The sequence below is a fragment of the uncultured Kordia sp. genome (genome assembly GCF_947489565.1).
In the GTDB taxonomy this organism is placed as follows: Bacteria; Bacteroidota; Bacteroidia; order Flavobacteriales; family Flavobacteriaceae; genus Kordia.
The window spans coordinates 288358-346028 of the sequence record NZ_CANLEA010000003.1; the positions used below are offsets into that span (position 1 = coordinate 288358).

Here is a 57671-nt window from a genome sequence, read left to right on the forward strand (position 1 = left end):
ATACGTTCTTAATTGAGTTGCTTCTACTGCTTCACTGGAAGTTATGTATGCTATAAGATATTGCTCGTCTTGTTCGTTTTTAACAATTACAGAAACATCTACAATAGTATCATATTCAGCAATTGTATTTTCTATTTCTCCTAGCTCAATTCTGTGTCCTCTTATTTTAACTTGATTGTCAATTCTTCCTAAAAACAGCATGTTTCCATCTGGCAACCATTTTGCCATATCACCCGTTTTATAGAGACGATCGCCTTTTACAAATGGACTTTCAATAAACTTTTCTTTGGTTAATGCTGGTCGGTTATGATATCCACGACTTACGCCTTCTCCACCAATGTATAATTCTCCTTCTACTCCTATTGGCTGTAAGTTTAATGTTTCATCACAGATATACATTTTTGTTCCTGGCAATGGTTTCCCAATAGGAATGATATCTTTTTCTAAATGTTCACTGGCAATTGCCCAACTAGAATCTACCGTAGCTTCTGTAACACCATACACATTGAGTATTTCTGTATCGGAACCAAATATTTTGTGATATCTTCTGGCTAAATCGGCATGTACAATTTCTCCTCCTATTAAAACAAAGTCTGGCGTATGATTTAGGTTGTAATTTCCTTGTGCAACTTCATTGAGTAAGTGACTTAAATAGCTTGGTGTTGCATCAAATATGTTTATTTTATTTGTAAAGATTTCTTTGAGTAATAATGCTGGATCTTTTCTTTTTTCTTCCGATGGTATTACTAAGGTTCCGCCACTTAAAAACGGTGGAAATAATTGTTTTACAGAAGAATCAAAACTATACGAAGCCGTCAGTAAGGTTCTTGGTGCAGCATAAGAATCGTACATAATATCCTTAAGCCATAAACATAAGTTTACTACTGAATGATGCGCTACTAAAACACCTTTTGGTTTTCCTGTGGTTCCCGATGTGTAAATACTGTAAATTAAACCGTTTAGGTTATAATTGATGGAAAGGTTTTCTTCACTTTCAGCTTCAATCTTAGCCGTATTTATAGCTTCAATTTTATCAAAATTAATATCATCAATATACTTCTGTTCTGTTAATACAAAGTGTATATCGCTGTCTTCTATCAGGAACATTTTTCTATTCGTCGGATACGATGGATCTATGGGTACATAACCAGCTCCTGCTTTTAGTATTCCCCAAATACCAACCATTAATGCTGTTGATCTGTCCAACATTAAACCAATTAAACTATCATCCGTTATATCGTAATTTTTTCTGATGAAGCGCGCTAATCGATTGGATTTTGCATTGAGTTCACTATAAGTAAGTTCTTTTCCTTCTGAGGCAACTGCTATTGCATGAGGAGTTTTTAAAACCTGTTCTTCAAATAATTCTACAACCGTTTTAGTGATGTTGAATTTCTTAGTTTGATTGAAGGTATCTAATAGTATATTTTTCTCTTCTTTAGGCAAGTACGCTACTGATTTTAACGATTCATTTTCAGAAGTAGTGAGTCCGTTTACTAATTCTTTGTAATGATTTGAAATCTGTACTATTCTTTCTATAGTGTATAAATCGGTGTTGTAATCTATGTGAAGTGTTACTTTTTCATCTTCTAAGTGAAATGTAATGACAAGATCATATTTGCTTTGCGCTGTTGGTATTGTTAGTTCTTCAATATCCAAATCTTTTACATTCGACTGTAAAACCTTATTTGTGTTTGCTTCATTGAATACAACCATGACATCAAATAGCGGCGATCTTTGTAAGTCTCGTTTTATATTGAGTTCTTCTATAAGTTCATCAAAAGGATAGTCTTGATTTGCAAACGCATCTAAAAGGTTTCTTTTTTCAGTTTCTAATACCTCTGCAAAGGTGTCGCTTTCTGAAAACGTAGTTCGTATGGCCAGCGTATTTGTGTAAAATCCGATTTGATCTTGCAATGTAAGTACTGGTCTTCCTGCAATAGGAATACCAACGACAATATCTTCTTGTTTTGAATATTTGTAGAGCAATGCTTTCACTGACGCCATGAACACCATAAATAAACTGGCATTGTGTGCTTTTCGGAATGTATCTATTTTTTGTACAAGCGTGTTCTCTAATGTCGTTGTAAAAGAAGAACCATTGTATGTTTTTTGGATCGGTCTTTTACGGTCGTTTGGCAATTTTAAAGCAGCTACTTCGTCTTTAAATATATGTTTCCAATATTGTTTTTGTTGTTTATACTTCCCTTCATATAATCCCTTTCTTTGCCAAGCAGCATAATCTTTGTATTGAATTGACAGTTGTGGAAGCGGATTTTCTTTGCCATGATTATACGCATCATATAGCGCTATTATTTCTTTAAGAATGACATCCATAGACCATCCATCAGAAATGATATGGTGAATGGTAAACAAGAAAACATGTCGATCGTCTTTTAACGGAATAAGTTTTAATCTAAATAAAGGTCCATTAACAAGATCGAAAGGTTTTTTCGCTTCTTCTTGAATTTTTAATTCTATCGTATCTTCAATCGTTAGCGTCTCAACTTCCACTGAGAATTTAGATTCCGTATAGTCAAGTATTGTTTGTTTTGGTTCGCCATTTTCTGACACAAAAACAGTTCGTAAACTCTCATGTCGTTCCACCAATGTTTTATATGCATCTTTGAAGGCTTTTAGGTTTAAATTCCCTGTAATCATATATGCGCTAGGCATATTATATACATGAGAATTTGGCTCTAATTGATCCAATACCCACAATCGTTGTTGCGCATTTGAAACTTCATAGAAATCCTGCTCTATTGTTTTTTGAATATCATCGAATGGTATTTTTCCAAATGCATCTATGACTTTAGAAAGTTCTGCAATTGTAGCACTCATAAAGAAATCTTTCAATTGAAGATCGATACTAAAAGCTTTGTTGATTCTTAAAATAATCTGTGTTGCTTTTAAGGAATGTCCTCCAATCATAAAGAAATTATCTGTAATACTGATAGTTTCTTTTTGTAAAATATCGAGCCAGATTTCTAAAACCTTTTCTTCTGTTTCCGTTTGTGGTTTTACTGTTTTTGAAGACGTACTTGTGTTGCTGTTTTCAGGCGTTGGCAATGCTTTTCTATCAATTTTTCCATTAGGTGTTTGTGGAAATTCGTCTAATTGAATATAAAACGAAGGAAGCATATATGCTGGAAGTATTCCTTTAAGATACTCGTATAGTGCAGTTGTATGTATTGTTTTTGTTGCTGTAAAATAAGCCGCCAATTGGTGTTCGCCAGTTTTCTCTTTATGCGCAACTACCAATACAGTTTCTATCTGTGAATAGTTAGAAAGCAATTGTTCTATTTCTCCAATTTCAATTCTAAAACCTCTTATTTTTACTTGGTTGTCTTTTCTTCCAAGAAACTCCATATTTCCATCAGGCAATAGTTTTCCTAAATCCCCTGTTTTATAAAGTCTTTGTCCTTTTTCAAAAGGATTTTCAATAAATTTATCTAGTGTTAACGCTTCACGATTTAAATATCCTTTGGCAAGTCCGTCACCCGAAATACAGAGTTCTCCAACAGTCCCTTCTGGAACTAAATTTAGATGCTCATCTACAATATAAAACCTTGTGTTGTGTATCGGTTTTCCAATCGGAATATTGATGTCATCTGTTTTTAATTGATAACAACTACTATAGGTTGTATCTTCCGATGGACCATACAAGTTCCTTACTTTCATTGCATCGCAATCAAGATTTGCTTTGAGTGCTAATGGAATTGGCTCACCAGCCATATTCAAAACAGTTACATTGTCGAGGTTTGTATTTTCTTTCACCAAGTTTTCAACTACGCTTGGCACTGTATTGATCAGTATATTTTTTTCGGAAGTAACATGTGTTTTGATGTCAAGTCCTGATTGTAAAACTCGAATTTTCTTTCCGACAGTTAACGTGAAAAACAACTCAAATACCGAAAGGTCAAAACAGTAGGATGTTGCAGAGAATACAATGTCAAAGTTGTCATTTTTAAATTCTTCTTGCGCCCAATACACTAATGCTAGTACATTTTTATGTGTAATTAAGACACCTTTTGGCAATCCTGTAGATCCTGAGGTATAAATTACATATGCAGTATGCGTTACGTCATATGTTGGTTTTTCAAAATAAGGCGCATCATGCGTTAGAGCATCGAGCAGTATACAGGATACATTTTTATCAAAGTATGAGCGATATTTATCAAGTGTAATTGCTGTTTTTACCGCACTATCTTTTAGAATGAATTCTATTCTTTTTTGAGGATAGTTTGGATCAATAGGTACATATGCTGCTCCAGATTTTAAAATTCCTAATAGCGCGATGACCATTTTTTCAGAACGATCCATCAGTACACCAACTAAATCATTTGGTTTTACATGATGTTCAAAAATTAACTGATGCGCTATTGCATCTGATGCTTTATTGAGTTCTTCATAGGTTATAGAATTATCATCGAAAAGAACTGCTATTTCATGCGGTGTTTGCTGTGCTTGTTGTTCAATTAATTCCTGTATTGTTACAGATTTATTGAATTCAATATTTGTACTGTTGCTTGTTGTTAATTTATTTTTTTCCTGTGCAGAAATATATGTTACTTCTCTCACAAGAACGCTTGGATTTTGAGCAACCTCAGCAAGTATATTTTGGTAATGCGAAAGAAGACGTTCAACTCTTTGAGCAGAGAATATATCTGTATTGTATTCTAATTCTAGTTCAAATCCTGTTGCAGTTTCAACAAAATTAAAGTTAAAATCAAATTTACTCACACAAGAGTTTACAGGATACGAATCAATTTTTATGCCTTCAACTTCCGCAAGTTCATCACTATTTAAGGTATTTGACTGCATTGCAATCATCACATCAAATAAAGGAGATCGTGCTAAGTCTCTTTCTAATTTTAACTCTTCTACCAACGTATCAAACGGATAGATTTGGTGTTCGTATGCTTCTAAAGCAGTTTCTTTTACTTTTTCCAATACTTCACAGAACGAAAATTCAGGATGAATTGTAGTACGCATGGCTAGCGTATTGACATAAAAGCCTATTTGATCGTCTAATCCTGCAACATTTCTTCCTGCAACTGGTGAACCAACGATGAGATCTTGTTGTCCTGTATATCTGAATAACAACACTTTTAATGCGCCAAGAAATATCATGAATAAACTTGCTCCTTGTTGTTCTCCTAAAGTTCGTAATTCGGCAACTTTGTCTTCTGTAAGTACGACTCTTTGTATATGACCATTTACTGTTTTGATAGGAGGTCTTGGAAAATCAGTAGTTATATTTAAAACAGGAAGTTCTCCTGAAAATTTTTCTAACCAATATTCTTTATGTACATCAATAGATGAAGCTGCTAATTGTTTGTTTAAAAAGGCTACATAATCCTTGTATTGAATTTGTAATTTCGATAGTGGATTTGGTTTTCCTTCACTATAAGCATTGTATAATGTTTTTAGCTCGTTTACCAACACATTTACTGACCAACCATCGGAAATAATATGGTGAATGTTTAATAGCAAGATGTGTTCCTCAGCGTTTATTTGCAATAATTGCACATTCATCAATGATCCTTCCGCCAAGTTGAATGTCCTTTTTTGCTCTTCTTCTATAATCGCAGCAATTTCTTGTTCTATATTCTGTACAGCGCTTAGATCTCTATAGTTGATCTTGTAATCAACTTCTTCTTTTGGTGTAATTTTCTGCTTTGGTAACTCATCAACTACCACAAAGTTGGTTCTGAAACTTTCGTGGCGATCTATGACAGATTGAAAACTTTTGTTAAAGATTTCGACATCTATCTTTCCATATAATTTACAAGACCAGAAAATATTATACGCATGTTTTTCTTCATTAAATTGATCTAGAATCCACAATCTTTTTTGAGCATTAGACAACTCATAATATTCACTTAATGGTATTGGAGTTATTTCTTTCTCTTCCAGAGTAGAGATATCGCTTACAGCTTTCGATAGTAGATCAATCGTAGGATTATTAAACAATTCAGAAAGCTTCACTTTCAAGTTCATTTCCTTCGCTGCTTTTGCCATAATGCGCATAGCTTTGATAGAATTCCCTCCTAATGCAAAGAAATTATCATGTATTCCAAAGTCTGTTTTTTCTAAGATTTCTGCCCATAGATTGAAGAACTGTTTTTGTACTTTGTTCTTTGGAAGCACTATTGCTACGGTAGTTTTTTCTTGAATTTCTAATAGACTTGGTAATTTTTTTGTGTCAATTTTCCCGTTTGAATTGCGTGGAATTTTTTCAAGTTTGTGCACATACGTTGGCACCATATATCCTGGCAATCGTTGCGAGAGCCATCCTTGGAGTTTTAAGTGATCGACATCAGTGGTAGACAGGTAGAATAAAACGATATTTAATTCGCCTTCGTTATCACGTAAAGTGGTTACAAAACTTTCATGTAAAGCTTCATATTCAAATAATGTTTTCTGAATTTCGGCAAGTTCAACTCTATATCCTCTTATTTTTATTTGTTCGTCATTTCTTCCTAAGAATTTTAGGGTACCATCTTCCATCCATTTCCCTATATCTCCCGTACGATACATCTTTTCGGAAGTTTGTAATGGATTTGTGATGAATCGCTTCTTAGTCTCATCGTTCAAGTTTAAGTATCCTTGAGCAAGTCCATTACCAACCACATATATTTCTCCTTCTACACCTTGAGGCACTAAGTTCATATGCTCGTCAAACAGATATATTTTATGATTCGTTATTGGCGTTCCAATAATATTTACATCATGTAAAGACGTTATTTTTTGAAATGTAGCACAAACCGTTACTTCAGTTGGTCCGTACGTATTGTATATAGCTACTTTGTGTATCAGTCGATTTATTTGCTCTGGTCGCAGCGCTTCTCCACCACTTATCAGAATGCGTAATTTTCCTAGTTTGTCTAGTTCTTGGTTTAATTCATTGATTACCAAAGGTGTTGTACTAAGTACAGTAGCTCCGTGTTGTTCAATGAGTTCTGCTAAGCCTTTTATATCTTTTCCTCCTTCTTTGGAGATCAAAATACAAGCACCAACACATAATGCTGGAAATATTTCTTCTATGGCAACATCGAATCCAATGGATGATTGCTGAATGACTTTGTCTGTTGCAGTAAGATCGTAATAGTCAATAAATGTTTTGACATAATCATTTAATGAGAATCTAGAAATCATCACTCCTTTTGGTTCACCTGTAGAACCGGAAGTGTACATGATATACGCTAGCTCATCTTTCTGTATTGTTATAGAAAGATTTTCTGCTTTATAATTGTGTGCGACGTCTTCTCGCAGTATTTGTAATGTATCGTTTTGAATTTCATCAGCGCTCCATGTATCTGTGATGATTACTTTTAAATGACTACTATCAATTATTTTTTCAATTCTTTTAGCTGGATAATCAGGATCAATTGGAATAAATGTCGCACCAACTTTTAAGACCGCTAGAATGCTAATAATTAATTTTTCTGATCGCTCTGAAACAATCCCAATAAAATCACCTTGTTGTATTCCAACTTCTTTACTAAGGTATGTTGCTAGTTTATCAACGCGTTGTGCAAGTTCTATGTAGGTTAATGCATGATCTTCCGAAGTTTTTACAGCAATATTTGTTGGATTGATACGAACCTGATTGTCAAATGCAGCTATAATATTAAAATCAGTAGTGTTTGTAATTGTGTTCCCAAACTGATCTAATAGTTCATTTTTTTCTTCTTTCGTAATGAATTCGTATTCATGTAGTTTCAATTCGCTTTGTGCAATGACTTGTTTGGCAAGTGTTTCAAAATGATGGAACAATCGCGTCATTTGACCTTCCGTAAATAATTGTGTATTGTAACGAATTTTTACGCTCCAATAGCCTTCAAACTGATTGAACTCAATCAATAAATCGTTAATACTTGTACCGTTGTCAACTTCCTTTATGGCTTCAATGGCAACTTCATGAGTTCCTTTTGATTTTTCAAGAAATTTATTGTCAAAATTTTGTAATACTACCAATACGTCAAATAATGGAGAACGACTTGTGTCTCTTTTTAAGTCAAGCTCTTCAATCAATTTATCTATTGGATAAAATTGATGTTCAAGTGCTTCTAATACCGTTTCTTTGGTGGTTTCGAATAACTCTAAAAAGTTATCATTTTCACTAAACGTAGTTCTTAACGGCAATACATTTAGATAATATCCTAATTGATTTTCCAGATCATCATGATTTCTTCCCGCCATAGGAGATCCTAAGATGATATCTGTTTGATTGGTATATCTGTAAAAAAGTAATTTTAATACCGAAAGAAGTGCCATGTATAAACTTCCTTGTTGATTTTCGGAAATCTTTTGCAATCCTTCCATAATATCATCTTCAAGTTTATAACTCAGTGTATTTCCTTCACTTGTCATCACCGATGGTCTTGGTTGATACGTTGGCAATGATAAGACCGGAATTTCTCCTTTGAATCGATTGTGCCAATAGTTCGCATCAGTTATACCTTGTGCTTCGGTAAGTTGGTGTTGTTGCCAAAACACGAAGTCGGTATATTGAATGCTCAGCGGTTGTAGCGTATGTTCTTCTTCTCTTTTGGAAGCGTTGATTAATCCAATAAGTTCATTAGAGAATACGTCTATAGACCATCCGTCAGAAATGATATGATGTATGGTGAATTGTACCGTGTAGGATTGGTTTTTCTCTTGAATTAACGTAATTCGAAATAGTGGTGCTTCTTCAAGATTGAATGGCTTTTTAGCATTTTCACTCGCCATTTTTTGCCAATCGGCTTCTAGTGCATCTATTGAAGATATATACTCTATTGGAAGTGTAATGTCGGCACTGTTTTCTATTTTCAATAAGGGTTCTCCTTCCGTTACTACAAAAGAGGTTCGCAAGCTTTCATGACGTTCAACAATCGTTTTTATAGCTTTTTCAAAATGTTTTTCAATAGCATTTCCTGTGAGTTTGAAAGTCCATGACAGGTTAAACGCTGCATGTTGATCTTCAAATTGAGAAAGTATCCACATTCTTTTTTGCCCATAAGACAACGGATAAAAATCTTTTATTGCTGCTTTCGGAATATTATGTGCTGCTTCATGAGTGTCTGAATTGTGTATACAGTTTTGAGAGAAGCTTCTAATTGTAGGATATTTGAATACCTCCAACATGGATAGTTTTACGCCAAAGGTTTTTGTAATTCTAGAAATGATTTGTGTTGCCTTCAGCGATTGTCCTCCTATTTCAAAAAAGTTATCTGTAACTCCTAAGGTTTCTTTGTCTAAAACTTCTTTCCAAATACGCAATAGCTTTTCTTCTATTTCGTTACTTGGTGTTATGGCTTCACGAGCTCCTACTACTTCATCCCATGTGGTTTTGAAGAGTTTTGTTTTATCAATTTTCCCATTGTTGTTTACAGGAAATTTATCCAGCATAATATATCCTCTAGGAATCATATAATGCGGCAACGAGTTTTCTAAATGTGCTTTTATAGCCTCATTTTCAATTTTGTTTTGACTTTCAATGTAGGCGACTAAATATTTTTCTTCTTCAGTAGTAACAACTCGTATGATGGCATCACTAATTTCTTTGTGTAGCAATAGTGTTTTCTCAATTTCGCCAAGTTCAATTCTGTAGCCTCTTATTTTTAATTGCGTATCCGTTCTTCCTAAAAACTTAATGGTTCCGTCTGCCAACCACATTCCAGTATCACCTGTTTTGTAGAGTCTTCCTTCTGAAATTTGCGGATGCTTTTGAAATGCTTTTGCTGTTTCTGCTTCCGAGTTCACATATCCTTCTGCCAATCCTATGCCTTCTACATAAAGTTCTCCTGAGATTCCTACTGGAACTGGACGCATATTTGTATCTAATACATGAATTTTGTGGTTTGGAAGTGGCTTTCCAATGATGTCTATTTCTGATGTTTCTTTTATACGATGATACGTAACACAAACAGTAGCTTCTGTTGGTCCATACGTATTAAAAATAGCTACCTGATCAATCAATTGATCAATATATCTTGCCTTTAATTTATCGCCTCCACTTATTAAAATTCGCAATGAAGTTAGGTAGTCCGATTTTTTGTTTAATTCATTGATGATAAGTGGCGTGGTACTCAATATTGTAATATCATTTTGCTGAATCACGCTTGTAACTTCATCAATATCTCTTCCACCTTCTTTCATTAGGAATAATTCTCCACCAGCACAAAGAATTGGAAATATTTCTTCTACAGAAACATCAAAAGCTAAAGATGATTGTTGAAGTATTTTGTCTTGAGAAGATAGCGTGAAATATGCTGTGAATGTTGTGATATAATCATTCAATGCAGCATGATTTATCATCACACCTTTTGGCATTCCTGTAGTTCCTGAGGTGTATAAAATATACGCCAATTGTGTATCAGAAATAGGAAGACCAAGATTTTCACCTTCGTACTTGTTTAGTGTCGCTTTTGCTTCGTTTAAGGAAAGTAAAGCGATATTGAGACTTCCTTGATTGTCTTCAAAATCAATATCCGTAATTACACAATCTGCTTTGGCATTTTCAAGCATATATGCAGTTCGTGCCATTGGTGTTTCTGGATCTACAGGAACATAACATCCGCCTGTTTTTAAAATGGCTAGTATTGTTATTATTTGCCATTCAGATCGTTGAATATATACTCCTATTTTGCTTTCTGCTTTGTAAAATGGTTGTTGTGTGAGGTATGCTGCAAACTGATTTACTTTTGTGTTGAGTTCTCCATACGTCCATTGCTTTCCTTCAAAAACTAGTGCGATAGCATTTGCATTTTTTTCTGCTTGCGCTTCAAATCTTTCGATAACCGACATAGAAGTTTCTCTAACCTCAGCAGTTTCAAAAGATTGTAATTGTTGTTTTTCTTCCATTGACAAGTAATCATATTCACCAATTTCTATGCTTGGTTCTTGAATGACTTGTTTTAGCAATTCTTTAAAGTGTACTGCCATTCGGCTGATGTTCTCATGCTCAAATAGATCCGTATTGTATTTTAACTTGCATGATAGTTCCGAATTTTCGTAAAAGAATTCAAATTCAAGATCGGTGATACTATGATTTGTCTCTGTTTTTATGGCTTGAATATTCGCTTCAGAGAGATCGTTCAAGTAAAAAGAATCTTCAAAATTTTGGAACAATAGTAATACATCAAATACAGGTGTTCTTCCCAAGTCTTTTCTTAAGTCTAATTCATCTACCAATTGATCAAAAGGATATGCTTGATGCGTAAATGCATCCAATACTTTTTGTTTCGCTTTTGCCAAAAGTGTATTGAAATGATCGTCGCTATTGATTGATAAACGAAGCGGTAATGTATTTAAGAAGTATCCTATTTGATCTTCCAATTCTGTTTGGTTTCTTCCTGCAGTATCTGTTCCTATTATAATGTCGTTTGCGCCCGTATATCGATGTAGCAATATGTTCAGTGATGACAACAAGGTCATAAATATTGTTACTGATTCCTTTTGACAAAACTGTTCTAATTCTGCGGTAAAATCAGAAGAAAAGTTGAAACTGACTTCTGCTCCATTAAAAGTTTGAATTAATGGTCTTGATTTACTAAAAGGCAATGATAAGAGTGGAAGTTCTTCTTTTAATTCGGTATGCCAGAACGTTCTACTTGGCACTATTGCTTCTGTTGCAAGCACTTGTTTTTGCCACACTGCATAATCTTTATATTGCAGTGAAGGTGCTAATTTTATCGTGTTTTGATTATGCAGATTTGCGCTGTATAATTCTTGTATTTGCTTTGTGAGTATTCCCATAGACCAACCATCAGTGATTATGTGATGAATGGTAAATGTAATGTATGATTGTTCGCCGTTGACATTCATAATTCCAACACGCAATAAGGGTCCGTTTTCTAGGTCAAATTGTTTGATGGCTTCTTTTCTAAGTCGCTCTTCAACTAAGCGTTCTATATTGTTTGATCCATTTAATTGTATCTGATCAATAGTAAATGAAAAGTCTTCTTTAGCCTGTACTTTTTGAACTAATCGATCATTGATTTCTATAAATGTTGTTCTTAGGATTTCATACGCATTAATGATTTGTATGAATGTTTTTTCTAAGGCATTGACATCAATATTTCCTTCTATTTTATAGGCACTTACCAGATTGTATGCTGCATAGTTTTCTTCAAATTGCTGTAACAACCAGAATCTTCGTTGTGCAAAAGAAGTAGGATAATATAGGAAGGTTGCTGTTTTTTCAATTTTTGGAATTGCTTGCTCCGTATTTGCTTTGTGAATATGTGCAACCAATTCATTTAATGTAGGATTTGTGAACAAATCTTTTAATGATACCTGAACGCCTAGAAGTTCTTGAATTCGGTTTGAAAATCTAGTTGCTGCGATACTATTTAAACCTGTATCGAAGATATTATCTGTCAACTCGATATGATTATTATCAAATAGCTCATTCCAGATATGAAGTAATTTTTCTTCCGTACTAAGATTTTCAGACAGCGCTTTGTTTGCTTCTACATATAGTAAGTGTTCTATATCATTTAATTGCTCTAAAAAAGCACCTTCGCCATATCTTTGAATTAGTTTAAAGTTTTGAATTTTACCACTCGTCGTTCTAGGAATTTTTCGAATTGCAATTACTTCGCTAACTTCTAAACCAATAGACTCTAGCACCATCTTTTTAATTGATTGTACATGTGTTATAAAATCTTCTAGTTTCTTTTTAAATAATACAAAGACTACTAGCTTTTCATAGCCTTCATCATTTTTAATTCCGCAAGCAACCGTTTTTCCTAGATCGAATTCAGGTAATTTTTCACCTATTACTCTTTCTATATCATGAGGATAATAATTCTGCCCATTGATGATAATGATGTTTTTTGCTCTACCTGTAATTACAATTCTTCCTTGATCAAAAAAGCCTAAATCTCCAGTTTTCAGCCATTGATCTGATGTAATGATATCGTTTGTTTTTTCTTGATTGTTATAGTATCCAGCAGTTACATTTTTACCTTTAATTTGAATATGTCCAATATATCCTTCGTCCAATACATTATCGTATTCGTCACATATTTGGATTGCACAGTTTTTTATTGGATATCCGTTTTGAACAAATGAAACTGTTTCATTGGTAGCAGCTCCATCAAGAATTTGAATGTGATCTCCTGTGTTTAAGTGATTTCTATCTAATTGGTATACGACCAATTCGTCACCTACATTTGGTAACGCGACTGCTACCGAAGCTTCTGCTAGTCCATAACCAGGAAACATTGTATTGTTTTTTAATCCATAAGGCGCTAGTGTTTCCGCAAATTCTTCACACAATTCATGAGAAATTGGTTCTGCTCCATTATAGATGATTCTAATGGAAGAAATATCCCAATCTACATTTTCTTTACCTTTAAAAGCTGATAGGAAAAAGTGATATCCGAAATTTGGTGAATAGAGTTGTGTTGCTTTATGTTCGTTTGCTTTTTCAATCCATAAAACGGGTCTCCTAACAAATAAACCTGCTGGCATGATATATTGATGAATACTTGCCAAAATACCGCTTAGATGAAAGCAGATTAGTCCCATGTCATGCGTTAGAGGCATCCAACTTAACATTCTGTCATTGCTCGTCGTTTCTGATCGAAGCACTATATCACTCGCATTGTATACAAGGTTTGAATGCGTTAACATTACTCCTTTTGGATCTCCTGTAGAACCTGAAGAAAACTGAATATATGCCAAATCTTCTGGTGAAGAACTGTATTCGATTCCTTCCTCTTTTTCTTGAAGAATATCTTTAACTAGAAGGTATCTTTCATCAAGTTGTTCAGAAAATATAATATCGCTTGTTTCTACACTAGTATCTCCCTTTAGTTTATTGAATATTTCTTCTTCACATACTAAATAAGGATTGTGCAGAATGTTCCATACTTTTATGAATTTTAGTTTATGATCATGGCGATTCCCAACAGTTAAAGGAACTGGAATAATTCTTCCTAAAAGACATGCCCAGAAAAGAATCATAAATGACCTGTTATCATTTATTTGAAAAACTACTTCGTCACCTTTTTCAATACCTTTACTTTGTAGGTTATACAAACAGAATAAAGCTTTTTGATATAAGTCTTTATATGATAAAAATTCCTCTGAATCTGCTGCGCTAATAAACGTTATTCCTTTTTCAGAATAATGTGCATTACGTTTAAGATATGACACCAACGTATTGGCATCTAAGTTGTTTTCATCAACAAAATGAGAATTCTTCTCTAACATGATTAGATCGATTTATAAATAAATAGAATTTTCTAGTTTAACTGTTTAAAATATTAGCGAGTTACACGCGTACTTACTGTTGTACTATGTTGTATATCTGCCAATTTGATAAAAGTTGCTATGGTAGTTTTGACAATATTGCTCATAAACATATAGTTAAGATTGAGATGATTTTTACCATCTTTTACTGTATGAATATCTGGGTTTCTAGTTGCTCCTCCTTCTCCAATATGAAGCGCAGCATTTCGGTTGTACCAAAAACTAGCATGATCACTAGCTGCTAAAGCAGGAACATATTTACCACTTCCTTCTGCAAGTAAAGAAGCTATTTTTAAGTCTTTTACATATGTATGTGCTGTATTGACAAATAATTTACTGAGTTCTTGTGAGTTTTCGTTTGAAGTGTTTATGACAAAATCTCCTCTGTTTTTATTCTTTTTTATTGTTTCACAAACTTCAGGGTATAATTGGTCAAATCCTTCAGGAATGTATTGCGAACCAGGTTCTGTAGAATATATTCCTATCATATCATAATTGATAACTCCACCAATTTGTTCATCTTCTTTAATTCCGCCTCCAAAAACATATGATAAGCTTCCTACTAAACCATCTTCTTCTTTGTCAAATCCAATGAATTTTATAGTGTGTGAAAATTTATATTTTGAAAGTATGCGCATTGTTTCTAAAAGTCCAACAACTCCAGAAGCATTGTCATCCATTCCTGGGCTTCCTGGATATGAATCGTAATGAGCAGTTATGATAAAAACCTTTTTTTCATCAAGTTCTCCTTGAATACTCCCAACTACATTTCTTATGTTATGTTTTTTGTCTCCTTTCTCAACTACCTCATCAAATCCTGTTTTTGCATTCCAAATTTTATTGAGCTCATCATTAGATAGTTTGAGTTTGTGGAAATACGAGTCTAGCTCATTAGCTTTAAAAGTATTTTTAATATAGTTACCTACTCTCTTTAAATGTCTTCGCGCTTTTCTGTTACTATTATTACGGTCTCCAGTAATATATTGTAAATCTCTTTTCATACGAGTGGTATCAACTTCTTTAATAAGCTGCTCAATATCTATTTCATATTTGTCATCTGCGACAAGTTTGACAGTACATGTTTTTGGGTTAAACGTATTTTTATCATACGACCATGTAATTCGTTTATTTTTCCCCACGGATACTGGAAATCCAATATCTCCTTTGCTATTATTGGCATCAATGAGATATATGTTACCATTGTTATCAGAGATTTTTAACATTACTTCTATTTCACTATCCTCTTTATCAAAAAGATCGTAGTTTATGACTAGTGTATTATTACTCTTGTCAACAGTAGCCTTAAAGTTTGTCACTTTTGGCGGATTGTTAGCTTTACAGACTAATATTGAACATAATAAAAGGATTGCTCCAACTATTTTTTTCTGTGTTTTCATGATTGATTTATTTATGATGATGTGTATGAATACCTAGTATTCTTAACGAGGTTGTTTTATTTTTTAATTCTCAATGAATGTCTTAGCACATACTTTTTTGACAATTATTTCTTTGCTATCCACTTTTTGATTTTGAGCAATATGACAGATGTATTCGTTTTCAAATGCTATTTCTGAGAGATAAAATGTTTTTCCTTCAATTGAAGTTTTGTTATTCTTTATTTCAAATGATTTGAGCGGAATAGACAATCCACTTCCAATTGCTTTTAAAACGGCTTCCTTTTGTGTCCAATATTTATAGAATTCCTGTAGAGGACGATCTGAGTTGTATATTTTATCAATTTCATATGGAGTCATTTGATTTTTGAAGTCTGACATTTTAAACGAATGTTCTTTTTCAACATCAACACCAATATCATCATACTTTTCTGTAAAAACAGCAACTACAAATTCGTCTGAGTGAGAAATATTGAATTGCACCGTAGCATTTTTAAAATAAGGTTTGTTATATTCTGTGAATAGCAACTCTTCAAAATTTACTTTCTGATTAAAGTGATTCAACCCTTCTTTTACTAATAATCTACCTAATAAGGATAGCTGTGCGTCTTGCCATCTGTGATATCTTACTATTTTTTCTTGAAATATTTTTGGAAATATGCTTAAATAGGTTTCTAATAAAAGATTATGATTTGCTTCTTGTATTTTAGAATACAATAGGATAACGTTTGCCACTAAATTGTAAGGCTTTTATTTGTACTGAAAGTATTCATTATTATACAATCATTCCAGCAGCAACTGTCTCATTCGTTGCTTCGTCAATAAGAATAATACTTCCAGTAACTTTGTTTTTTTTGTATAAATCAACAATTAATGGTTTCGTTGTTTTCAGTTTTACTTTACAGATATCATTCATATGTAATCCCTCAGATTGATAGTTTTTTTCTAAGCTTTCGATATCTATTTTATAAACAATTTCTTTGATGATTGCCTTTTGCTCGTTGGTTGTATGTTTGATGAAATATTTTGCTCTTGGTTTTGCCGGATTGTTATGTAACCAACAAAGCATTACTTCTATATCTTGTGAAACATTAGGTGTGTTGCTTGATTTTACAACCATATCGCCACGACTAATATCGATATTATCTTCTAAGGTTATAGAAATAGACATTGGAGCAAATACTTCTTGTGCCTTTTTATCAAGATTATACAAGGTTTTAACTTTAGAAGTAAGTCCTGAAGGCAATACTGTAATTTCGTCACCTTCGCGTAACACGCCACTTCCTAATCTACCAATATATCTTCTTTTTTCTTGACATATTTCACTTTGAGGTCTCAATATCGTTTGTACTGGAAAACGAACATCTTCTTCATTGATATTACTTTCTATCGGTATTGTTTCTAACGTATGGAGTAAAGGTTCTCCTTTATACCATTCCATTCTCGATGATTTTTCAACTACATTGTCTCCGGCTAGTGCACTCATTGGTATAAACCGTACATCTTTCATTGAAAGCATTTCTGCGAACTCTTTAAATTCTTCAACGATAGAATTATAAACATCTTCCGAGAAATTCACCAAATCCATTTTATTAATACAAACAATTGCATTTGGAATTTGAAGTAAAGAAGCTATAAAAGAATGTCTCTTTGTTTGCTCGGTAACACCATTTATTACATCGATCAAAATAATAGCTAAATTTGCTGTAGATGCTCCAGTAAACATGTTTCTAGTATATTGAACATGGCCAGGAGTATCAGCAATGATAAACTTTCGTTTTGGTGTTGTAAAATATTGATACGCTACGTCAATAGTGATTCCTTGCTCCCATTCATCACGAAGTCCATCAGTAAATAAAGTAAGGTCTATTTCTGTATTTCCTTTTCTTTCGCTTATCTTTTTTACATTTTGTAATTGATCTTCAAAGATAGATTTGGAATCATATAAAAGTCTCCCTATTAGTGTACTTTTTCCGTCATCTACATTTCCGGAAGTAATAAATCTCAGTAATTGATTATTTTCTATTTTCATGTTTCTTAGTTAAAAATATCCTTGACGTTTACGATCTTCCATTGCTGTCACAGAACGTTTGTCATCTGCTCTATTACCACGTTCTGTAAATCTCATTGCGGAGATTTCTTTTATAATTTTTGTTACGGTATTCGCTTCAGATTCAATTCCTCCTGTAATGGTAATATCTCCAAGAGTTCTGAATCGTATTTGTTTAGAAATTACTTCTTCAGATGCTTCTAAATTGATATACTCAGAAAATGGAATCCACGAATTGTTTCTAAAAACTACTTTTCGTTTGTGTGAAAAGTATAAAGAAGGTATTTCTATATTTTCTCTTTTAATGTAATTCCAAACATCTATTTCAGTCCAGTTACTTATTGGAAAAATTCTAAAATGTTCGCCTTCAAAGTGTCTTCCATTAAATATATTCCATAATTCAGGACGTTGATTTTTTGGATCCCATTGTCCAAAATCATCTCTATGAGAAAAGAAGCGTTCTTTCGCTCTTACTTTTTCTTCATCTCTTCTGGCTCCTCCAATTGCACAGTCTATTTTATTGTCTTCTATTAAATCTAATAACGTGACGATTTGCAGTGCATTTCTAGTTGAATTTTTTCCTTTTTCTTCAACCGCACGTCCTTGATCAATAGATTTTTGAACAGATCCGACAATAGAGTTGACTCCTAAATTTCCTATTAGGTCATCTCTAAATTGAATAGTTTCTGGAAAATTGTGTCCCGTATCTACATGTACTAATGTAAATGGGATTTTAGATGGATAAAATGCTTTTTTGGCTAAATGTGTAAGCACAATTGAATCTTTTCCTCCTGAAAATAGAATTACTGGATTTTCAAATTGTCCCCAAGCTTCTCTCAATATGAAAATAGCTTCTGACTCTAATTCGTCTAAATAATTTAAGTAATATTTACTCATTAGTTTTGGATTCTAATTTATTCTGAATAAAATTTAATATTCGTTCCACAGATTCTTCTGTAGTTTCTTTAGCGGTATCTATATTAAGATTAGGATTTTCAGGTTCTTCATATGGGTCAGAAATTCCAGTAAAGTTTTTTATCTCTCCTTTCCTTGCTTTCTCATATAAGCCTTTACAATCTCTACGTTCACATTCTTCTAAACTTGTATTCACATAGATTTCGATAAAATTTTGAGGTGCAACTATTTTCTCTATGAGCAATCTGTTTTTCTTGTAAGGAGTAATAAAAGCTGCTAGCACGACAGTTCCAGCGTCAATAAAAAGCTTAGCAATTTCTGCAATACGCCTGAGGTTTTCTTCTCTATCAGCAGCAGTAAACTTTAAATTTTTATTGATTCCGACTCTAATATTATCTCCATCCAACAAATATGTTTTAACTCCAATGCTAAACAACTTTTCCTCTAAAGCATTTGCTAATGTTGACTTACCTGAACCTGATAGTCCAGTAAACCATATCACAAAAGATTCATGACCATTTAGCTTGTTCCGATCTTTTTTTCTTATTCCAAACGAAAAGGGTGTGATGTTATTCATTTTCAGTTTTTCTGTTTGATCTAGATGTTAATCCGAAGTTGGATTTATACCAAAAACGTTCATGGTAGTAATATAAAACCATTTTCAAGGCAGCTTCGGCAAGTGCTACTCCAAATGCTTTTTCAACGGCATCTGTATCATCTCTAAAGAAAAACATTGCCAACAAAAATGTAGTTAACGAGGCTAAAATCCTCCACGTAATTGTTTTAACAAAATGTCGTTTTTTTGATATATCCTTCATTTGTGTATATAATTTAGCAGTTTAAAATATGCTATAATTGTTTCTAGGAATTCATAAGTAATAAGTAAACTATCTTGAGCTGTTAGGAAATTTTATAACGCGAAATGATTTTATTATAACGTACACTAGCTTCTATTGAAGCCATAAATAATTGCGCTTATCATTCAAACAAAAATCAAGCATTACTATAGTTGTTCTAAACAACTCCTTGGAAAGAATAGGAAGGTATTGTTGCTATAATGTTTTGCTGTAAAGAATCTATTCTCACAATAATTTTATTGTGATTATCAGCTTCAACAATTTCACAATTTAATCCATTTAATGGTCCGTAATTAATTTTTTTAGTTTCTCCTACTTTAGGAAGTTGTGCATTCGTTTGCACATCCACGGCGTTAATATCTTCTCCAAGTAGAAGTTTAATTTGTTCAATTTCTTTTGCTTGGAGATGTGCATATTCATTTCCAAAACAAATATAAGAGCAGACACCATTTACAGACAATGCTTTATGAAACTCTAATGAAGAGTGTATATTCACAAATACATAAGATGGAAATAGAGGTTCTAAAATTGTTTTTTTTCTATCGCTCCATTGTCTAATGGTTTTGACTAAAGGTAAAAAAGGATCTAAAGAAATTTCTTTTAAAGATTCACAAACTTTTTTTTCCCAACGAGACTTGACATATAGTACATGCCAACCTATTTTAAAATTCATAAGAGTAGGTGATTTTTAAGCAAAGCTTCGCTTCCTCTACTTACATAGAGTGTTCATATTATTTTATATATTTTGAGGGAAAAGTAACTGTTTTTAAAACAGCATTACAGGGGAAGATCTATAACTTTTTTTCATCTTACCGCTACAAGTATATCAATTTCATCTTATAAAAAACACTGTTTTAAATAAAAAAAAGAGCGTTTCTCGGAAACATTACCAATTATTATGGGAAAACCATATATTAAAGCATAGTCAATCTTCAAAAACTTACTTTTCATGAAAGTTTATTCGTACTAAAAATTCTATAACTTATTTCTTTAAAACAAAGAGCTATGGAAGCATTTAGAAAGTCAAAGTATCCTAATCCATATACCTGTTAACACCAATAAATACGCCTACTGACATCTAACACAAAGATTTTGAAACACTTGCAAGTTTTCTATTGCGCACTACATTTTGTTACTGAATCAATATGGTTTGTTTTGATTTTATACTCATATTACACGTTATAAACTGCATCATTTTGACACAAATTTCCCAGTATTTATTTCACCTATATTTCATTCTTTAAACTAAAAAATATGCTCCATTTTTAAGTGTATTTGGTAATAGTTGAGACTTGTCAAAAATCGAGCTTTTCACATGAAAATTTGAAGTAAAAAAACACATACTTTCTAGACCACCACTTCCCATTTAAAGCTTTTTGAGTTCTGTGAGAAAAATTTGTATTTTTAGAAAAGTAAGTAGGAATAAAAACTCTCATAATTCATGTCAAAAATAAACCCGATAGCACTTATAGGGAAAGCCATTCGAGAAGGTAAATACCTAAAAATAAATTATGAAAATAAGAATGGTGACAATACTCAATTCTGGATTTCAATTTTAGACATCAATGCAAATGACGAACTTTTTGTACATCTGTTTAATCCTAATAAAGATGAACCAATCCTAAATGCAAAGATTTTTATTTCTAAAATTCAGGATGCTGAGATTTTGAAGTTCTCACATTATAAAGTTTCTGAAAAACTTATAAGAAAGCTTGATGAGGATAAAAGTTTAGATACATATGACTTTGACAGATTTGACAACAATGTACTTAATTACTATTTAGAATGTTACAAAGCAAATTCTGATCCTTTTTTGTATCGGCAACATCTCATTCAAAATCTTGAAATAAAAGAACTTATTGAGAAAGTTCCTTATCAATTATCAGATATACAACAAAAACAGATATTAAAGGAAATCTATCACAATCAATATAAAGTATATAATAATTATGAGTTAGCCATCTGCGAATTCTCTATAGATTTACAATCTAGAGGGAAATTTGTTGTTGCGTATCGAAAACTCACTTTTGATCCGGTAGAAAAGACTCTACAGATAGGAACTAAGTTATATTTCAATTCTAATTTCTACATAGAAAATATAAAATATTCCTTGTCTTATTATACAGATATGAGTCCAACTGACTTTGAAGCTTTGTATCTTGAAGATAAGAATGCGGCCATTGAACTTTTAAGAAGCAACTTCAAATCGGGAGAATTACCCAATACACGACCTGAAATTGTTGTTTTAGGATATACTCAAATTGATATTTCTAGTATTTATGATGAAATAAATTCACAGCATTCAAAAAAAGAAATGAATCCACCTTTGAGAGCATTCTTTCAAAATTTTTCTTTGTTAGATAGAAAAAACAGAAAAGAACCTCATATAGTCCTTTATGACAATAATATCAATATCGATCAACTAAGAACGATTTATAATTCATTAAAGTTTCCCATAACTTATGTACAAGGTCCTCCTGGCACTGGAAAAACACAAACCATCCTAAATATTGTAGTGAATTGTTTGACTAACAATAAAACCTTGCTGATTTCCTCCAATAATAATATTCCAATTGATGGAATAAAGGACAAGTTGTTTTTAGGTAAATACAAAAACAAAGAGATATTATTTCCCATTATCCGACTTGGAAACAATAAACTAGTAGCTAAAGCCTTAAAAAGGATAAAAGAACTATACGAATTTGAAACAAGAGATATTCCCAAAGAAAAACTCTTGTTTAATCTAAAAGAAAAATCAAAAGTAAAAAACCAAATACTTCTTGAAAAACTGAAAAATTATGAGGATAGAATTGACTTAGAACAAAACCTAGGTTTCGTTACTAGTTTATTATCAAAAGGCAGTTATTATTTACTTGAACAAGAAAAGGACAAACTTGAAAGTCGATTAAACGAAATTCCTCAAACAACGGATGATAATATAAAAGGGATATTTGAGGTAATTAAAGATAATTATCAGTTGCTACAATTCTTTTACTTTGAATGTTTGAGATATATGAAGCGCTTAAAAACCAAAAAATACAGTGACCTCATTGAAATACTGTATTTAGAAGAGGAAGATGAACAAATTAAAAAATTCAACAATTGGATAGCAGATGATGAAAATTTAGAAAGATTCACCAAAGTATTTCCTATAGTTTTAACAACCAACATATCATGTCGTAGATTGGGAAGAAAATTCAAGTTTGACTTGTTAGCCATTGATGAAGCAGGACAATGTGATATTGCGACTAGCTTAATTCCGATTTCAAAATGTACAAATATGGTTCTAATTGGTGATACAAATCAGCTAAAACCTATTGTGATTTTTGAAGAAACACGAAATGAGCAGTTAATGAAAAAATTTCAGGTTGATGAGGTTTATGATTACTTCAATAATTCAATTCTTTCTGTGTATAAGAACATCGATAATATTTCACGAAATATCCTATTAAGCTATCATTATAGATGCGGCAAAAAGATTATCAACTATTCTAATATGAGGTTTTATGAGAGTCGATTAAATCTTGAAGCTATTAAAACTCAAGGAGAAATTAAACTAATAGATGTAAATAATGTAAATCATAAAAATAGAAACTCCCAAATAGAAGAAGCCAAGGCAATCGTTGATTATATAAAAGACAATAATTTAAAAGACGTATTTATTATTACACCTTTTAGAAATCAAGAAGAAGTCATCAATCATTATTTAAAGGTTGCAAAAGATAAAAAGGAAATAGCTGCTTCTGTTAGTTGTGGAACGATCCATAAAGTACAAGGTCAAGAAAACAAGACTATCATCATATCTACCGCAATTTCAAAAAATACATCTTCTAAAACATACGATTGGATAAAGAATAATAGTCAATTAATAAATGTTGGAGTTACAAGAGCAAAAGAGAACTTGATTGTTGTGACAGACATGAAAGCAATTGATATTATTTCCAAAAAGGATGACGATTTATATGCTTTGATTGATTATGTAGCAAAAAATGGAACCACAAGTGTTTCACAGAGTGTTGTAAATAAGTTTACCATTGGTTTCTCAAATGATTCAAGTTTTGAGAATGAATTTTATCTAACTATGAATCATTATTGTTCTATTAGAGGCAGTAAATTTAGAAGGAATGTTAAGATTATTGACTTATTCCCCGAAGAAAAGAACAATGAGTTGGTAAATAAAAAAGAATTTGACGGAGTATTATATGAAGGCAATATTCCTAAAATTGTTTTTGAATTAAACGGAAGAGAACATTATTCTAGAAAAAGTACAATCAAATCTGATAAAATAAAAATGGAGCTTTTAAAAGCTAAGGGAATTAAACTACTTTTTATCCCAAATCAATATGTGAAACATTACGAATTTATTAAAGAATTGATTAATAAGTTCAAAGGAGATATCTATCAAAAAACATTGTTTGATAATTACGATTCAACAAGCTCATGAAGGCTTTAGTAAATAAAATCTTTAGAATAATAAAGTTCAATCATTAACAATAAGATGGTCTCGTTAGAAAATGATTTGCATGAATCATTGTTAAGAAAACTTTTTAAAGTAGAAGTTAAACTTTCGTAAATGATATTAAAGCACTGTCCTAATTACAAGGAAGTGATCACTGCTTGAAGAATAATTCATAATCGATAATTCGATAATCATCGATGACTTTTGTTGTATTGTCAATTTTTCCCTTATAGATTTGATGCAATTACTAATTATAAAATTTAATAATTATGAAAAAAAAAGATCTTAAAAACTTAAAGCTTAACAAAACATCAATTTCTAGTCTTGAAGTACAAAATTCAATTTATGGAGGTTTTAAAACAGAGTCTTGTGTACCTTTAGGAATATGTTGCCCAACGCATGATGCGAATTGTCCTGATCCGTCTGCTGATGGAACTTGCGGCGGTGGAGGCACAACAGCAACTCAAGTAACATGTCCACAAACAATATCTTGCCCTGGAAATGGAATTTGTTAATCCTTCCAAAAGGAGTTAAAAAATTAAAGCCTGTTATTTATTCAAATAGCAGGCTTTTTTTTATGATACTAAATGATTAGATTCCATCTACAGGATCTACACCACAAGTAATAACCGAGTTTCCGCCTTGTTCACGCGTTTGTTGCGTAGTTTGATTTGCGGTAGTAGTGCAACTAGTTTCATCGGTATTACAATTCGTTTCATTAGTATTACAGTCATCAGTAGCTAGCGAAGTATTACATGTCTGGTAAGCTGTTGGATTGGTATTCGAATCCGTAATAGTGCCTCCTTTTATACTATATAAGTTATTATAGTTAATCTTTGCAATCTTACTCTTTTGCAAACTTAATTTTCGTTGTTTCTTCATTGCAATATAGTTTTAATATTAAGTTAGTAAAGTAACCTCTGAATAGTTTATTACAAAAAAATACAATCGATAATTCGATAATTATCGATTGTATTTAGAAAACTATGCCTGTTTTTTATTTATACTCGTAATATAATACGAAGGATAAATTCCAGTGTTTTTCACAAAGGCTCTTGAAAAGGTATCGGATGACTTAAATCCAGATTCTTCTGCGATTGATTTAATATCATATGATCGAAATACTTTATCATCTTTTAATCTTTGTAATGCATAATTGATTCGAAGTCCTCTTATATAATCTACAAATTTTTGTTGCTTATGAGAATGGATCACTTTTGACAAATAGGCTTTATTAGTTTTTACCTTTTTAGCGACAAATCCTAAATCACAACTCTTATCTAGGAACAATTTGTTCTGTTCAAACTTCTCTAACTCTTCTATAATTTGGGCTGCTTTTTCATTGTCTATGGTAAGACCTTTGGAAGTATTTGGTTTTGAAACTGCTTCGGTTTTCTTACTTTCCAATTGCATCATTAACTTTTCAAAAGTCAGCTTGTTTTTTCGTTGTTGTTTTCTGTAAAACAAGAAAAACATAGCGAACAATGTGGTAAGTATAACAATGATAATAATAGCTTTTGTATATCTATTTTTGTCTTTTTTTGAAGTATTTGTCAATGTTTTTATTTCAGAATTCAAAAGAGCTATGTCATATTTCTTATGAATTTCTTGCCGTACAGTTTCGTTAATATGTTTGTTTATACGATCGTTTTCAATATATAAGTTTTGATACTTTAAGATATTTACGGAGTCTTGACGTTCTTTATAAATTTGCGCCAAAGTGTAATAAGTACCTTGTAAAGTTGGATAATTAATATTATTCTTTTTTGAGATAGAATCTATTTTTTTCAGATATGTAATTGCGATGTCAATCTGATTCAATTTTCGATGACTAAGCCCTTTATAATAATATGCGGAGGTTAATAAACTAGGATGATTTAACTTCTTGATTTTCTCTATAGATGTCCTTAATTTTTCTATAGCTTCATCAAATAGTCCTTTTTCATAACTAATCATCCCTTCTCCATTTATAAAATAAATATTCCCAATTACATCATTGTCTTTTAAAGTTTCGTGATATCCGAGAAGATTATAGATAGATGCAGAATCTAATAATTGTTGCTTTTTTGAATTGGTCTTAGCTTTATCGGCCTTTCGAATGTATACATTACTAAGCGTCATTAATGTATTTGTGTAGAAATACAAACCGAATTCTTTTTTTCTAATCTCTTTAGAAACATCTTTGGAACGATGATAATTCTTTACTAAAATTTGCAGTGCCTCATCCTGATTTCCCAACTCACTTTTGATTAATGCTATATTATGGGAAATATCATTTATCATTAGCTTATGTGATGTTTTTTTATAGTATTTAAGTGCTTCTAAATATGCCTTCACAGCATTTTCATAATCTCCATTGTGATATCTTATTCTACCATTCATAAAAAAGCCTTGCGCTGTTAAATCTTCATTATTAATAGATTTAGCAAGTTCAATTGCATTTTCAATATAACTTATAGCAGCAGTATGATTTCCTTGACGATTTTCTAACGAAGCTAATAATATACTAGTCTCTGAAAGATGATAACTATTTTTAGCTTTTGTGGCATTAGAAAGCATTTTATTTAAATAAGTACGAGCAGAAATCGTATCATCAGATATAACATTATGATATAATGATTTGAGTTTTTGATGTGAATAACCTGTCAAAGAATCTCCTTCTTGAGAAAAACTAGATAGTGAACATATCAAAAAGCAATACAAGAGAAATTTGGATGAAAATTTAGAGAAGGGATGTATAAGCATATATTTTGTCGATAAATTTTTTAAGTATTGGTTACGAAATTAAACGATAAAACAACAAAGGCAGCGTGCACTTTAGCAGTACAGTACTGAATCTCACAAATCTACTGAATTATTGATCAACAAAATTTTCAGACTATTCTAAAACTAAAAAATGGACAAAAAACTCAAATAAGGACAATACAGCAACTTTGAAATATAACTTAAAGACTAAAAGAAAAACTAGAAAAGATTCAAGAACGATATGCAATAGGCGAAATCGACACAGTTATTTACAATAAGTTTTCTAAAAAGTTTACAGAAGAAATCTAGAAAATAGAAAACGAAATTAGCAAAATGTATTTTGAACCAAAAAAAGAATGGACAAAAAAGCAAAAATGCTAATTTGTCCATTTTAGTAGCCCCAAGTTTTCTAAAATCGAACTTTTTGATTGAAGATTTACAAAAAATTAGTCTGTTTGTTGAAGAACATGCTGCATTATTAATAGCTTCCTAAAACTACCTATAATGCAACAAGATCATAACTTTACGGCAACTGGTCATAATGGTAGTGGGCTAATCATCATTAAAGATCAAATTCCAAAGAAAACTTCTCGTCCATATATCCTTAGTGAAGATCGATTAGAGATGCTAAAGCGTTACAGGAAATATGTAAACGGTTATAATGATTTAGTTAAAGAACGAAATAAAGCCATTTTAGCTTACAATAAAAGTGTTGTTGAATTTATTGAAACTAACAATCTAAAAAAACAAGCAGCTATAGCTAAATCTAATTTTGACAATAGATCACACAAAGGAATTAAAACCAAATGGTATGCTACCAAGAATTATAATTCGCTTGTTGAATCTCAAAATGGAAATATGTTATTACTTCCAAAAAGGAAGTATCAAAAAGTTAGCGCCATGCATGAACGAACTTTTGAAGTTATTCTATGGCAGTATGGAAATCAGTTGACTGATTTACGCAATCATTTAAAGACTTTAGATACAAAGCTTGGAGTTAACTTTCCAAAGGTCAGAATAACATCTACAGGAATCTCCAATTTAACAAATGATGGACAGCCTAGAATATTATACACTTCTCGTACTGTTCAAAATCATATCTATAGATTAAGAGATGCAGGAATCATAATTGATTATACCTTTCACGGAACTAAAAAACCTGTTAATTTCTTCATCAATACAGCAATCTTCTGCATACATGAAAAATCATTAACTACTAATGAAAATCAATCCGTTACATATTTTTTAACGAAAAAAGTTCGTGATAAAAGTGAAGATACAAGAACATTTACTAAAGAAATAATAAAGAAAGTAGGGAATGTTGATAACCATTCCCAAGAAGCGGAAGTGAATTCTTTTGCCGTTGGCAAAAACAAGAACACTTACAAGATCACCAAAGAGGATGAACCCTTAAAAACTTCCAAGCAGAACTTTGAAAACTACAAGAGCATTTACAAGAACACCAAAGAGGATGAACCTATAAATTTCTCCGAGCAGAACTCTGAAAATTACAAGAACAACAACAAGATCACCGAACAGGATAAACATCAAAAAAAATCAAATCAGAACGCAGACAAACTAGGCGGCGGCGAAAATTTTCCAAAAAATCATCTATCAGAGTATTTACGTAATCAAATTCTACATAGATCAGAGTTACTACAAGCTCTTACAGAGCATCATTATGATGAGTATAGCTTTTCTGCATCAAATATGAATCGTCGTTTAGAGAGCGAAGCTATCAATGGTGCTATGTCAAGAGAAGAATTTAGAGAATTATTATTACAGTTATTTCTAAAGATGGCTGCACCTATTTGGAAAGATATGAATGTGTATTACGGTAGTTGGCACAATGCCTATATTCAAATCGATGATGAATACTTACAAAACCCAAATGGTAGTATTCCAAAGAAAGAAACCTTGTTGTATATGTTTGGCTTTCTCGTATATAGGATAAACCGTGCGAAGCGATTCTTTAAAAGCAAAGAGCAATACAAAATTTATTTTCCGTGTATATATTTTGATGCTACTAGAAAAAAAGCAAATGAGGGTGGTTTTACTTATACATTAGAATGGCTCAAACAATATCAAAAGTACAAAGATATGCGTGCAACGAGAAAACAACAGAATGCAACAAAAGCAGGTGCACGCCGCAAACAACAAACCAACGAGGAAAAAATACGTAAACAAATCAAGTTATACCTAAAAGGAGCTATTACTCTACCTCAAGTCTATAACTATATAGAAACTAATAGAGGAATTCCGAATTATTTTGTTGGTGAAGTGCCTAGAATTTTGAACATACTTACGAATAAAGAGTTTGAATTGTATGTGTAGACAAAATTATTAATTGTTCTAATTCTTAACACAATTCTGTAATATTTAGTAACTATTCACAACATAATGTAAAAAACAAAGTATAAGAAAAGACCTCTTTATTGTAGTATGAAAATCTTAGAAATATAACCTACACGAAAAATTGGGTGTCATACCTAAAGAGAAACGCTGTATATCAGAAACAGTATCTTGAGAATTAATTCGGTAATATTTTTCTATTTGGTTGTTAGTATTTAGTACATTCCAGAGTGCAAATGCAAAATCTAATCGCATCCTTTCTGATAATTCATACGCATATTTAGCTGAAAAGTCCAATCGGAGATAATCCTCTAATCGTGAAGTATTGACTTGTTCGTAGTTGATTTCTCCGTTGGAGATTTCGTTTCCAACAACAGGCATCGTTATTGGTTTTCCTGTTCTCCAATTCAGTCCTAAGCCTAATTTTAAAGAGTTATAGGAATAGGTAATCCCAGAAGTTACCGAATGAGTTATATCGTAGTTACTTGCAAACGGATCTGCTTCTAATGACTTGAACGTGTATTCATTGTTCATATACGAATAACTAAGCCACATATTTAAGTTGTCTAGTCTTTTTCTAAGTAGCATATCAATTCCATAAACATCATACTGTCCACTTGCTTTTGTAAATTCATATTGATTTTGAAAACCTTGACTTTGTGTGGTAATTCCATCAACTTCTTTAAAATACCCTTCAACACTTGCCAACCAATTATTTTTTTGATAGTTAAGTCCAACCGATAGTTGTTTGCTGGTAAGTACAGGAATATCGTTATCATTTGATAATTGCCAACGTCTTTTTTCAATACCTAAAAAATCATTTTGAAAGTTCACAATTTGTGAGGTGTTTTGGTGTTTAAATTCTGCTTGTGCTTCAACAATAAAATCTTCCAAAAACGTATGACTCAAACTAAATCTAGGTTCAATGATATGTTTTTTAAACTTATCTAAATAATTGTAACGTCCTCCAAAACTGATTTGTGTGTTTTTATCATTTGAGTTATAATTAATTCCTGAAAAGAAAGCATGAGTGCGCAACACTTCCGAAAGTAACAAACGAATCAAAGGAATGTCAATATCGTCCAAATTGGTCACTTCTGTTTCTACAAAATGATATCCTGCGTTGATGGAAAAATTATCATTATACAAATAGTTCAATTTTAATTTTGCACTAGTTTCGGAAACTTTATTTTCTTGCAAAAAACGTTGTGAATCTAATAAATTAGCGTTTATAGCTCTTAGCTTATAGTCTGATTCATAAATTTCAAGTGTTGTAAACAGTTTGTCTCTCCAATTATTTTTAAAATATAATCCTGCTCCAAAACTTTTTTGTTGTAAGTTACTTTCTCTAGAATCTTCAATAGTACCTGTTACTAATGTTTCGGTAAAACTTAATGTATTAGAAACAAAAATTCCATTCAATCGCAATTCATTACGATCATCTATAGAATATAACCAACGAAAAGAAGTGTCGTAAAAGTCAAAACTCTTATCAGAATTGATAATATTTTCTTGATTTTCTGCTACTTCGGTATCCTGTTCTATTTGCTCAAAATAGGCATTGTATGCAGGCGTTTCTATCAAATCATTAATTGATTTCCTAGCTGCAATTTGTATGGATGATTTTTTACCTAGTGGCGTATCAAAGAATATATTCGCATCTGTAAAATTTATCCCGACACTTCCTTTAAAAGTTGTTGAAATATTTTTAGCTGTCTCCATAGCTATAGTACCTGAAACACCATCTGTTTCACTTACATCTGTACCATTTTTTAAGAGTTGAACTTTTTGGGTAATTTGAGGATTATACATCGAAATCAATCCGAAAAAATGTCCTGACTGATACATTTTGATACCATCCCATTTGATTAGATTTTGATCGTGAGTTCCACCACGAATATTCAAATTAGATACTGTTTCATTAGTACTTTGAATACCAGGAAAGGCTTGAACAGCTTGCAATACATCATTCTCTATCATTCCTGGCAACAAATCAAAATTCTTAAAATTTAATGTGAACGAACCATTGCTAAGTTTGCTAATTCCTGATGCTATATAGTTAGATATAATGACGCTCGAAAGTGATTCTGTTTGCTGGATAAGATATACGCTTCCGCATCCATTTTCAGTAAAATTTTCACTAATGCGTTGTATGGTTTTATAAGATATATGTCGTATGGTAATCAATTCTTTCGGAGAAGAAATTTGCAAACGAAAAAAACCATTTTCATCACTTGTGGTGGCGTTTGTCAATCCTTGAATGGTTGCTGATTCAATGGGAACATTTGTGTCTTTATTTTTTAAAAAACCACAAACAATTACCCCTTTTTTTAACTTCACAATAATAAAGCGACTGTCCATTTGTTGGAAAGTAAACTTTGTTTCTCTTTCAAGTTGTAGTAATATGTTGGAAAGTGATGTTGAAAAATCAGGAGTTGTGACACTAACTTCTTTGAGTTGTTCTTGTGAATAATTAAATTCAACTTCAAATTTTTTCTTTATATTTTCTAAAACTGTAATCAGCGATTCTTTCTTCTCAGGAGCAGTACTATTTTGCCCAAAACTGTATGTAGCAAGGAGCAAAACAATAATAAATGTATATATGTTATTGGTTAACTTCATATACGATTACACTTTTTTCAGTATCCATTTCAAAGCGTAAATTCATAGGTTCGGTAACTGATTGTAAGGCTTTTTGTAGGTCATCATGCTGAAAACCTCCTGTAAAGAGTTGACGATCATTAATATTCTCTGTGGCGATTTCAACGTCAAATTGGCGTTCCATCTCGTCAAACACTTCTTGTAGTGGTACTGCTGAAAAAGAACTAAGTTTTTGCATCCAGTTCGGCTTTGCATTGCTCAATTTTCGTTCTATCAATTCATCATTTAGAATTACCAATTGATCTCCTTGTTTTAAAAGACGTTGATGTGTTCCCGTTATAACTTTTACTGCGCCTTCATAACACGTTACTTCAAAATAGTTAGTTCGCTTTTTTACATTAAACTGCGTTCCTACCACACGAATAGTATCTTTTTGCGCAATCACATCAAATGTTTCTCCTTTGGCAACTTTAAAAAAGGCTTCTCCGTTTAATTGTACCATTCGCTGATTGTTCCAATTCTCTTTGTCATATTTAATTGATGATTCAGCGTTGAGCACAATTTCAGAGGTATCAGGTAATAGAATAGTAGTTTTTTCACTAGCTACTGTTGTAATAGTTATAAGGCTGTTATTAAAAAAGAGTGTATATAGTCCAAATAAAACTACAAAGACACCTGCCATTTTTAAAATCGGCATAAAAATTCTTGAAAAATTTCGTTTTTGTGTTTGCGATGATAATTTGTTAGCCTTGAAAGTTTCAAAATCATCAACGGTTTGAAAATTTGAAGCTTTGAATCGTTGTGCATTCTCTACAATAGACTGATAATATTCAAAATCAGCACTTTGCTCAAAACCCTTTAATTCAGATTCTGAAAGCTCCTCATTCAGCCATTTTTGTATTAAATTATCATTGTCCATTTCTAGTACATTTTATATAAAACAACTCATTATTAAAAATCCCTGATTATTTTATGGAAAATCCTTCCAATTGTTCCTTTAGTATCATAAAAGCTCTGTGAACTCTATATTCTACTACTTTAACAGTGATCTCTAACATCTCTGCGATTTCTTTTTGCTTTTTGTTTTCTGCTTTGCTCAATAAAAAAGCAACTCGGTATTCTTCTTTCATATTTTCTAAAACTGAATTGTATTTCTCTAAAAACTCCGCTTCTTGCATAATAAACTCAGGACTCTCGTTGGTATGGGTTTTAGTATTGATTTTTTGATATTTCAGCTTTACCTTTTCATGTTTTAGTTGATTTAATACCAAATTATTAGCTACAGTAAAAAGAAAAGACTTTGCTTTTGAAGGCGAAACCATACCACAATTCTTCCAAAGCTTTAAAAAAGCTTCTTGAGTAGTATCATTAGGGTTACAGTTACTACCGTATTTGTAATACAAAAAATCATGTATACTTTTTGAAAGCTTCCGATAGATACTTTCAAAAATACGCTCTTCGCAAACATGAGTTTCTAGTTCTTTTTCCACGTATAAAAATGTTAAAAAATCAAGATACTCATTTTTTTTTAATCAAAAGTCAGGGATTTTAATTTGATGGTTGTTGTATTAGCAAAAGAAGAAAAAACTAATCTCTACTACTTATGAAAGCACTAACACAACTTTTCGCAATTGCATTACTTTTTGTAATGATAAGTACTTCCTGTAGAACAGAAGACATGGAAGTTATTGAAGCGCCACAGGAACAAACGTTCGATATCAACTCTCCAGTAAAGAGCCTGATGCAACGCACTGCAACTAATGATGGTTCTTTTGATAATATTATTGACAACGCCAACTGTGTTTCTATTCAATTACCAGTAATCGTAGTTGTAAATGGACTGGAAATAACAGTTGATTCCCAAGAGGATTTTGCCACTATTGAAGCTATTTTTGATGAATTCGATGATGATAATGATAATTTAGAAATTCAATTTCCTATTACCATCACATTAACTGATTTTACAGAAGTAGTGATTAATAATGCCATTGAATTTGCAACATTTACAGCAAACTGTAATGGTCAAAATGTAAGTGATGACGATATTGAGTGTTTAGATTTTAATTATCCAATTGTCGCTTCATTCTTTAATACAAATAATGAATTGTTAGAAACTATTTCTATTATGAATGATGCAGAAATGTATGTGTTTATTGAAAATATTGATGACAATGATATTATTACTATTCAATTTCCAATTACAGTGACCACGTTTGACGGACAAACCATCACCATCAATAACTTTACAGAATTAGAAAATACTATCAATAGTTATGATGATGTATGCGATGAAGACGATGACTATGATTACAATGATGATGACTGCAATAACTGTACAAACGATCAATTAGCAACCGTATTAAGTCAATGTTCCAATTGGATGGTAGATAAGTTAGAACGAAATGACAATGATTTAGAAGATACGTATGTAGGTTACAATTTTAATTTTGGAACGGATGGAAGCATCCAAATCACTTCAGGGGCTGGGAATTTTGCAGGAACTTGGCAATCGTCTGGTTCAGGAAATAACATTTCAGTCATTATAAATATTCCTGATTTCCCTGATTTTAACGCTACTTGGAATCTTCACGAGATAGAACAAGAAAATGATGAAACAAAAGTAGATTTGCGACTTGGAGATGATCGTCTGCGATTTGAAAGTGACTGCACATCTTCAGGAAACAATGGAAATGTAGATGATACCGCTTTGGTAAACTCACTAACTATGGGTGATTGGTATATTACCTATTATTTTGATGATGCAGATGAAACTTCAAATTATACAGACTATGTATTTAATTTCGCTTCTGATGGTTCTGCAACTGCTAACTTAATGGGAGCAATTACGGATGGTTTTTGGAATACGTCTGTTGGCGATCAAACTGCTTTGGAGCTTAATTTAAACTTTGGTAGCACTTCTCCTTTAGATGAATTGGCAGAAGATTGGGATGTGTTGGAAGTAACCAATGATATTATACGCTTAAAAGATGTGAGTGGTGGCGATGGAAATATTGATTACCTAACTTTTGAACGAAATCCTTCAACTGGTGGAAGCACAAACAATTTAGACACCATTTTAAGTGATGGCACATGGATTGTAGATTCATACACAGACGATGGAACTGATGAAACTTCTGACTATACAGGATATCAACTGGCATTTATGAGTAATGGAACTGTACAAGCAACCAACGGAACTGTAATTAATGGAACATGGAATGTTCAAAATGCAGGAAATGTATTAAACCTCAATTTCAGTGGAGTTCCATTTGACGAATTTAATGACGATTGGGATGTGACTTCTGTAACTGCTACGGAAGTAGTCCTCCAAGATGTGAGTGGCGGAAATGGTGGAACTGATGTACTCAAATTTTCTAAACTTTAAATATTTACAATTATGAAAACACGACTTTATTTAAGCTTTTTAATAATGCTGAGTTTCTCTCTTATGTCAACCACTTGTGATACAGATGATGATGTGCTTATTGACAACTCTCAAACCATTGCCGAAATAACAAATATTGCCGAATCAGGCACATGGAGAATTACAAGTTTTGTAGACTCTGGACAAGATGAAACCAACGATTTTACTAACTACAATTTTACTTTTGAAGCTAGTGGAACAGTAACTGCTAGTGATGGAACAAATCAAATACAAGGAACTTGGTCTGTATCAGACGACAGTAATAGTAGTGATGACAGTAGTTCTGATGATGATATTGATTTTAATATTTCATTCAACGTACCTAATACAAGTGAATTTTTCGATTTGAATGACGATTGGGATATCATCAGTTATTCTTCTTCCACAATAAGTTTGCAAGATATCAGCGGTGGAAATGGCGGAACAGACACCTTAGTTTTCCAGCGAAACAATTAATCTTTTTTTGCCCTAAAAAACCTTAATAGTTAGTTGAAGCTGCCTTTTGTATAAAAAGGTAGCTTTTTTATTTCCACCTTGATATATTTAATCTTCTTAGAAAAGTTAGTAGAATTAAGATTATGTAAACAAATTAGTACTTTTTATAAATAAAGTAACTATTCATGACACTAAATAACTACATTATATTTGATTAAATATTATTACAATGAATAACACTATACATTCAAATCTTGAAAAAGAATTCAATACTAATTTAAAAGAACTGCAAAAACTTACCTTCAATGGTTTAATTGATGAATACATAAAAACGGTTGGAGACCTTATTAATGCTAAAGACCTTGATAATTCAATGTTTTTAGACGAAGTTTTGGAGGTTGTTCCTTTTAAAGATAATGCCGAATTAATTAAAGCATTTGAAAAAACTAAGAAGTTTGATATTGATGAAGAAGCAATCAAGAAAAAATTGATTCAAGATATAATTCCTGTACTAGAAGAATTAAGTCAAAATCAAACAAATGAAAAAATTAAAGCGATACTTATTGGTCGTGAATACTACGATCAAGAGCATATTATCTCTTTTTCTACGGAAACTAAAGGGGAGTTTGGTTATTTACAAGAATGGAGCAAAATATATTCGGAAAACGAAGAAGAATTATTCTATGACGTTGAAGAAGAAGAATACTCCGTTGGTCAAATTGATCTTTCGCCGATATCAAAAAATTATCGAGATTTTTTGGATTTAACCGAAGAAAATGATATTTACGATTTCATATTGGACGCTCCATCTTTTGGTTATTTAGCATATTCTTATAATTACAAAGCCTACATGTTTTTGAATGAAATATTTAAAGAATTGGAGGAAAAAATAAGAAGTGAAAAGTTATTTGACACACCTTTACATATTTATTATTGTGAAGAAGGAGTATGTATAAGTATTTATATTATTGAATAGAATCACATAATAATATGTAGACAAATTTTAGGACGATACCTGCAACAGTTTGCAACAAAACGCAACAAGACGCAACAAAATTCAACAAATACAATTATTAACCAACATAATTAAATGAATACGAAATGTGATTATAGAGTGTGTAAAGCATTTAGTTAAAATCTACACAGAATTTCAATAATCATAAAAATAGACCATAAAAAAACCTTGTATATCCTACAAGGTTTTGTGTTGTGCTAAGAAAAAATCTAATCCTTACAACCTTTTCGTTCACAGGTTATTTTACTATTTGAGCTTACCCAATGACTTGCTGATGTGTCAAAACCACATTTTGTTTCACTCCCTTTACTTCCTTTATGTACCTCACCTGTTTCTGTGTTTTTTACTGCCATGTTTTTTAAAATTTTATTAGTTATTTAAGATTAGAATAAAGTCTTTTATAATTTTGTCCATATCCGCTGGTAATATGGCAGTTTTGATTTCATAATGTTTTACATTCATGTCGTGGAGCCAATGTTTCCAATACTCTTCAATGACATCCTCTTCATACGGATTTTTTTTATCAGGATTGATACCAAGCACTAAAACTTCAAGATTTTCCAAGTTTTCTGCTGCTGGTATGAATCCAAATTCTTTATCTACAAAACGTTGTTTCCAGTTTTTGGTATTTAGCTTATGCTTTCTAATAAATTGTGGCGTTAGATACGTCGTTTTATTACCTTCCTGCATTTGAGAATTCTTATGATAAATATATCCGTCCGTAAGAATAATGAGAATGTTTCGATGCGTTTTTGAAATACACAGATCGTGAATTTTACTTTTAAAAAAGCGCCACATATCAGAACCTACGTAGGCATTGTCTTCTATTGCCAATTCATAAATTTTTTGAGAATTAATCTTGTACAAATGCTTAATATCATTTAATGTTTTTTTGGAAGCATTACTTTTATCGACTTTAAATTTTAATGATTTTGAAAGATTGTTGATGTTTTTGTTTTTGGGTGATGGATCAAAATATAACTGCATTTTATCATTCATACGATGCTTGTTTTTCTCTGAAAGATGCGCTATAAAAGCTTCTGCTACTGATTGAATGTATCCTACATCCATTTCAAAGTATTCCATACTTGCATCACCATATTTTTCTGGATTGATCCTATCTGACAAATCCAACAAAAGACTGATGTTTAAGTTTTGATTTTGAGACATTACTAAGGTTGATACGTTTTTACTTTCTTGTTCTTTTTGTTCTTTTACAACTTCTTCACATGCGAAACACATTAAGAATGTCAATAACAATATTGGGTTTATTAGTCTACTTTTTTTCATTTTATTTTGTTGTATATACTAAGTGTTGATAGTCCATGTTTTCACTTAAATTAAGTTCTTGTAAATGTTTTCCTGAAACGTCTTTGCAACGTTGTTTGAGTTCGATTTTCTCTTTGGATGGAATTGCCAATTCTGCATTAATTGATTGATACCAACCTTCTTCATATTGGTAGTGGTAGTGCAAATATTCTTTTACAGGAAATATAAAACCATCTATTTTAGATTGTAACTCTGTAATGAGACCTTTAATGGCTACTATTTCTTTTTTTAAATCCGTAATCTTAGAAATTGCTTTGTCTTTTTTGTTTAATTCATTTTTAATTTCCTCTCTCTTGTTTCTAATAAAAGCTCGAATCTTATCTACATTCTCATGTTCTTTCATTACAAAGTCGAAGACTAATCCCCAAATCACATACACGACAAATCCTGCGAATATAATTCCCCAAAAATTGACACTTTTTAAAGCTATAGTAGGAGAAAAACTTTCGCCAATAGTACTTTCATAGTCAAATATTTTCTTCTCAATGAGGTATGCTAAAATAATATCAAAGAAAAAGGTTAATAAAAATAGTGCGCTGAGTTTTATATACGATCCTCTTGTTTTTTCCTTTTGAAACATGTGAATCAAATATCCTAATCCCATAAATACAAACGGAATCGTTCCTACGAATATAGCTTCTAACATTCCATCAGATATCGCTTTTCCTAATGCATTTGAATCAAATATGGCAGCACTTACACTGTTGTTATCAAAATCTTTAAAAAATGCAGAATACGATGCTGATATATAGAATACAAAAAGATAAACGGTAATTGGCAAAAGCAATAATAGTCCTATATAAAACTGTGCTTTTGGTTTTTTATCCGTTACAATTCCGTACGCATCTGGTTTCTGTTTTACATTCACCATATCGTGTTTTAGTACTTCTATTTGTTCATTAATTTGTACTTCTTGTTCTTGATATATGGAAAGTGCCGTCTCTCTCTTTTTTAGTTCTGTACGCTGCTTTTCTTGCGATTCAACATAAGGTTGCTTTAATACTTTTTGTTCGTTCAATTGTTTTCGACAGGAGTTTTCGAACGTATTGTATAAATTTTTCAAGCAAACAGCAAAGGTCATTTCATCTCCTGAAGCTTTTGTTGAAGCTCCGTATCCACTTTGATGATACGTTATACGAACTTGCTCTCTAGCATCATGCGTGTTCTCTTTTTCTTCAAAAGAAAACGTTTCTTTTAGTTTAAATAATTTTTTTATGGAAGTCATTTTTTAGGAATTAATCTCGTTAATTAACACTTCTTTTTTTATGCCCTTTTTAGCACAGTCCAATAAGTAATCCGTGATATCGTTGATGTTTTCTTCAAGGAATTCAAATTTTTTACAATACTTTTTTAAAGTCATGTATTCATCTTCTGTTACTTTCTTGTCTGCCCAAATCATGATTGCTAAATCGTATAAATAGGATATTCGATCTTTTTTAGTTTTTGGGATGGACGCATCATGTGAAGGATTTAGTAATATCTCGTTTAGTTGTTCTTTCGAAATCCCTCTTTCTTCTGCAAACTTGTAAAGCATTCGTAGTTCCAACACATCAAAATCATCGTCTACAAAAGCCATTTGATACAATCGCAGAAAGTGACTTTTTAATTCGTTTGTTATCATTATCATCTTAGTTTATTGATTAACAACTACAAGCTTCTCTATCAACATATGATTTATTACCATTGTCATTAATATAGTAACAACCACATTCTGGTCCTCTCCAAAGTTGTTTCCCATTAGTGTAGATTCCACATTTTTGCTCAATACAATTTTCATCTTCTTCAGTACATGATGACAAGCTTATAAAGCATAAAATTGTTAATGCGATAATTAAATTTTTCATTTGTATTCGTTTTATTGGTTAGTTAATGTTGGTAGCATCTTGTACTACCTTTTTTTACTTTTCTTTTACATCTTTTCCCTTTTCTTGTTGTTCCTGAGCACTGAACTGTATAATATTTTCGTGAAGAAGATGATTTTTTATATTTTCTCTTTTTTTCCTTGTCATTTCCTGAAGGAATTGAATGATTTAATTGCTGTGTGTCTTTTTTATTTTCTGATATCGGTTTACAAAACTTGCATGCCTTATAGTTCTTAGAAATTGCATCATTAATTCCAATCGCTTCTTTATTGTCACCTTGAAGTTTACAGGCTTTTGTATGAAAGTATTTCTTCCCTCTTGAAGCAACATATACCGTTTGCAATTCTTCTTTTAACTTAGAAAGTGATCGCTCATGTTTTTTAGTTGTTACTTTTTCATAAGATGATTTACAATACTTACACGCATTATAATTTGCAGCAAGTGCATCATTGATTCCTATGGGTTCTTTGTTATTTCCTTGAAGTTTACACACTTTTGTGTGAAAGAACTTCTTCCCTTTTGATGCAACATATACCGTTTGTAATTCTTCTTTTGAAGTAGAAAATGATCGCTCATGTTTTTTAGTTGCTACTTTTTCATAAGATGGTTTACAATACTTACACGCCTTATAATTTGCAGCAAGTGCATCACTAGTTCGTATTGCTTCTTTGTCATTCCCTTGAAGTTTACACGCTTTTGTATGAAAGTATTTCTTCCCTTTTGAAGCGACATATACCGTTTGCAATTTTTCCTTTGAACAAGACAAAAAGCATATTAAAAGTACTATGCTGTGATACGATCTCATGATTATTCTACGGGAACTCGTATCCTTGTTTCATTAATTTTCATCCTTGTTTTATGCAAGGTTTTATATAGAGGTTCTTCGCGTTCTCGGTCGTAGATTACATCTTCAAATATCTTTACTTGCTTTACTGCAATTATTTTTACATTGACATTGATACCTCTTGTAAGATTATCATTAGATAAGCCAACGTAAAAGTTTCCTTTTGGGAATTGATCGTGTCTACCGAAAGCAGCACGCCCTTTTCCCATATCAAACTGTAAAAACTGTTGATCGTTGTAAAACTTTTGAGCATTCTCATTATCAGGAATGAAATAATATTGAACATCATCACCTATGTTGGGTAGTATCATATCAGTTATTTTTCCAACTGCCAATGCCCCTAATGGCGTCGTATAACGAGCGGCTACACCTTTTGCTAATTCTTTAACACTTTCTAGATTTTTCTGATATGCCTGTTGTGATGCTTCTCCAACACCTATCCAATATGCCCAAGACAAAAGCTTTTCTTGCCTGTAATTCGTATTGGTAAGATTGGGTAGACTTACTCTTAAATATGAATTGTTGTTATTATTTAGATTTGTCCGAGAATGAACCCTTTCAGATTTATCAAACATTAGAATTTCTTCTAACCGTTCTTCTTTTAATTCTCTTACTTTTTCTTGATATTTTACAGTTCTGTATCCTGTAAGGCTATCTTGCGTATACTTTACATAGGTAGTATCTTTTAGTACTTTCCATGTCCAATCTGTATTAAAATCAATTTTAGAAACATCTGAAGGAATTCTTTGTATTCTTGCTCTGCAAACTCTATTAGTCAAAGAAGAACTGTAAAAACGAAACCTAACAACACCTTTCTTTTTAATTTTTATTTTCTGATTAACAAGCTTGCTAACTTTAAACTCAGATAGTAAAATATTAGATGGTAGCGCCGTAATTTCTACACTTTTTATATGCCTGCCTTTTATCATTTCTATATTGAACAAAATTTCATCTCCCTCTTCAAAAGAGTAATAGTGATCTATTGTTTTTTGAAATGATAGTTTAATACTGAGATTTGCTACATCTACAGGTTCAGTGGCATTAGCAATGCTAATGCCAAAAAGAACCATTAGAAATACATATATTGTATTTTTCATACTGAATCAGTTTTAAGAAGTATGACAAGATTCTGAGCAATGCTTACAGCCATTAACTTGTGAATAATGTTTTTTAGCTTCTCTAACTGCGCTATCGCAACTATAAAATTCTCCTAAATAAATTCTATTCTCTGCCTTTGGAAGCCAATAACAATCAGATGTATGTACTTCATGATCTCCATTTGCTTGTGCATTTTTGTTTACGTAATACTTTTTCATTCTTTCTAGTTTTAAATTAATTTGAGTTTATAAATTGTTTGAGTTTTTTATCATTCCGAAAGCTGTGCTTTGATGTCTCGTACTACCATATCGCGTTTGGGTTCCCAATGCAATTGTTTTTGGACTTTTAAGCCAAATTTGTGTTCGAGTGTCGCTTTGAGTAAGTCTAGTTGCTTTTCTTGATCTATTTGTATTCCTTGAAAGTTTTGAAATACACCTTTCATTTCTTCCAATTTGAATGGAGGAATCGCTATAGAAATTTGATCTTTTGTTAATCCCCAAGCAGCTCCCATTTGAATTATACACTTATTAGAGCTGTAAAAGTGATTGGAGATCATAAATAAAACAAGTACTTCGTCGTTGAGTCGATCTTTTATTTCGTCTTCAAAATTTTCTCCTAATGAAGCTCCATACCCTTCTAGTGAAGAACAAAAAATGTGTTCAGGACTAATTCCAATACCTTGTAATAATTGAATGAAACTTTCTACGATTTGTTTGTCTTTTAAATCATGACTGATAAAGATTTTCTTTAGTATTGGTTTTGATGTTGATTGCTTTCTAGTTCCTGATTTTATAAAGGATAGGCTTAATTTTAAATCTTTAGCAATCTCTAATATAGTTTCATTACTAGCTTTCCCTATGAGGCGTTTTATAGCTTCTTGTGAATATTTTATGTCAGAATTACTCTGAATTTGATAATCATCCAGAATATTTAAAATTTCATCTGTATTATACGTAGATTGTAATGTAAAATAGATATCCTGAACTAATCTGAATTTTTCTGTGGGTGTCATAGGTTCGTTTTTAAAATTCTTCTAATAAATATTTTGCTTTTAACTTTCTACGTAGTGCTTTAGAAATCGAATAGGTATCAATGCGTTCTACTACTTCTGTTGTACTTGCCAGTAATAATCGTATCCGATCTTTTTCTATTTTATGTTCATAATATTTTAAAATGAGATAGGAAGAAAACTGATAGCTCAAAACTCCTATAATGACCAAAACACCAACTCCTTCCTCCATTCCAATGTCAAATAATGATAAATTCTTCAATGTCGATGTAATAGCGTAAAATCCTGTATTCTCATTATTCATTATTACCAATTCATACAATAGTCTCGGTATTCCAAAACCAACGGCATACGTAATGATTTCATCTTTCCCCATAACTACAATCTGTTTTGTTTTACCAATGACTTATAATAGCAACCTAAAGCTGTTAATGAACAACTCTTATTATGCAAAGCCGCTTCGTGTAGTGTACTTGCTTCTATTGGCGCTAACAAACCGTTGTCTTGGTATTTTTGCAAGTGTTTCATTATGGTCGCTAAAGGCGTTTTTGACTTGAGATAGTTTTCAGAAAGTGTCATTCCTGTTGTATCACCGTCAAAGTATACAGGAAGCTTTCTAAGTATTTTCAAAGAAATTTTGGGTGTACAATTTCGTAATGAAATCATGTGAGATACATGCGACTTAAACACTGGACGTTGACTCCAAGCATTTAAAAAAACATCTGCGGTATAATAAATTCCTGAAAGTGTAATTTTTCCTCGCACATCAGCGGCGCTTCCTTTTAGAGCATCATATATGATATTGGTGAAAATTCCTCCATCATTTTTTTCATACGAATATTGATCTGCTGAGGCTGCTGCTAAAATGGAAACTCCTTCACGTAGAATTACTTTACGTTCGTTTAAATCAATAGTATTTCCTGCATCACCTGCATAACAACAATCCAAAATGATTATCACTTCATCTGCTTTTGAATTGTTTGCTATGGCAACAATTTCCATCAGACTTACGCCTACATCTTCTGGTTTGGCATCTTGTGTAACTAAATACGTTCCTGCCACAGTTGTTGCACCATGTCCAGAAAAATATAAAAGTGTTGTCCCTTTTTCATGATTGAATAGTTTCTTTATATTTTTCCGAACTTCTGAACGTGTAACACTTTTTTTACTAGAAAGTAATAGTTTGCAATCAAAGTTAGGATTCCCATTTTCGTGAATTTCCAATACCGATTGCATACGCAGTGCATCATTTTCACATCCCTTTAGAGGATTTTTAGGATAGTCATTAATTCCGATGAGTAATGCTCTTCTCATTTTTAGCTGGTTTGATTAGTTATGGATACAAAGTTGCATGAAAGAGTCACACCAAAACAGCCTAATATTGTGGATACAAAAAACTCCTCAATATTGAGGAGTTTTATAATTTGGTTGGTACTTATTTTGTTACGTTGGGCTTATAAAATTTTGTTATCAAAAGCATATTTTATCAAGCCTAATGAGCTTCTAACGCCTGTTTTTTCTATAAGGTTTCTACGATAGGTATCTACGGTACTGACCGCAATGTTTAATTTTTGAGCGATTTCTCCAGAAGTATGATCTTCAGATAATAATTTTAGTACTTGCAATTCACGTCTAGTGAGATGCACTGCTTTAGGTTCAGGCATTTTATTTGCAGTAATGTAATTTCCCAACACATCACCTTTTAAATATTCATTCCCATTCATAATGGTTTCTATAGCTTCTACAAATTCTTCTTTCCCTCTATTTTTTAGGATGTAACCGTTCGCGCCAGCGTCCATCAATTCCTTGATAATGGTTCCTTCATCGTGCATGGTTAGGATTAATGTTTTGACCTCAATTTGAATCTTTTGTATTTCTTGTAAAACTTCAAAACCATTTTTTATAGGCATATCAATGTCTAAAACAGCAATGTCTACTTCATTTATATTTTCTTTAAGTAATTCCAATGCTTCCTCTCCATTTGAAGCTTCTCCAATGACTTTGATATGGGTGTGTTTTTTTAATAAGGATTGTAGTCCTTCAATAAACATTTTATGATCATCAGCAATAATAATTCGTATAGGTGTTTTATTTTTCATCTGTGTTAATTAGTTAAGTAGGTATATCAATTGTAACCGTTGTGCCATTTCCTTTTCCAGAGTCTATGAGGCAACTTCCTTTCATATTTACGACTCTCGATTGAATAGTTTTTAGTCCAATCCCTTTATGTTGTTTTTCTGTATCAAAACCAACTCCATCATCTTCTACAATGATGTTGACTCCTTTTTCTAGTTTTAATATTTGAATATCTACCTGCGTTGCTTTTGCGTGCTTTATGATATTATTTAAAAGCTCTTGTATGATTCGGTAGATTTGTATTTCCATTGTATTCTCAAGACGATTATCCAACTTATGATAGGTAAGTTCAATATGAATTGCATATTGAACTTGTTTTGAATACACATTTTCTAAAGTTTGTTTTAACTCTTTGAGCGCAGGAATTAGCCCAAATTTTGACAAAGTTCCTGAGATCATATTATGCGAAATTTCACGTACAGATTTGCAAGCCTCATCTAAAAGCTGATTTGCTTTTTCATATTGTGTTTTAGCATCTTCATCAATACTTTCCAGATTGTCTTCTACAGATTGATAGTGTATTTTTACTAATGATAGTTTACTCCCCAAATTGTCGTGCAAATCTTGCGCAATGCGTTTTCGTTCTTCTTCTTGCCCGCTAATCATGGCATTGATGGCGTTCATTTCTTGTGTTTTTATCAACTCCTGTAGGTGCTGTTCTTGTTGTGCCTTTTCATGTTCAGCTATTAATTTTTGCTGTTTCAAATCTGCTTCAGCTAATTCGCGTTGTTGCCTTTGTTTTCTTGCTTTTGTGATATAAAAAAATAATCCTAATAAAAGCATAAGTGCTATACACAAACTACTAATAAGTATTGTTTGTTTTTCAGCTTTGTTTTCAGCTATTTCTTTTTGGTTTTCTATAATTATCTTTTGGTTTTCTGAAGCTACTAACTCTCTCTCGAAGTTCGCTGCTACTACCTGATACTGATCCGCTTCTTTTATTTTTTGAAATTCAACTTCTCTAATTAAAGAAGTTGAATCGCTAAATATTAAAGCAACTCTGTAATCTTTTAACTTTCGATAAACTCTAGAAATTGATTTGTAAGTATTTAAAAGCATCGCTGTATCTTTTACAATTCCTTGTAACTGCAAACTCTTATTGAAGTATAATAATGCCTTATCATAACTTTGATAGTCATAAAACTTGTTCCCAATATTATTATAATACACTAATAGTTTTTGCTTGTTATTAGCTTTTATAAAAAAATTCTCTGCTTTCTGATAATAATATGATGCAGAATCTAATTGCCCTAGTTTTCGATATAGTGTACCAAAGTTAAAATACAATGCACCTCTATCTCCTTTTTTACTTTTTTGAATAAATTTCAATGTATTAATAAACTTTTCCTTTGATAATTTATTCTGATTCAAATAATCATATATAGTTGCAATATCTATCATAATATTTGCACTTTCCTTAGTCTTATTTTTTTCTATAAATTTTTCTTCTGCTTTTAGATAAGATATAAGTGCTTGTTTATAATTTTTTAATACTTTTTGAACGTCTCCTATATTACGATAGGATTTTGCTATATAAATAGAATCATTAGCGAGTTTACTGTACTCTAATTGCTTTGTAAAATAATTAAATGCCTTTGTATAAGCTCTGTCCTTAAAATAAAGGTTTCCTATATTTGCTGCAATTTGAGAAGCTTGTTTATATTGCTTTCTGCTTTCAATAACATCCAAACTAAATAAAAAATACTCTAGTGCTTTTTTATATTTTTTTTCTCTTTTATAAATAATTCCTAATTGATTTTTTGCACGAGCAATACCATATAGATATTTATGTTCTTCATCATTAGCTAATGCTTTCAAATAATACTTTTTTGTATCAGCATTATTTTTTCTTCTTAATGCAATAGTTCCTAATCGACTGTACGCATCTGAAATTCCTTTGTAATAACCTTGTTGCTTACTTAACTTTAAAGCTTCTTCTGCGTACTTAATACCAACGGAATCTTTAGACTTCTTTAATTCCCAAGCCAATTCGTTCAATGTTTCTATTCTGTTAATTCCTTTTTGAGTGACTAGCAATTGTTGCATACTATCTACAGTACTTACTGATTGTCCCCAAACACAAAATATATTAATGAATAAAAAAGAGGTTATAAAAATTATTTTTTTCTGCATAGTTGATAGTATTTTTAGAAAGAAGAAAAGGCTTTTACTTTCTGGTTAAAGATAAATAAAGCCTTTTAAAAATGTAATTTTCTTACAAATTAATTGTAAGGCTTAATAACTTCCTCGTCATCATCCTCTTCACCTGTATCCACAGTTCCATCGCCATCGCCTGGTTTTGGTGTTTCAGTTGGATCGTCTGAAGCGAAATTCATTCTTAACTCATCATTTTCTAGTTCAAGTTCATTTGTAGTTGTTACTTTCATAATTTCTATGTTTTTTGTTCAGTTACAAATGTCTATGTAATATAAAAGACAATCAATCGTAAATATTGAGTGTGTTTTTCTCCATAATTTTAGGGATGAATAATTGAACTTTATTTGACTTTATCCGACATAATGTGTCGCCAACTGCCCTTATTTGCCGCTGATTCCTATTCAAATACTGATATTTAAGAATAATTTTTAGAAGTAAGTAGCATCAGAATTGAAAAGAAATTTTAATGAAGTATCGCGGCAAATCTCATCGAATCTCGTCAAGCTTATTATTTTTCTTTTAACTTTTATAGTGAATTAATAGTGTACCAATACATATAGGTAAAAGTAAAAAAATGTCTGATTTCACAACTTCTATCGATGAGATAAAACAACTGTTATAGGACGATACCGATACCATCAGCAACAAAACGCAACAGAATACAACAACATGAGACAGAATTTAATCTGTTTATTTTTAATGTTTTATGTGTTTTTCAAGGCAAATTTAAGGACGATACCTGCAACAAAACGCAACAACTTGCAACAAAATAGAAAACCTCAATCAAAATTGAGGCTTTCAGGTTACAATGGGGAGTTTTAGGGTAAGGGTAAAATTATTAATTCACATAAAAATAAATTCCTATAAATACTGCGAGCGCAAAAACGATTGCAGCAGATAAAAAACCTACTACGAATCCTTTTATAAATTGTGTTCTATTCTTATTCATTTTTGTATCTATAATGCAGTAAGTAGCCTTATGTGTATAAGGCTACCACTACTTCAAGTCTAAATTAAATTCACAACCCAAAACCTATTTAAAAATCATATATCCACTATACATAATATGCTATATTGGTTTTTAAAGGTTGCCCCTTTTCAGCTTCCCCAAACTGATTTCTTTTAGACTTTCCTTTTTTAAATTTCATATTTTAGATAGCAAAGCGGACTGACTAACCATCGACAGCACCGCCTTGCCTAGCTAAAAAAACAGCTTAGCTAAATTTTAAAACAAAGCGGCGATAACCAACCACCGCTTTGAGTAGTCACCCTAAGACCTAGTTAACATACCTGTACTATTTGTTTTTTCTTTAACCTACAATACATTAAGAGAATTACTATGAATTAATTCGTGGTATGTTACTTTTAATGTCATTTTTAAATTGACATTTTATTTGGTGTTTCTTTTTAGTTCGTTTTCAATTTCTACATCGACTTCGTTTCTTTTTTTTGACTTTTTCTTATATGTATTTGGCGTATTACGGAAGTATAGAATCAGTATTACAATTATAAATACGACTAATACTATACAAGCGCCTATAAGGAAATTTGTAACTGTATCCATGCTATTTTTAGTTGTTTAGATGGCTATTAATAGCAAAAGGAGAGCTTTGTTTGTTTTTTTGAGGAATAGATTTAGTTATCAGTTTCAACTGAAATACCTAATATTCTATTTCGTGCTTTTAATTGTCTTTCTTTCTCTTCTTGTTTAGTAATGAAAAGTTCCATGATGGCATTTTCAATTTCTTTATTCCCATTTAAGCCATTATATACATTTCGAATCATTGATCTTCCATACGGAGCACCTTTTTTATTAGTGACACCACGTTTTTTTAAAATTTTGAGCACATCATCTGTATAATGATATCCTAAAGCTTTTTTGAGTTCTTTTCGCTGTTTTTCAGTAATCATAATTTGTTGTTTTTGATTCAGTTGTCAGAGTCTAACATGAGCAATAAGGTGTTTAAAAAAAGCCATACGTATAGCAGACTATGCTAATTAAAGCATGGCTTTTTATGGTAATAAAATGTGTGAGAATTTAGTGCTTAACTGGTTGCTATAGGTTTTCGTTTTTAGTCTCTAGTCATCGTCCAATCGTCAATCCAAAGGACATCATACTTAACGAATTGATCTTTTGAAATTACTTCAATTATATATATTTTTTTGAAAGGATTATACTTCATTATATTTTTTGATTTTTTATCTTGAATATATGCTACATCTACAATTTTAAGGTTATCTAATTCTTTTATGTTACATGTATCCTTTCGTTTATTTGAACCAAAAGCAAATGACTCTTTATATATATGAAAAAATGTCAAGTTATTATGATCTTGATATGCTTTTCTATAAGCATTAAGGTTTTGTGAATTACCTGATCCATCTTCAATAATACATTTTTCTTTACTTTTTGAATCAAATAATAAATAAACAGTTTCTTTATTTTCTTCTTGTGCAACACACAAAAAAGAAGAAAATAGTATAAGTAATAGTGTTAACTTTTTCATTCTGTACAAGTTTCGTTAATATTATTTGTTATATAATTTGAAATTACCAATTCTATTCTGTCTCTTTCTGCTTGAGGTAAATTTACCCATGCTATAACAGCATCAGGATCATCTTCATAAATCAAACCCTCCCAAGACAAATCCATGTATAGTTGTTGTGGTTGTTGAGAATTTGGGACTGCAACACCTGTGTCAAATTCTTGTAATAATCTTGCAATGGCTTCTCTGTAATGCGTTGCCATTTGTTGATGTTGCCAATTGTTAAGTCTCCTCATATAGTCATAAATACCAGGAAAATTATCTCTTATACTTAACATATAATTTGTTTGTTCTTCAGCTGACATACCTGTGAAATCTAAATGTCCTTGTTTAGCAAGCGACAGCAACTTTCTGAATATTTCAGCATGTATTACTTCATGAATAATAGTTTTAGCGAGTAATAAGTTAGGTCTTTGCGGATGCCCATATATATTATTTTTATTATTTATTTGAATTAATATTTGATAGTCAGGAGAATTTACGTCTCCTGCTGTTCCATTAAGAGGTGGGATTGTTGATCCTTTGGTAGTTCCATCCAATGGCGCACTTTCAAATTTCAAATGTGCAACAGGAAACTCCCCATCAAATTTTTTAATCGATTCTTTGAAACCGCCTTTTAACTTTTTCAACTTATTATAAACACAGAGAGCTTTTCCTTCTAATTCATTTAAAATTTTATAATCATCGTACTCATCTAGTAAAGTCTCTATTACTTCCTCCTGTGCCTCTTCACTACAATTATTCTCTTGAAGATAATTATTAATAGTAATCCAATCACTTAAACTTAAATCATTTTGATTTAAAATTTCGGGATCAATAGTAGTTATGTCAACAGTATTAAAATCTGCTAATCCGTTAATACAATCCTCAATAGCTTGTTTTGTACTTTCTTCTCTAGTAATAGGTGAAGTTATAATATTATCTGCTTCGTCGTCAGTTGTTTCATCTGCTCCATTTGAGCCACCGCCACCGCCTGCTGTCGAATTATCTTGGTTGTCTGTTGGAGATGTATTATAATCCGTTGTATCTCCTGTTCCACTGCTTCCACCATCAGGACAAAAAATTACTATTTCAAAGGTTACATTACAAGGATCATCATCATTTTCATGTTCACAATTATTTTGAACAACTCCATTTTCTGAGTGTAAATATGTGCTATTTGAACCTTGTGGGTTATGAAATTCTTGATACGTAACTATACATGGTTGTATGTTCTTACTTACTATACTTGATGAATCTAGCTCAATAGACTCATGACTAATTTCATAAGGAGTATCTACATATCCTATTAATAGATATTGTTGTTTTTGTACTGCTGTAAAATGATATGTTATTAAGCTAGCTTTGTAATCATCGTCAGTTTCAATGTATGACAAAACTAAATTTTCTACTTCACTTCCCGCATTATTCTCTCTACTTACAGGAAAAGTATATGAATGTTTATCGCTGTCATTGCTCTCAACAAGTTTAGCTACATACGTATCAATAGTAAAATCATACGTTTCATTGTAAACGTTTTTACCAATTTGATCGCTTTGTATTGTTGCCAAATTATTCATTTTGTTACGCAATTTTGCATTCTCTTCTATCTCTTGTTTAGAGATCATAGTAGTTTTAAAAGTGAGGTGTTCTTGTAAAGTCTCCTCTTGTTGCGTTTCTGCTACTGTATCACTCTGACAATTACTCAACAATAATAATACCAACACACATAGGGTTTGAGGTAAATTTCTTACTATTTTCATTATGGTTATTCATTTTTAATACACCTACTCGTTCGTTTTTCAGTTTCCACGACTGTTTTTTAAAGTGATTAGCTACACTTAAAAACATTTGCCGCGATGTGTATTAAAAAAATACCTATCTTTGATTTGCAGATCGTAGGCAAATGCTTATTTGTTTACTTAGAAGCTTTCATGTATATGGAAGCTTTTTTCTTTAGATAAAATCTAATTTCTTAAACTCTTGTGTAAATATATACCCTAGCAATTAGTATTTACAAATAGGATAATTCATGATTTATAAATTTCATACAGATTTTGTAAATAAATAGCACTTTTGTAATTTACACTGATTAACTTTATTAAAATAATTCTTACAAATAGTTTCCATGACGATAAACAAGACTTTCATGAAGGTCAATATTTATATCTTATTTTTTATTTTAATGAATGTTTGCTTTAGTCAAGAAAATAACTCAAATGATAAAGCTTGGCTTGAAAGTAAAAGTTATAATGAATTATCTGATTCATTTTATAATGTTGAGTTTAATCAAAAAAAAGCATCCGTTTTTGCCGAAGCTTTTCTTTCCAAAGCGAAAAAAGAGAGAAATATTTTAAAAATAGCAGAGGGCTACTATTTTCATTCATATATTTTAAGTAATCATGAAGATGCCATAAAATATGCGGATAGCATTATTAAACTTACTAAAGATATTGAAGATTACGAATATCCTGCGAAAGGATATTTAATAAAAGGGAAGCGTTTATATGATGATATTGGAGATTATGAAGGAGCATTAAATAATTATCTAATTGTAAATGAATATGCTCTGAAACGAAATAATCGTTATCAGCAAGTATCGAGTAAACATGTAATGGCAATTTTGAAAAATCATTTAGGAAATGAGAAAGAAGCTTTAAGCCTATACAAAGAAAACAAAGTTTTTTTATCAAATAACAGAGACAATAAGAAGTATAAACAGAAATATATTGTGACTTTGTTGGGAATTACTGATTCATATCTTAGAATGAGACAACTAGACTCAGCATCATATTATTCTGAGTTAGGTATTAAAGAGTGTTTAAATAGCAATAATGAAGTTCTTTATTCTTTTTTTCTTCTAACAGATGGTACTGCGAGTTATATGGCTAAGAACTATAAAAAATCTATTGACACACTCAATAAGGCTATTAGGATTCTTAAAAAAGATGAAAATAATTTAGGAAACTTAAAAATGGGATACCTATACAAAGGGAAATCTTTGTTAGATTCGGGGAATGAAGAAAAAGCCATAAAATACTTTAAAAGAATAGATTCATTGACAATTGAACCAATTGACTTTTTCCCAGAAATGAGAGAAAGTTATGAATTACTAATTGATTATTACAAAAGGAAAAATGATAAGGAGAATCAATTAGTAATTATGGAACGGTTACTTTATTTTGATAATGCTATCAAAGAAAAATACCATGATTTGAATATTAAGATCAACTATGAATACGATAGAGGAAGACTAACAAGAGAAAGAGACGAGTTAATCGCTGAATTAAAAGAAAAGGATAAATTATCAAATACATTACTTAAACTCCTTTTTGTATTTGTTATAATTCTTGTACTATTCTTAATATTTATAAACAGGAAAAAGAAATATTACAGAAATAAGTTTGAAGAATATATTTCATCCAAAGATATTGAGAAAAAGGAAGAGTCAACTAAAAAAACTATAAGTGAGGAGTCCCAAAAAATTGGCTTATCCGAAGAAATTATTAAAGAAATTATTTCAAAATTAGAAGAGTTTGAACAAGAAAAAAAATTCTTGTTTCCAGATAGTACACAAAATAATGTGGCATCAAGCTTAAAAACGAATTCGACGTACTTATCAAAGGTTGTAAACTCAATAAAAAATAAAAATTTCACAAATTATATTAATGATTTGAGAATTGAATATGCTATCAATGAACTACAAAACAATAAGCAATTTAGAGCATACTCAGTAAAAGCAATTGCTTTTGAAATTGGCTTTAAAAGTTCACAATCCTTTTCTAATGCTTTTATAAAAAAAACGGGAATAAAGCCTTCTATATTTATAAATGAAATAAAGAAAAGAAATTCATGATTAATAAAAATCGATATGAAATTTATAAATCATGAATACTAAATCTTGTAATCAAATAGCAATACAATTAAGTTTGTTTTAAATAAAATTAAAGATAATAGATTATGAAAAAACAAAGTAAAAAATTAGGCTTATCTAAGGAAAAGATTTCTAAAATTCAAAATTCTCAATCAATAATTGGAGGTACTAATGCAGATGAAACAAATAATGTAGAAAATTGCTGTAGCATTAAAAACCATACGAATGGAACAGGAGAAATCCCAACAGATTAATCAACACTTTTATAGATTAAGAAACTTAGGCACTACAATATAGATTCTATATCTTGTAGTGCTTGATTATTTTGTTAAAAACATTATGGAAAAATATATTAGAATTTCTTTATACCTTATTTTATTCTTTGCTTACAGTTGTAATAAACAAAACTCAATACCTCATATTGATGAAAAAAAAGTTGTAGATGTTTATTTCGGAAAAGAGATAGAAGATCCATTTCGTCATTTAGAAAATTTAAAAGACTCTTCTGTTATTAGTTGGCTAAAACTACAAAAAGAATACTCCGATAGTTTTATTGATAAAATTTCTAATCACTCTAAGATTATTAAAAAACAACAAGAATTTGAGAGTAAGAATGGATATAAAATTTCTAGCCTTAAAATAACCTCAAATGGTTCATATTTTTATCTAAAAAAATTACCTAATGATAAAGTTGCTAAGTTGTATTTTAAAAAAAATAAAGATGAAAAAGAGGAGTTGATATATGATCCAAATGAATATAAAAAAAATGAAAAAGAACAATATCTAATAAATCATATAAGTCCTAATTGGAGTGAAACAAAAATTGCAATCAGTTTGACAAAGAACGATGAGGAAGTTTCAGATATGATTATCCTTGATTTAGATACTAAAAAAATACACGATACGATAATTTCTAAAACTTGGGCAGCTGCTTCATTAGGCATGAGTTGGCTTCCTGATGATTCGGGTTTTATTTTTTCAAGATTACCTTCTGAGGATGGGAAAGCTAAAGAAACTTTTCAAAATACTAGTTATGTATTATATGATATGAAAAGTGATACCATAACTGATATTTTCTCTAAAGTAATTAATCCAAAATTGGGTATAGAAAAAGATGATTTCCCTATAATTTTTCTTCAAAACCAGAATGACAAATACATATTTGGAGCTATAGTAGGAGTTTCTCAATATTTTGATGTTTACTATAAAGAAGTTAAAGACATTAAAAATGTAAAAGCCAAATGGATTCCATTATTTAAAAAAGAAGATAAAGTGAAAAGGTTCACAATTGTTGACGATAATCTAATCTACTTATCAGCTAAGGAGGCTTCTAATTTTAAAATTTATAAAGCAAACATAACTAATAATAATATTTCTGAATCAGAAGTTTTGGTTAATGAGAAAAATAATGCAACTATTCGAGATTTCGCGGTTACAAATTCAGGTTTATTTTATACTGTCGTAAAAAATGGAGTTGAAAGCAAATTATATCATTATGAAAGTAAATCGGAAATAAAATTACCTATTTCAGCAGCTTCAATAAGCTTAATATCGAATGGTCATAGCTATAATGATTTATGGGTTTCAGTCAGTGGTTGGAATAGTGATTACAAAAGATATAGTTATAATTTTGATGAAAATACTTTTTTGATAGAGAACTTGTTGAAAGATGACTCATTACAAATAGATAATGATTTAATAGTTGAAGAATTAGAAGTGCTTTCTCACGATGGAAAATTAATTCCTTTATCGCTTGTTTATAAAAAAGGATTAAAAAAGAACGGACAAAACAGAGTTCTAATGAGAGGTTATGGAGCTTATGGTTATGTTATGCGCCCTAAATATAGTAATCAAGTTAAGTTATGGACTGATGAAGGTGGAATTTATGTTGTAGCTCATGTTCGAGGTGGTGGAGAAAAAGGAGACAGTTGGTATAAAGATGGTTTCAAAACAACAAAGCCAAACACATGGAGGGATTTAATTTCATGTACAGAATACTTAATCAAAAATAATTATACTTCAAATAAACATGTTGCTATATGGGGAAATAGTGCTGGAGGAATTATGATAGGAAGAGCAATTACTGAAAGACCAGACTTATTTGCTGCTGCAATTGTAAGAGTTGGAGTTTTAAATGCTCTACGATCAGAAAACATGATGGGTGGCGGAACAAATTCAAAAGAATATGGAACTGTCAAAGATTCCATAGAGTTTAAGGCTTTACTTCAAATGGATGCTTACCACAATATAATAAAGGGTGAAAGCTATCCTGCAATGTTTTTAACAGCTGGGATGAATGATACAAGAGTAGCTGCATGGCAACCAGCAAAATTTGCTGCCAAAATTCAAAAGGCAAATACCTCGAAGAACCCAATTTTATTATCTGTCGATTTTGAGAGCGGGCATGGTTTTGATGCAAGTGCAGAAAAGAAACAAAAAGAATTAGCGGATATAATCTCTTTTGCATTATGGCAAACGGGACACCCTAATTATCAGATTAATTAATTTACTTTCAAAAATATACAATGAAAAAAATAAAAATTTTAGTTTTCCTTTTAGCTTTTATAGGCTGTAAATCTATTACACCTATTTACAAAGAAGTAAAACTCCAAAAAATAAGTAAGTTAGGCTATATCGAGCCTATTTACAAGCTTAGTAAAAAGGTGGAAAAGGCTAAAAGTCTCAAAAACTATAAAAAATACACAAATAAACGTGTAGATTCTCTATTTCTTGTAGATGCAAAAAAATACAGGATATCAAAAAAAGTATCATCACAAAAAATAGATACTACTGAAATACATGCGATATTTGATGCGCTTAGAACAAGTCAAAAAATTATCTTCTCTTCTAATTTTAAATCATTTTTAAAAGGTTCTCAAGAGGAGTATATTATGATGTTACACCTAAGACCCAAAATATCTTATATAGCTTCAGAAATACCAATTGTAGGGGCTTTAAAAATGGAGGTAATTATTATCAAAACTAATACAGAAGAAATTATCTTTTTTGATGATGCATATTCAGCTATAAGGAATAATACAGGAAAGCAACTCTTCGACAATATTAATTATATATATAGTAAGTTAGATTGATACTGCTTTTATTGGTTATAGAATAATTCCAATTTTAATTTATCGTAAAACTAAAGTACTCGAATTTTGTGAAGCTTCAATCGTAATGATTGGAGCTTTTTACATTTATTCCAAAAAGTAAATTAGACTTTATTTGTCGCTATCCGACATTAACTGACGTAAACGAGCATGATCCGACTTAGATTTCTTTTCAAATACTGATATTTAGGAATAATTTTTAGAAGTAAGTAGAATTAAAACTAGAAAAGAAATTTTTAATGAAGTATCTCTTCCAATCGCGTCGAATCTCGTCAAATCGCATCCAATCTCTTCCAATCTCTTCCAATCGCGTCGAGCTTACTATTTTTCTTTTAACCTTTATCACTCTTAAATAAAAATATGAGAAAGAAATATCCTTGCATATCCTTGCATATCCTTGCATATCCTTGCATATCCTTGCATATCCTTGCATATCCTTGCAATGATATTTTTTTTCTTATGACCTTTGATAGAAGAGTACTAAAAACAAGTTTTAAAAATAAAATGATAAATGCAATGAATTAAAAGATAATGTGATTTCCCTAAAAAATATGTTTGTAAGATTTTAACTATTAATAATAATTCTAGTAGTTGTTTTAAATCTTTATTTTTCGTAATATAGAAAATATGATTTCAGACAATTTTACATATATCAAAAAGGGAATTACAACATATTACCAACAAAAGGTAATAATGCATCATGCGCTAGTTCCTCTAAATGAAAAATGTAAAAGACATATCAACCTTAAAAACAATCTCCGTTGAAGAATTAAAAAGCTTTGATGGACTTGCTGATATATCAATACAAGAAGCTGAAATCATTATTCATACATTAAAAGAATTATCATTATTAACACATAACATTATTACCGAACATGAGCAATCTTCAACAATTTCAAAGCTTCGCAAAGCAGAATAAAAAAAAGGTAATTACTAAAAATGAAGCTGTAATCTACACTAGAGTTTCTGGATCACAACAAGAAGATAATACAAGCTTAGATAGTCAAAAAATACAATGTACTCAATATGCTACTCGATTAAATTTAGATATTAAAGAATATTTTGGAGGTACGTATGAGAGTGCAAAGACTGATGATAGGAAACAGTTTCAAAAAATGATATCCTATGTCAAAAAGAAAAGAATTGCGTTTATTATTGTATATAGTATAGATAGATTTTCTCGTGCAGGTGCAAGCGCAATAACAATTGTTGAAGAATTGAAAAAAA

General features: G+C 31.3%; 42 protein-coding genes (2 of these 42 only partly in view). 12 read left to right on the forward strand and 30 right to left on the reverse strand.

Going from position 1 to position 57671, the window contains the following annotated elements; all coding sequences use genetic code 11:
- The 8 genes from Q0845_RS05815 to Q0845_RS05850 all read right to left on the reverse strand — a co-directional run.
- A protein-coding gene (locus tag Q0845_RS05815; RefSeq protein WP_298510525.1) for a non-ribosomal peptide synthetase crosses the window boundary here: on the reverse strand, window positions 1-14214 show its 5' portion. The gene continues 1797 nt to the left of window position 1, outside the view; only the first 14214 of its 16011 coding nucleotides appear in the window; it begins with the start codon at window positions 14212-14214; its stop codon lies beyond the left edge, outside the window.
- Between the two features lie 53 nt (window positions 14215-14267).
- Window positions 14268-15650: a M28 family peptidase gene (locus Q0845_RS05820; RefSeq protein WP_298510528.1), complete on the reverse strand. Its 1383-nt coding sequence runs from the start codon at window positions 15648-15650 to the stop codon at window positions 14268-14270.
- Between the two features lie 63 nt (window positions 15651-15713).
- Window positions 15714-16382 carry a 4'-phosphopantetheinyl transferase superfamily protein gene (locus Q0845_RS05825; protein ID WP_298510531.1) on the reverse strand — a complete coding sequence of 223 codons (669 nt, stop codon included), beginning with the start codon at window positions 16380-16382 and terminating at the stop codon, window positions 15714-15716.
- Window positions 16383-16422: 40 nt separating this feature from the next.
- Window positions 16423-17679: a GTP-binding protein gene (locus Q0845_RS05830; RefSeq protein WP_298510534.1), complete on the reverse strand. Its 1257-nt coding sequence runs from the start codon at window positions 17677-17679 to the stop codon at window positions 16423-16425.
- A gap of 9 nt (window positions 17680-17688) precedes the next feature.
- Window positions 17689-18594: a sulfate adenylyltransferase subunit CysD gene (gene cysD, locus Q0845_RS05835; protein WP_298510537.1), complete on the reverse strand. Its 906-nt coding sequence runs from the start codon at window positions 18592-18594 to the stop codon at window positions 17689-17691.
- Window positions 18587-19189 (reverse strand): adenylyl-sulfate kinase, encoded by a 603-nt coding sequence (cysC, locus tag Q0845_RS05840; RefSeq protein ID WP_298510540.1) that lies wholly within the window; start codon window positions 19187-19189, stop codon window positions 18587-18589. Before cysC ends, cysD begins: the two co-directional genes overlap by 8 nt.
- Window positions 19182-19430 (reverse strand): DUF2061 domain-containing protein, encoded by a 249-nt coding sequence (locus tag Q0845_RS05845; protein WP_298510543.1) that lies wholly within the window; start codon window positions 19428-19430, stop codon window positions 19182-19184. The genes cysC and Q0845_RS05845 overlap by 8 nt, the downstream gene beginning before the upstream one ends.
- Window positions 19431-19626: 196 nt before the next feature.
- Window positions 19627-20142: a UpxY family transcription antiterminator gene (locus Q0845_RS05850; protein ID WP_298510546.1), complete on the reverse strand. Its 516-nt coding sequence runs from the start codon at window positions 20140-20142 to the stop codon at window positions 19627-19629.
- A gap of 768 nt (window positions 20143-20910) precedes the next feature.
- Between Q0845_RS05850 and Q0845_RS05855 the strand changes: the two genes are divergently transcribed.
- Together Q0845_RS05855 and Q0845_RS05860 are read left to right on the forward strand one after the other, a co-directional pair.
- Complete coding sequence (locus Q0845_RS05855) at window positions 20911-23913, forward strand: AAA domain-containing protein (protein WP_298510549.1); 3003 nt, start codon at window positions 20911-20913, stop codon at window positions 23911-23913.
- A 284-nt stretch (window positions 23914-24197) separates the two neighbouring features.
- On the forward strand, window positions 24198-24443 hold the full coding sequence (locus Q0845_RS05860) for a hypothetical protein (RefSeq protein WP_298510552.1): 246 nt from the start codon (window positions 24198-24200) through the stop codon (window positions 24441-24443).
- A gap of 76 nt (window positions 24444-24519) precedes the next feature.
- On the opposite strand, the gene Q0845_RS05865 is transcribed toward Q0845_RS05860, so the two are convergent.
- Window positions 24520-24810 carry a class I lanthipeptide gene (locus Q0845_RS05865; protein WP_298510555.1) on the reverse strand — a complete coding sequence of 97 codons (291 nt, stop codon included), beginning with the start codon at window positions 24808-24810 and terminating at the stop codon, window positions 24520-24522.
- A gap of 102 nt (window positions 24811-24912) precedes the next feature.
- Complete coding sequence (locus tag Q0845_RS05870) at window positions 24913-26577, reverse strand: tetratricopeptide repeat protein (protein ID WP_298510558.1); 1665 nt, start codon at window positions 26575-26577, stop codon at window positions 24913-24915.
- A gap of 600 nt (window positions 26578-27177) precedes the next feature.
- On the opposite strand from Q0845_RS05870, the gene Q0845_RS05875 reads away from it, so the two are divergent.
- Window positions 27178-29007, forward strand: coding sequence for a hypothetical protein (locus Q0845_RS05875; protein ID WP_298510561.1), 1830 nt, complete (start codon window positions 27178-27180; stop codon window positions 29005-29007).
- A 117-nt stretch (window positions 29008-29124) separates the two neighbouring features.
- Here Q0845_RS05875 and Q0845_RS05880 read toward each other — a convergent pair whose 3' ends face one another.
- From Q0845_RS05880 to Q0845_RS05890, 3 genes are read right to left on the reverse strand one after another with little or no spacing between them, the layout of a single operon-like run.
- The gene (locus Q0845_RS05880) at window positions 29125-31647 is read right to left on the reverse strand and encodes a TonB-dependent receptor plug domain-containing protein (RefSeq protein ID WP_298510564.1); all 2523 of its coding nucleotides are present in this window, start codon (window positions 31645-31647) and stop codon (window positions 29125-29127) included.
- Complete coding sequence (locus Q0845_RS05885) at window positions 31631-32545, reverse strand: FecR family protein (protein ID WP_298510567.1); 915 nt, start codon at window positions 32543-32545, stop codon at window positions 31631-31633. The genes Q0845_RS05880 and Q0845_RS05885 overlap by 17 nt, the downstream gene beginning before the upstream one ends.
- 46 nt (window positions 32546-32591) lie before the next feature.
- On the reverse strand, window positions 32592-33116 hold the full coding sequence (locus Q0845_RS05890; protein WP_298510569.1) for a sigma-70 family RNA polymerase sigma factor: 525 nt from the start codon (window positions 33114-33116) through the stop codon (window positions 32592-32594).
- Between the two features lie 113 nt (window positions 33117-33229).
- Here Q0845_RS05890 and Q0845_RS05895 point away from each other — a divergent pair, with 113 nt between their 5' ends.
- The 3 genes from Q0845_RS05895 to Q0845_RS05905 all read left to right on the forward strand — a co-directional run bounded on the left by Q0845_RS05895 (window position 33230) and on the right by Q0845_RS05905 (window position 36461).
- Window positions 33230-35011: a hypothetical protein gene (locus Q0845_RS05895; protein ID WP_298510572.1), complete on the forward strand. Its 1782-nt coding sequence runs from the start codon at window positions 33230-33232 to the stop codon at window positions 35009-35011.
- Between the two features lie 12 nt (window positions 35012-35023).
- Entirely contained in the window at window positions 35024-35506 is a 483-nt protein-coding gene (locus Q0845_RS05900) for a hypothetical protein (protein WP_298510575.1), read from the forward strand.
- A 208-nt stretch (window positions 35507-35714) separates the two neighbouring features.
- Complete coding sequence (locus Q0845_RS05905; RefSeq protein ID WP_298510577.1) at window positions 35715-36461, forward strand: hypothetical protein; 747 nt, start codon at window positions 35715-35717, stop codon at window positions 36459-36461.
- Window positions 36462-36709: 248 nt separating this feature from the next.
- On the opposite strand, the gene Q0845_RS05910 is transcribed toward Q0845_RS05905, so the two are convergent.
- The 17 genes from Q0845_RS05910 to Q0845_RS05990 form a co-directional block, all read right to left on the reverse strand.
- Window positions 36710-36853 carry a hypothetical protein gene (locus Q0845_RS05910; RefSeq protein WP_298510580.1) on the reverse strand — a complete coding sequence of 48 codons (144 nt, stop codon included), beginning with the start codon at window positions 36851-36853 and terminating at the stop codon, window positions 36710-36712.
- Between the two features lie 16 nt (window positions 36854-36869).
- Window positions 36870-37790, reverse strand: coding sequence for a hypothetical protein (locus Q0845_RS05915; protein WP_298510583.1), 921 nt, complete (start codon window positions 37788-37790; stop codon window positions 36870-36872).
- A 1-nt stretch (window position 37791) separates the two neighbouring features.
- Window positions 37792-39054 (reverse strand): ABC transporter permease, encoded by a 1263-nt coding sequence (locus Q0845_RS05920; RefSeq protein WP_298510586.1) that lies wholly within the window; start codon window positions 39052-39054, stop codon window positions 37792-37794.
- Between the two features lie 3 nt (window positions 39055-39057).
- Window positions 39058-39450, reverse strand: coding sequence for a hypothetical protein (locus Q0845_RS05925; RefSeq protein WP_298510589.1), 393 nt, complete (start codon window positions 39448-39450; stop codon window positions 39058-39060).
- Window positions 39451-39469: 19 nt separating this feature from the next.
- Entirely contained in the window at window positions 39470-39673 is a 204-nt protein-coding gene (locus Q0845_RS05930; protein WP_298510592.1) for a hypothetical protein, read from the reverse strand.
- Between the two features lie 22 nt (window positions 39674-39695).
- Window positions 39696-40457, reverse strand: a complete 762-nt coding sequence (locus tag Q0845_RS05935) for a hypothetical protein (protein ID WP_298510595.1) — start codon at window positions 40455-40457, stop codon at window positions 39696-39698.
- Between the two features lie 41 nt (window positions 40458-40498).
- Window positions 40499-41632: a hypothetical protein gene (locus Q0845_RS05940; protein WP_298510597.1), complete on the reverse strand. Its 1134-nt coding sequence runs from the start codon at window positions 41630-41632 to the stop codon at window positions 40499-40501.
- Window positions 41633-41644: 12 nt separating this feature from the next.
- A complete protein-coding gene (locus Q0845_RS05945) occupies window positions 41645-41851 on the reverse strand; it encodes a hypothetical protein (protein WP_298510600.1) in 207 nt (68 codons plus the stop codon).
- 50 nt (window positions 41852-41901) lie between these two features.
- Window positions 41902-42645, reverse strand: a complete 744-nt coding sequence (locus tag Q0845_RS05950) for a toll/interleukin-1 receptor domain-containing protein (protein WP_298510602.1) — start codon at window positions 42643-42645, stop codon at window positions 41902-41904.
- A gap of 10 nt (window positions 42646-42655) precedes the next feature.
- Window positions 42656-43018, reverse strand: coding sequence for a hypothetical protein (locus Q0845_RS05955; protein WP_298510605.1), 363 nt, complete (start codon window positions 43016-43018; stop codon window positions 42656-42658).
- A 2-nt stretch (window positions 43019-43020) separates the two neighbouring features.
- Window positions 43021-43956, reverse strand: a complete 936-nt coding sequence (locus tag Q0845_RS05960; protein WP_298510608.1) for a caspase family protein — start codon at window positions 43954-43956, stop codon at window positions 43021-43023.
- Window positions 43957-44096: 140 nt separating this feature from the next.
- A complete protein-coding gene (locus tag Q0845_RS05965) occupies window positions 44097-44741 on the reverse strand; it encodes a response regulator transcription factor (protein WP_298510611.1) in 645 nt (214 codons plus the stop codon).
- A 13-nt stretch (window positions 44742-44754) separates the two neighbouring features.
- A complete protein-coding gene (locus Q0845_RS05970) occupies window positions 44755-46911 on the reverse strand; it encodes a sensor histidine kinase (RefSeq protein ID WP_298510612.1) in 2157 nt (718 codons plus the stop codon).
- A gap of 89 nt (window positions 46912-47000) precedes the next feature.
- Complete coding sequence (locus Q0845_RS05975) at window positions 47001-47165, reverse strand: hypothetical protein (RefSeq protein WP_298510614.1); 165 nt, start codon at window positions 47163-47165, stop codon at window positions 47001-47003.
- A gap of 1405 nt (window positions 47166-48570) precedes the next feature.
- The gene (locus Q0845_RS05980) at window positions 48571-48846 is read right to left on the reverse strand and encodes a hypothetical protein (protein WP_298510617.1); all 276 of its coding nucleotides are present in this window, start codon (window positions 48844-48846) and stop codon (window positions 48571-48573) included.
- A 161-nt stretch (window positions 48847-49007) separates the two neighbouring features.
- Window positions 49008-49442 carry a hypothetical protein gene (locus tag Q0845_RS05985; RefSeq protein WP_298510620.1) on the reverse strand — a complete coding sequence of 145 codons (435 nt, stop codon included), beginning with the start codon at window positions 49440-49442 and terminating at the stop codon, window positions 49008-49010.
- On the reverse strand, window positions 49439-51223 hold the full coding sequence (locus Q0845_RS05990; protein WP_298510624.1) for a hypothetical protein: 1785 nt from the start codon (window positions 51221-51223) through the stop codon (window positions 49439-49441). Before Q0845_RS05990 ends, Q0845_RS05985 begins: the two co-directional genes overlap by 4 nt.
- 386 nt (window positions 51224-51609) lie before the next feature.
- Here Q0845_RS05990 and Q0845_RS05995 point away from each other — a divergent pair, with 386 nt between their 5' ends.
- From Q0845_RS05995 to Q0845_RS06020, 6 genes are all read left to right on the forward strand, one after another.
- Window positions 51610-53316, forward strand: coding sequence for a helix-turn-helix domain-containing protein (locus Q0845_RS05995; RefSeq protein ID WP_298510627.1), 1707 nt, complete (start codon window positions 51610-51612; stop codon window positions 53314-53316).
- Between the two features lie 104 nt (window positions 53317-53420).
- The gene (locus Q0845_RS06000) at window positions 53421-53588 is read left to right on the forward strand and encodes a hypothetical protein (protein ID WP_298510629.1); all 168 of its coding nucleotides are present in this window, start codon (window positions 53421-53423) and stop codon (window positions 53586-53588) included.
- Between the two features lie 85 nt (window positions 53589-53673).
- Window positions 53674-55839: a prolyl oligopeptidase family serine peptidase gene (locus tag Q0845_RS06005; protein ID WP_298510632.1), complete on the forward strand. Its 2166-nt coding sequence runs from the start codon at window positions 53674-53676 to the stop codon at window positions 55837-55839.
- 20 nt (window positions 55840-55859) lie between these two features.
- Entirely contained in the window at window positions 55860-56426 is a 567-nt protein-coding gene (locus Q0845_RS06010) for a hypothetical protein (protein ID WP_298510635.1), read from the forward strand.
- Between the two features lie 736 nt (window positions 56427-57162).
- Complete coding sequence (locus tag Q0845_RS06015; protein WP_298510637.1) at window positions 57163-57363, forward strand: hypothetical protein; 201 nt, start codon at window positions 57163-57165, stop codon at window positions 57361-57363.
- Window positions 57320-57671, forward strand: the 5' end (the start) of a protein-coding gene (locus Q0845_RS06020; protein WP_298510734.1) for a recombinase family protein. It continues 1241 nt past the right edge of the window; the window shows 352 of its 1593 coding nt (coding positions 1-352); the start codon lies at window positions 57320-57322; the stop codon falls past the right edge of the window. Before Q0845_RS06015 ends, Q0845_RS06020 begins: the two co-directional genes overlap by 44 nt.

What these genes read in the sequence shown, in the direction of transcription:
- Q0845_RS05850 (WP_298510546.1), bottom strand. Translation starts at nt 20,142, where the DNA reads ATGAATTTTAAAATAGGTTGGCATGTACTATATGTCAAGTCTCGTTGG.
- Q0845_RS05910 (WP_298510580.1), bottom strand. Translation starts at nt 36,853, where the DNA reads ATGGCAGTAAAAAACACAGAAACAGGTGAGGTACATAAAGGAAGTAAA.
- Q0845_RS06015 (WP_298510637.1), top strand. Translation starts at nt 57,163, where the DNA reads ATGAAAAATGTAAAAGACATATCAACCTTAAAAACAATCTCCGTTGAA.
- Q0845_RS05915 (WP_298510583.1), bottom strand. Translation starts at nt 37,790, where the DNA reads ATGAAAAAAAGTAGACTAATAAACCCAATATTGTTATTGACATTCTTA.
- Q0845_RS06000 (WP_298510629.1), top strand. Translation starts at nt 53,421, where the DNA reads ATGAAAAAACAAAGTAAAAAATTAGGCTTATCTAAGGAAAAGATTTCT.
- Q0845_RS05990 (WP_298510624.1), bottom strand. Translation starts at nt 51,223, where the DNA reads ATGAAAATAGTAAGAAATTTACCTCAAACCCTATGTGTGTTGGTATTA.
- Q0845_RS06010 (WP_298510635.1), top strand. Translation starts at nt 55,860, where the DNA reads ATGAAAAAAATAAAAATTTTAGTTTTCCTTTTAGCTTTTATAGGCTGT.
- cysD (WP_298510537.1), bottom strand. Translation starts at nt 18,594, where the DNA reads ATGAGTAAATATTACTTAAATTATTTAGACGAATTAGAGTCAGAAGCT.
- Q0845_RS05885 (WP_298510567.1), bottom strand. Translation starts at nt 32,545, where the DNA reads ATGGACAATGATAATTTAATACAAAAATGGCTGAATGAGGAGCTTTCA.
- Q0845_RS05995 (WP_298510627.1), top strand. Translation starts at nt 51,610, where the DNA reads ATGAAGGTCAATATTTATATCTTATTTTTTATTTTAATGAATGTTTGC.
- Q0845_RS05940 (WP_298510597.1), bottom strand. Translation starts at nt 41,632, where the DNA reads ATGAAAAATACAATATATGTATTTCTAATGGTTCTTTTTGGCATTAGC.
- Q0845_RS05955 (WP_298510605.1), bottom strand. Translation starts at nt 43,018, where the DNA reads ATGGGGAAAGATGAAATCATTACGTATGCCGTTGGTTTTGGAATACCG.
- Q0845_RS05985 (WP_298510620.1), bottom strand. Translation starts at nt 49,442, where the DNA reads ATGAAAAAGTTAACACTATTACTTATACTATTTTCTTCTTTTTTGTGT.
- Q0845_RS05925 (WP_298510589.1), bottom strand. Translation starts at nt 39,450, where the DNA reads ATGATAACAAACGAATTAAAAAGTCACTTTCTGCGATTGTATCAAATG.
- Q0845_RS05960 (WP_298510608.1), bottom strand. Translation starts at nt 43,956, where the DNA reads ATGAGAAGAGCATTACTCATCGGAATTAATGACTATCCTAAAAATCCT.
- Q0845_RS05895 (WP_298510572.1), top strand. Translation starts at nt 33,230, where the DNA reads ATGAAAGCACTAACACAACTTTTCGCAATTGCATTACTTTTTGTAATG.
- Q0845_RS05830 (WP_298510534.1), bottom strand. Translation starts at nt 17,679, where the DNA reads ATGAAAATAGAAAATAATCAATTACTGAGATTTATTACTTCCGGAAAT.
- Q0845_RS05920 (WP_298510586.1), bottom strand. Translation starts at nt 39,054, where the DNA reads ATGACTTCCATAAAAAAATTATTTAAACTAAAAGAAACGTTTTCTTTT.
- Q0845_RS05945 (WP_298510600.1), bottom strand. Translation starts at nt 41,851, where the DNA reads ATGAAAAAGTATTACGTAAACAAAAATGCACAAGCAAATGGAGATCAT.
- Q0845_RS05980 (WP_298510617.1), bottom strand. Translation starts at nt 48,846, where the DNA reads ATGATTACTGAAAAACAGCGAAAAGAACTCAAAAAAGCTTTAGGATAT.
- Q0845_RS05900 (WP_298510575.1), top strand. Translation starts at nt 35,024, where the DNA reads ATGAAAACACGACTTTATTTAAGCTTTTTAATAATGCTGAGTTTCTCT.
- Q0845_RS05865 (WP_298510555.1), bottom strand. Translation starts at nt 24,810, where the DNA reads ATGAAGAAACAACGAAAATTAAGTTTGCAAAAGAGTAAGATTGCAAAG.
- cysC (WP_298510540.1), bottom strand. Translation starts at nt 19,189, where the DNA reads ATGAATAACATCACACCCTTTTCGTTTGGAATAAGAAAAAAAGATCGG.
- Q0845_RS05965 (WP_298510611.1), bottom strand. Translation starts at nt 44,741, where the DNA reads ATGAAAAATAAAACACCTATACGAATTATTATTGCTGATGATCATAAA.
- Q0845_RS05845 (WP_298510543.1), bottom strand. Translation starts at nt 19,430, where the DNA reads ATGAAGGATATATCAAAAAAACGACATTTTGTTAAAACAATTACGTGG.
- Q0845_RS05905 (WP_298510577.1), top strand. Translation starts at nt 35,715, where the DNA reads ATGAATAACACTATACATTCAAATCTTGAAAAAGAATTCAATACTAAT.
- Q0845_RS05880 (WP_298510564.1), bottom strand. Translation starts at nt 31,647, where the DNA reads ATGAAGTTAACCAATAACATATATACATTTATTATTGTTTTGCTCCTT.
- Q0845_RS05930 (WP_298510592.1), bottom strand. Translation starts at nt 39,673, where the DNA reads ATGAAAAATTTAATTATCGCATTAACAATTTTATGCTTTATAAGCTTG.
- Q0845_RS05875 (WP_298510561.1), top strand. Translation starts at nt 27,178, where the DNA reads ATGCAACAAGATCATAACTTTACGGCAACTGGTCATAATGGTAGTGGG.
- Q0845_RS06005 (WP_298510632.1), top strand. Translation starts at nt 53,674, where the DNA reads ATGGAAAAATATATTAGAATTTCTTTATACCTTATTTTATTCTTTGCT.
- Q0845_RS05820 (WP_298510528.1), bottom strand. Translation starts at nt 15,650, where the DNA reads ATGAAAACACAGAAAAAAATAGTTGGAGCAATCCTTTTATTATGTTCA.
- Q0845_RS05860 (WP_298510552.1), top strand. Translation starts at nt 24,198, where the DNA reads ATGAAAAAAAAAGATCTTAAAAACTTAAAGCTTAACAAAACATCAATT.
- Q0845_RS05975 (WP_298510614.1), bottom strand. Translation starts at nt 47,165, where the DNA reads ATGAAAGTAACAACTACAAATGAACTTGAACTAGAAAATGATGAGTTA.
- Q0845_RS05970 (WP_298510612.1), bottom strand. Translation starts at nt 46,911, where the DNA reads ATGCAGAAAAAAATAATTTTTATAACCTCTTTTTTATTCATTAATATA.
- Q0845_RS05950 (WP_298510602.1), bottom strand. Translation starts at nt 42,645, where the DNA reads ATGACACCCACAGAAAAATTCAGATTAGTTCAGGATATCTATTTTACA.
- Q0845_RS05855 (WP_298510549.1), top strand. Translation starts at nt 20,911, where the DNA reads ATGTCAAAAATAAACCCGATAGCACTTATAGGGAAAGCCATTCGAGAA.